49 protein-coding genes and 4 pseudogenes are annotated in these 43,486 nt (G+C 69.6%); 33 read left to right on the plus strand and 20 right to left on the minus strand.

What is annotated here, in order from left to right; translation table 11 throughout:
* Window positions 1-255 precede the first annotated feature (255 nt).
* Window positions 256-480: pseudogene (locus tag ACIPW5_RS37775) on the plus strand (transposase); the annotation flags it as partial.
* Window positions 481-884: 404 nt separating this feature from the next.
* Here ACIPW5_RS37775 and ACIPW5_RS37780 read toward each other — a convergent pair.
* The 5 genes and pseudogenes from ACIPW5_RS37780 to ACIPW5_RS37800 form a co-directional block, all read right to left on the minus strand.
* Window positions 885-1,136: pseudogene (locus ACIPW5_RS37780) on the minus strand (hypothetical protein); the annotation flags it as partial.
* 143 nt (window positions 1,137-1,279) lie between these two features.
* Entirely contained in the window at window positions 1,280-1,696 is a 417-nt protein-coding gene (locus tag ACIPW5_RS37785; protein WP_401255380.1) for a hypothetical protein, read from the minus strand.
* 26 nt (window positions 1,697-1,722) lie between these two features.
* Window positions 1,723-2,019 carry a hypothetical protein gene (locus ACIPW5_RS37790; protein ID WP_401255383.1) on the minus strand — a complete coding sequence of 99 codons (297 nt, stop codon included), beginning with the start codon at window positions 2,017-2,019 and terminating at the stop codon, window positions 1,723-1,725.
* Window positions 2,020-2,102: 83 nt separating this feature from the next.
* Complete coding sequence (locus tag ACIPW5_RS37795; protein ID WP_401255386.1) at window positions 2,103-3,641, minus strand: hypothetical protein; 1,539 nt, start codon at window positions 3,639-3,641, stop codon at window positions 2,103-2,105.
* Window positions 3,629-4,153, minus strand: coding sequence for a hypothetical protein (locus tag ACIPW5_RS37800; RefSeq protein WP_401255388.1), 525 nt, complete (start codon window positions 4,151-4,153; stop codon window positions 3,629-3,631). Before ACIPW5_RS37800 ends, ACIPW5_RS37795 begins: the two co-directional genes overlap by 13 nt.
* Window positions 4,154-4,571: 418 nt before the next feature.
* On the opposite strand from ACIPW5_RS37800, the gene ACIPW5_RS37805 reads away from it, so the two are divergent.
* The 4 genes from ACIPW5_RS37805 (at window position 4,572) to ACIPW5_RS37820 (ending at window position 8,446) form a co-directional block, all read left to right on the plus strand.
* Window positions 4,572-5,108 carry an NUDIX hydrolase gene (locus ACIPW5_RS37805; protein WP_401255391.1) on the plus strand — a complete coding sequence of 179 codons (537 nt, stop codon included), beginning with the start codon at window positions 4,572-4,574 and terminating at the stop codon, window positions 5,106-5,108.
* A 678-nt stretch (window positions 5,109-5,786) separates the two neighbouring features.
* Complete coding sequence (locus ACIPW5_RS37810) at window positions 5,787-6,989, plus strand: IS110 family transposase (RefSeq protein ID WP_401255394.1); 1,203 nt, start codon at window positions 5,787-5,789, stop codon at window positions 6,987-6,989.
* 129 nt (window positions 6,990-7,118) lie between these two features.
* Entirely contained in the window at window positions 7,119-7,658 is a 540-nt protein-coding gene (locus ACIPW5_RS37815) for a WD40 repeat domain-containing protein (protein ID WP_401255397.1), read from the plus strand.
* 2 nt (window positions 7,659-7,660) lie between these two features.
* Window positions 7,661-8,446 carry a hypothetical protein gene (locus ACIPW5_RS37820; RefSeq protein ID WP_401255508.1) on the plus strand — a complete coding sequence of 262 codons (786 nt, stop codon included), beginning with the start codon at window positions 7,661-7,663 and terminating at the stop codon, window positions 8,444-8,446.
* A gap of 364 nt (window positions 8,447-8,810) precedes the next feature.
* Here ACIPW5_RS37820 and ACIPW5_RS37825 read toward each other — a convergent pair whose 3' ends face one another.
* The 5 genes and pseudogenes from ACIPW5_RS37825 to ACIPW5_RS37845 all read right to left on the minus strand — a co-directional run.
* Window positions 8,811-9,305 (minus strand): SUKH-3 domain-containing protein, encoded by a 495-nt coding sequence (locus ACIPW5_RS37825; protein WP_401255510.1) that lies wholly within the window; start codon window positions 9,303-9,305, stop codon window positions 8,811-8,813.
* Between the two features lie 372 nt (window positions 9,306-9,677).
* Window positions 9,678-10,145, minus strand: coding sequence for a zeta toxin family protein (locus ACIPW5_RS37830; protein WP_401255400.1), 468 nt, complete (start codon window positions 10,143-10,145; stop codon window positions 9,678-9,680).
* Complete coding sequence (locus tag ACIPW5_RS37835; RefSeq protein WP_401255402.1) at window positions 10,130-10,384, minus strand: zeta toxin family protein; 255 nt, start codon at window positions 10,382-10,384, stop codon at window positions 10,130-10,132. Before ACIPW5_RS37835 ends, ACIPW5_RS37830 begins: the two co-directional genes overlap by 16 nt.
* Entirely contained in the window at window positions 10,381-10,674 is a 294-nt protein-coding gene (locus tag ACIPW5_RS37840; protein ID WP_401255405.1) for a hypothetical protein, read from the minus strand. The genes ACIPW5_RS37835 and ACIPW5_RS37840 overlap by 4 nt, the downstream gene beginning before the upstream one ends.
* Window positions 10,675-10,866: 192 nt before the next feature.
* Window positions 10,867-11,253, minus strand: a pseudogene (locus ACIPW5_RS37845) (hypothetical protein); the annotation flags it as partial.
* A 49-nt stretch (window positions 11,254-11,302) separates the two neighbouring features.
* Between ACIPW5_RS37845 and ACIPW5_RS37850 the strand changes: the two are divergent.
* The 4 genes from ACIPW5_RS37850 to ACIPW5_RS37865 all read left to right on the plus strand — a co-directional run bounded on the left by ACIPW5_RS37850 (window position 11,303) and on the right by ACIPW5_RS37865 (window position 13,993).
* Entirely contained in the window at window positions 11,303-12,193 is an 891-nt protein-coding gene (locus ACIPW5_RS37850) for a nucleotide sugar dehydrogenase (protein ID WP_401255408.1), read from the plus strand.
* The gene (locus ACIPW5_RS37855; protein WP_401255411.1) at window positions 12,142-12,732 is read left to right on the plus strand and encodes a GNAT family N-acetyltransferase; all 591 of its coding nucleotides are present in this window, start codon (window positions 12,142-12,144) and stop codon (window positions 12,730-12,732) included. Before ACIPW5_RS37850 ends, ACIPW5_RS37855 begins: the two co-directional genes overlap by 52 nt.
* Window positions 12,733-12,776: 44 nt before the next feature.
* Window positions 12,777-13,097 carry a hypothetical protein gene (locus ACIPW5_RS37860; RefSeq protein ID WP_401255414.1) on the plus strand — a complete coding sequence of 107 codons (321 nt, stop codon included), beginning with the start codon at window positions 12,777-12,779 and terminating at the stop codon, window positions 13,095-13,097.
* Window positions 13,098-13,621: 524 nt separating this feature from the next.
* Window positions 13,622-13,993, plus strand: coding sequence for a hypothetical protein (locus ACIPW5_RS37865; protein ID WP_401255417.1), 372 nt, complete (start codon window positions 13,622-13,624; stop codon window positions 13,991-13,993).
* A 45-nt stretch (window positions 13,994-14,038) separates the two neighbouring features.
* Here the strand turns inward: ACIPW5_RS37865 and ACIPW5_RS37870 are convergent, their stop codons facing one another.
* A complete protein-coding gene (locus tag ACIPW5_RS37870) occupies window positions 14,039-14,401 on the minus strand; it encodes a transposase (RefSeq protein WP_401255420.1) in 363 nt (120 codons plus the stop codon).
* Window positions 14,402-14,937: 536 nt separating this feature from the next.
* Between ACIPW5_RS37870 and ACIPW5_RS37875 the strand changes: the two genes are divergently transcribed.
* The 6 genes and pseudogenes from ACIPW5_RS37875 (at window position 14,938) to ACIPW5_RS37900 (ending at window position 20,318) form a co-directional block, all read left to right on the plus strand.
* Window positions 14,938-15,384, plus strand: coding sequence for a TraM recognition domain-containing protein (locus tag ACIPW5_RS37875; protein ID WP_401255423.1), 447 nt, complete (start codon window positions 14,938-14,940; stop codon window positions 15,382-15,384).
* A gap of 36 nt (window positions 15,385-15,420) precedes the next feature.
* Window positions 15,421-15,936: a hypothetical protein gene (locus ACIPW5_RS37880; RefSeq protein ID WP_401255426.1), complete on the plus strand. Its 516-nt coding sequence runs from the start codon at window positions 15,421-15,423 to the stop codon at window positions 15,934-15,936.
* A gap of 717 nt (window positions 15,937-16,653) precedes the next feature.
* Window positions 16,654-17,019, plus strand: a complete 366-nt coding sequence (locus ACIPW5_RS37885) for a hypothetical protein (protein WP_401255428.1) — start codon at window positions 16,654-16,656, stop codon at window positions 17,017-17,019.
* Between the two features lie 1,344 nt (window positions 17,020-18,363).
* Window positions 18,364-18,696, plus strand: a pseudogene (locus ACIPW5_RS37890) (nuclear transport factor 2 family protein); the annotation flags it as partial.
* Between the two features lie 324 nt (window positions 18,697-19,020).
* Window positions 19,021-19,554, plus strand: a complete 534-nt coding sequence (locus tag ACIPW5_RS37895) for a hypothetical protein (protein WP_401255431.1) — start codon at window positions 19,021-19,023, stop codon at window positions 19,552-19,554.
* Between the two features lie 308 nt (window positions 19,555-19,862).
* Window positions 19,863-20,318 (plus strand): hypothetical protein, encoded by a 456-nt coding sequence (locus ACIPW5_RS37900; protein ID WP_401255434.1) that lies wholly within the window; start codon window positions 19,863-19,865, stop codon window positions 20,316-20,318.
* 39 nt (window positions 20,319-20,357) lie between these two features.
* Here ACIPW5_RS37900 and ACIPW5_RS37905 read toward each other — a convergent pair whose 3' ends face one another.
* Window positions 20,358-21,092: an NADPH-dependent F420 reductase gene (locus ACIPW5_RS37905; RefSeq protein WP_401255436.1), complete on the minus strand. Its 735-nt coding sequence runs from the start codon at window positions 21,090-21,092 to the stop codon at window positions 20,358-20,360.
* A gap of 32 nt (window positions 21,093-21,124) precedes the next feature.
* Between ACIPW5_RS37905 and ACIPW5_RS37910 the strand changes: the two genes are divergently transcribed.
* On the plus strand, window positions 21,125-21,541 hold the full coding sequence (locus tag ACIPW5_RS37910) for a winged helix-turn-helix transcriptional regulator (protein ID WP_401255439.1): 417 nt from the start codon (window positions 21,125-21,127) through the stop codon (window positions 21,539-21,541).
* A 498-nt stretch (window positions 21,542-22,039) separates the two neighbouring features.
* Here ACIPW5_RS37910 and ACIPW5_RS37915 read toward each other — a convergent pair whose 3' ends face one another.
* From ACIPW5_RS37915 to ACIPW5_RS37925, 3 genes are all read right to left on the minus strand, one after another.
* Window positions 22,040-22,924, minus strand: a complete 885-nt coding sequence (locus tag ACIPW5_RS37915) for a hypothetical protein (protein ID WP_401255442.1) — start codon at window positions 22,922-22,924, stop codon at window positions 22,040-22,042.
* A 254-nt stretch (window positions 22,925-23,178) separates the two neighbouring features.
* Window positions 23,179-23,919, minus strand: coding sequence for an aquaporin (locus tag ACIPW5_RS37920; protein ID WP_401255445.1), 741 nt, complete (start codon window positions 23,917-23,919; stop codon window positions 23,179-23,181).
* A gap of 112 nt (window positions 23,920-24,031) precedes the next feature.
* The gene (locus tag ACIPW5_RS37925) at window positions 24,032-24,850 is read right to left on the minus strand and encodes a nitrilase-related carbon-nitrogen hydrolase (RefSeq protein ID WP_401255446.1); all 819 of its coding nucleotides are present in this window, start codon (window positions 24,848-24,850) and stop codon (window positions 24,032-24,034) included.
* 236 nt (window positions 24,851-25,086) lie between these two features.
* On the opposite strand from ACIPW5_RS37925, the gene ACIPW5_RS37930 reads away from it, so the two are divergent.
* From ACIPW5_RS37930 to ACIPW5_RS37955, 6 genes are all read left to right on the plus strand, one after another.
* Window positions 25,087-26,478 carry a sensor histidine kinase gene (locus ACIPW5_RS37930; RefSeq protein ID WP_401255449.1) on the plus strand — a complete coding sequence of 464 codons (1,392 nt, stop codon included), beginning with the start codon at window positions 25,087-25,089 and terminating at the stop codon, window positions 26,476-26,478.
* Window positions 26,475-27,125: a response regulator gene (locus tag ACIPW5_RS37935; protein ID WP_401255452.1), complete on the plus strand. Its 651-nt coding sequence runs from the start codon at window positions 26,475-26,477 to the stop codon at window positions 27,123-27,125. Before ACIPW5_RS37930 ends, ACIPW5_RS37935 begins: the two co-directional genes overlap by 4 nt.
* Window positions 27,126-27,241: 116 nt before the next feature.
* Window positions 27,242-29,413, plus strand: coding sequence for an FUSC family protein (locus tag ACIPW5_RS37940; protein ID WP_401255455.1), 2,172 nt, complete (start codon window positions 27,242-27,244; stop codon window positions 29,411-29,413).
* Window positions 29,410-29,673, plus strand: a complete 264-nt coding sequence (locus ACIPW5_RS37945) for a hypothetical protein (protein WP_401255458.1) — start codon at window positions 29,410-29,412, stop codon at window positions 29,671-29,673. The genes ACIPW5_RS37940 and ACIPW5_RS37945 overlap by 4 nt, the downstream gene beginning before the upstream one ends.
* Window positions 29,674-29,990: 317 nt before the next feature.
* Entirely contained in the window at window positions 29,991-31,466 is a 1,476-nt protein-coding gene (locus ACIPW5_RS37950) for a multicopper oxidase family protein (RefSeq protein ID WP_401255461.1), read from the plus strand.
* A 138-nt stretch (window positions 31,467-31,604) separates the two neighbouring features.
* Window positions 31,605-31,949 carry a transposase gene (locus tag ACIPW5_RS37955; protein WP_401255464.1) on the plus strand — a complete coding sequence of 115 codons (345 nt, stop codon included), beginning with the start codon at window positions 31,605-31,607 and terminating at the stop codon, window positions 31,947-31,949.
* 56 nt (window positions 31,950-32,005) lie between these two features.
* On the opposite strand, the gene ACIPW5_RS37960 is transcribed toward ACIPW5_RS37955, so the two are convergent.
* The gene (locus tag ACIPW5_RS37960; protein ID WP_401255467.1) at window positions 32,006-32,143 is read right to left on the minus strand and encodes a hypothetical protein; all 138 of its coding nucleotides are present in this window, start codon (window positions 32,141-32,143) and stop codon (window positions 32,006-32,008) included.
* A gap of 173 nt (window positions 32,144-32,316) precedes the next feature.
* Between ACIPW5_RS37960 and ACIPW5_RS37965 the strand changes: the two genes are divergently transcribed.
* Window positions 32,317-32,976 carry a DUF4232 domain-containing protein gene (locus ACIPW5_RS37965; protein WP_401255469.1) on the plus strand — a complete coding sequence of 220 codons (660 nt, stop codon included), beginning with the start codon at window positions 32,317-32,319 and terminating at the stop codon, window positions 32,974-32,976.
* 139 nt (window positions 32,977-33,115) lie between these two features.
* Here ACIPW5_RS37965 and ACIPW5_RS37970 read toward each other — a convergent pair whose 3' ends face one another.
* The gene (locus ACIPW5_RS37970; protein WP_401255471.1) at window positions 33,116-33,442 is read right to left on the minus strand and encodes a hypothetical protein; all 327 of its coding nucleotides are present in this window, start codon (window positions 33,440-33,442) and stop codon (window positions 33,116-33,118) included.
* A 175-nt stretch (window positions 33,443-33,617) separates the two neighbouring features.
* On the opposite strand from ACIPW5_RS37970, the gene ACIPW5_RS37975 reads away from it, so the two are divergent.
* The 6 genes from ACIPW5_RS37975 to ACIPW5_RS38000 all read left to right on the plus strand — a co-directional run bounded on the left by ACIPW5_RS37975 (window position 33,618) and on the right by ACIPW5_RS38000 (window position 37,217).
* On the plus strand, window positions 33,618-33,779 hold the full coding sequence (locus tag ACIPW5_RS37975) for a DUF5670 family protein (protein ID WP_401255474.1): 162 nt from the start codon (window positions 33,618-33,620) through the stop codon (window positions 33,777-33,779).
* Window positions 33,780-33,833: 54 nt separating this feature from the next.
* Window positions 33,834-34,202 carry a PRC-barrel domain containing protein gene (locus tag ACIPW5_RS37980; protein WP_401255477.1) on the plus strand — a complete coding sequence of 123 codons (369 nt, stop codon included), beginning with the start codon at window positions 33,834-33,836 and terminating at the stop codon, window positions 34,200-34,202.
* A 572-nt stretch (window positions 34,203-34,774) separates the two neighbouring features.
* Window positions 34,775-35,173: a hypothetical protein gene (locus ACIPW5_RS37985; RefSeq protein WP_401255480.1), complete on the plus strand. Its 399-nt coding sequence runs from the start codon at window positions 34,775-34,777 to the stop codon at window positions 35,171-35,173.
* 221 nt (window positions 35,174-35,394) lie between these two features.
* Entirely contained in the window at window positions 35,395-36,123 is a 729-nt protein-coding gene (locus ACIPW5_RS37990; RefSeq protein WP_401255482.1) for a hypothetical protein, read from the plus strand.
* Window positions 36,120-36,662, plus strand: coding sequence for a hypothetical protein (locus tag ACIPW5_RS37995; RefSeq protein ID WP_401255485.1), 543 nt, complete (start codon window positions 36,120-36,122; stop codon window positions 36,660-36,662). The genes ACIPW5_RS37990 and ACIPW5_RS37995 overlap by 4 nt, the downstream gene beginning before the upstream one ends.
* Window positions 36,663-36,884: 222 nt before the next feature.
* Window positions 36,885-37,217, plus strand: coding sequence for a hypothetical protein (locus ACIPW5_RS38000; protein ID WP_401255488.1), 333 nt, complete (start codon window positions 36,885-36,887; stop codon window positions 37,215-37,217).
* A gap of 12 nt (window positions 37,218-37,229) precedes the next feature.
* Here ACIPW5_RS38000 and ACIPW5_RS38005 read toward each other — a convergent pair whose 3' ends face one another.
* Window positions 37,230-38,444 (minus strand): IS110 family transposase, encoded by a 1,215-nt coding sequence (locus ACIPW5_RS38005; RefSeq protein ID WP_401255491.1) that lies wholly within the window; start codon window positions 38,442-38,444, stop codon window positions 37,230-37,232.
* 277 nt (window positions 38,445-38,721) lie between these two features.
* Between ACIPW5_RS38005 and ACIPW5_RS38010 the strand changes: the two genes are divergently transcribed.
* Window positions 38,722-39,063: a DUF5713 family protein gene (locus ACIPW5_RS38010; protein ID WP_401255493.1), complete on the plus strand. Its 342-nt coding sequence runs from the start codon at window positions 38,722-38,724 to the stop codon at window positions 39,061-39,063.
* Window positions 39,064-39,164: 101 nt separating this feature from the next.
* The gene (locus tag ACIPW5_RS38015; RefSeq protein ID WP_401255496.1) at window positions 39,165-39,572 is read left to right on the plus strand and encodes a hypothetical protein; all 408 of its coding nucleotides are present in this window, start codon (window positions 39,165-39,167) and stop codon (window positions 39,570-39,572) included.
* A 184-nt stretch (window positions 39,573-39,756) separates the two neighbouring features.
* Here the strand turns inward: ACIPW5_RS38015 and ACIPW5_RS38020 are convergent, their stop codons facing one another.
* Window positions 39,757-40,314 carry a hypothetical protein gene (locus ACIPW5_RS38020; protein ID WP_401255499.1) on the minus strand — a complete coding sequence of 186 codons (558 nt, stop codon included), beginning with the start codon at window positions 40,312-40,314 and terminating at the stop codon, window positions 39,757-39,759.
* A gap of 747 nt (window positions 40,315-41,061) precedes the next feature.
* Between ACIPW5_RS38020 and ACIPW5_RS38025 the strand changes: the two genes are divergently transcribed.
* Both ACIPW5_RS38025 and ACIPW5_RS38030 read left to right on the plus strand, forming a co-directional pair.
* Window positions 41,062-41,526, plus strand: a complete 465-nt coding sequence (locus tag ACIPW5_RS38025) for a DUF2199 domain-containing protein (protein ID WP_401255513.1) — start codon at window positions 41,062-41,064, stop codon at window positions 41,524-41,526.
* Window positions 41,526-42,188, plus strand: a complete 663-nt coding sequence (locus ACIPW5_RS38030; protein ID WP_401255502.1) for a hypothetical protein — start codon at window positions 41,526-41,528, stop codon at window positions 42,186-42,188. The genes ACIPW5_RS38025 and ACIPW5_RS38030 overlap by 1 nt, the downstream gene beginning before the upstream one ends.
* A 513-nt stretch (window positions 42,189-42,701) precedes the next feature.
* On the opposite strand, the gene ACIPW5_RS38035 is transcribed toward ACIPW5_RS38030, so the two are convergent.
* Window positions 42,702-43,070 (minus strand): transposase, encoded by a 369-nt coding sequence (locus tag ACIPW5_RS38035; RefSeq protein ID WP_401255505.1) that lies wholly within the window; start codon window positions 43,068-43,070, stop codon window positions 42,702-42,704.
* Between the last annotated feature and the right edge of the window lie 416 nt (window positions 43,071-43,486).

The raw sequence follows: 43,486 nt of genomic DNA on the forward strand, positions 1-43,486 counted from the left end.
CGATTCAGAGTGAGGACAGCCGAAGCGTCAATCGGGGATCGGGTCAGACCCTCGAGCGGTGCCGCCCCATCCTCACAGTCGGGGATCTTGGAGTTCTTCAGTGCGGGAGCATGATCAACGGCCGTGCTCGGGCTGTTCCAGTGGCCCATGCGGTCGTCGAGGTGCTCGTTGTCCCTCCGCCCCCGTTTCGGTGAGCAAGCCCCTTCTCTGACGGCGCAGATCGCGCGGGCGAGCAACCCGGCCGGCATCACGGGGATGTGGGTGAGAGACCGGCTGAAGCGTCCGCGGCGCGACGAGGACTTTGCCGACTGCTACCCGCACGACGGGCGCCCGGGTCTCTCACCCGCTCAGCTGGCCACCGTCTGTGTGCTGCAGTTCCTGCTCGGCCTGTCGGACCGGCAGGCCGCCGAGGCCGTCCGCTGCCGCATCGACTTCGAATACGCGATGGCCATGGAGCGGGACGCCCCCGGGTTCCACCACAGCGTGCCGGCCGACTTCCGAGCTCGTCCCGCCGAAGGGGACCGTGCCGACCGCCTCCTCGACCTCGCGCTCGCCCGCCTCAAGGAGGCCGACCTGGTGCAAGAGCGCACCACCCGGCGCACCGACTCCACCCACGTCATGACCGCGGTCCGCGACCTGACCCGCCTGGAGCTGATCACCGAGGCGGTCCGATCCGCACTCGAGGAGATCGCCGGCATCTCCCCTCACCTGCTGGACGGGCTGGTCGATGAGGACGGGGGGCGCCGCTACGCTCGGCCGGTCCGCCCGGGCAAGAACCCCACCAGGCCCGAGACCCGGATCCTCGCCACCGGCAACGACGCCCTGCGGCTCCTGGAACACCTCTACCGGCACGGAACAGACCGCACGTCCGGCCCGTGCATCCAGGCCATGTCCGGCGTCGTCCACGACGCGAGCTGGGCGACGACCCGTACGTCCGAGTCGGCAGCGAGCGTCTCCACCACATCAGGCGGAAGTCCGGGGCAGGCGGCCAGATTCTCCCGGCGCTCGACATCCGGATGCGCCGCGAAGAGCCGCGCCCACTCCAGGTATCCGGAACGCTCGTCGAGCAAGGCGAGCGCGGCCTGCGGTTGCTCCACGGGATCGACGTCAGCGGCGGTCAGCAGCCCCTTGTGCGCCTGCCCGGACCGTGCTCGAACGCGCGGCGTATTTCGACATCGACGAGTTCCCGGCGGCCGCCGCCACGTCCTGAGCGCTTCACTTGGCGAGACCCGCCAAGTGAAGCGCTCAGTCACAGGGCCGCGTCTGCCGATGCCTTGGTTCAGGGGCGGAATCGTGCCTCGTGCCCCGACACGTAGATCATGAACGGCGTGATCACCGCACCGCTGTCTTCATCCAGCGGGTGGAGTTCCACTCCGCGCTGACGGATTTCCTTGGTCGCCCAGCCCTTGTCCTCTGGAAATCCCTCCTGGATGGCTTGGTTCTGGACTTCGAAGAGATCACGGACTGTTGCCCAGTCTTCGAGGGGTTCGAAGCTGCATGTGCTCGAGGTCTGGTCGACGATGGACAAGCGCAGGATACCGACCGGCTCTCCGCCCACGTACATCTTCCAGCGGGCAGGCTTGGTCTCGGCGGCCTGTGTCTGAATCAATTCCCCCCAAGTCTCGCAGTGTCTCTTCTTTGCTCGTTCCGGCTGGCCAGCACTTGATGACTGCTCGGCAGGAAGGTTCGATTTCACGAGTGCCTATTCTTCGCGCAAAGATTCTAGTACCTGAAGCTCGCTTTCCCGTCGCGGATCTGAATTATCACCGGGCTGATCAGATCTCCCTCGCCGATCGGGGCTAGTTGGAGGTCAAGGCTCCTCACGGCTGAAATCGTCTTCATCATCATTCGGTCATCACTTGCGTCGACGGCAGAAGCCTGGCTTTCGAATAGAGATTCCAGTCCATTCCACTCCGGGCCTGGCCTGAACGCGCATCGAAACCAAGGCTGATCAATCTCGATAAGCTCAAGAATGCCAATTTCCTTAGCCTCTGTCATCAAACGCCACTGCTGACTCACCAGGGACAACCTCCACTGGAGCGTACGAACTGGATGCCAGCGGGCTGGGCTCAAGGACTTGCATGAGCCCAGCCCACCCCGACCTACAGTGAGGAGAAGTTGGATATGTCCTCCAGAACCTGCTCGAATGCTGTATCAGCCGGGCAGTGCTTCACCGCAGTCTCAGCGCCCACCTTAAATTTGACCAGGATCTCCCTGTCGCGGAAGGATGCATCCTTTGCGAAATCGTAGTACCCGTGTGAGTGAGTCGGGAGGTGGGCGGCTGCATCGAGCATCTCTGAATCCACGCGACTGAGGTCGATAGCGACCGTTCCGTTGACGTCACCCCCGTACTTGGAGTAGGAGATATCCGGATCCCTTGTTAGGGAGATCCACGGCGAGTCGTTATCTTGTACTACGCGTTGCCACGCCTGGACTTCGTGGTTGATGCCCGGTGTGACGAGGCCATTTGACGGAACCTCACCAGGCCTCAGTCTGCGGATCACATACCCTCGCAGTGGTGCATATGCGTGCACTACTGTGCGTGGTGCCCACATACCGCGAAGCCACTGGAATGCGGGGCCGATGAAGCTGCTGTTGCCTCCCCCGGCCGCGCCGAGAAGGAGATCACAAGGGTCGGTCGGGCGGCAGTTGACTCCGTTGACTGCATATGAGGGGCCCGCGCCCACCGTAGCGTTTACAGCTGTGGATGTCGCGAGTGCCCGTCCACCGGTCAGGCCGAGTGATCGGGCTGCGAGGCTGCCTGTGCCGGGCATAAGGAGGCCGGCGAGGCCCCCGACCAGGGCGCCCTTCCCCACTGCCTTGCCGAATCCTCCGGCGGTGAAGCCGCCGTTGCGGTGTTGCCAGCTGTAGACGCCGCCTTCGACCACCGCTCCGAACGCTGCGCCGATGCCGGCGCTCACGCAGAGGGGGCATGCTCCGCCTGGGGCCGACTGGTTGACGGGGTCATTGATCGTGTCGTTGTAGCCGAAGGAGCTGCGCTGCTGGGTTCCACCGCCGGCGGTGCCTATGACGTTGCCCCAGGTGCCCTGGCTGTACGTGTAGGTGTCGACGTTGTTGAGGTCACGGACTGCCGTGATGGAGTTCTGGCGGTCGTGGAGGTAGTAGAAGCTCGAGGTGCTCGCGTCGAGGGACTGGGGCTCGCCGAGAGGGCCGTAGTGGTAGCTGCTGAGCAGGGCGTCAGTGGCGCTCAGGTCGGTGGCGGCCCGGGAGATGCTGGCGTTCACATCCCACTGGGTGGAGCGTTGGAGGGTGCCGTTCTTCTTGGCGGCGGTGCGGTTGCCGTCGGCGTCGTAGGTGAAGTCGATGCTCGCGCCACCAGTGGTGGAGCGAACCATCTGGTCCGCGGCGTCGTAGGTACCGGTTGTGGTCGTGGAACCCGACGTGGCTGTCGGGCGGTTGCCGGCCTTGTCGTAGGTTTCCCGTTCGCCGGTTGTGCCTGGCAGGCAGGAGACGTTGACGGTGCTGTCGCTGCAGACGCGGGCAACCCGGCCGGCGTCGTCGTACTCATAGCGCTTGGGATAGCCGGTGGTCGTTGTGTCCTTGTAGGTCTCGGTGGTGACGCGTCCGGATGCGTCGCGGGCGAGCTGGCGGGCCCCGGGGCCTTCGCTCATGGAGGCCATGCGGCCGGCCTGGTCGTACGTCCGGGTTTCTGTGGTGGCCGGGGTGGTGGGCGCGGCCGTGGTGAGGAGGTTGCCCGCTTGGTCCCAGCCGTAGGTCGTTGTTCGCCCATTCTGCGTCTGGCCTGCCATGCGGCCGGGTCGTCTCCGATGAAGAAGATCTTGCGGTCCGGATCTGTGGCGCGCAGCACCTCGATGGACTGCTTGAGGATCTCCGGCTTCGTGTCCATGAAGGCGGCCTTGTCGCGGTTGTCGCGCACCCACAGCAGTGTGTACTTCAACGCCGGCGCGTCTGCGTCGTCCGACCTGCTGGCTTGCATGACCCGCTCGACCGCGGCCCGCGCCCGAGTTTCGCGGTTCTCGCCGAACTCTCCCCGCTGCCACTCGTACATTCGGAGGTTCTTGCGGTCCAGTTCTCCGCCGACGTAGGAGGGCTCATACGCAGGGTCGCGTAACGTCCGGTCCTTGACCTGCTGGAAAAATTCTGGGCCAGCAGAGGCCACCTGTTCCTTCACGCGGCGGGATGGTCCATCGAAAACCTCCTCAAGAGCGGACCACGGCCATTTTCTCCCGACCTGCGAAGTCTTCCGATGGGATTCCCTGGCCGGTGGCGGAGATTTCGGAGACCCGCAGGTCCTCATAATGGACCTCGGCGGCGCGGAATATATCTGGGGGCGGAGAATTCGCGGGTTCGTTGGTGTCCGACGTGTCACACTCCTTGCTCACGAGGGGGCTTGCGTAATGGGTGGGCCTCTCTCGGGGGCGAGGGCCACCCTGATTCGCTTCGGTTTGTGTCAACTGTCGCTTTGTGAAGTTACGGTCGTCCAACCCTGTTACCCTCAAAGCGAGTTGGCATATCGCACACCGTGCCGAAGTGCCATTCCTGTAGGCTGAAAGAAGGGAGGTTCGGTGTCAAAACCGTCAAAAACCATAGTGTCGGCCATAGTCGAGCAGAACGGCTGCCTGCTGATGGTGCGCGAGCGTCTGGCCGGAGAGAGCGAACAGTGGGTTTTCCCCGGCGGCGTGGCCGAGGTGGGGGAGCTGGCGCATGATGCCGTCGCCCGGGAGGTCTACGAGGAAACCGGCCTCACGCTGACAGGGCCGACGAGCCTGGTCTGCGTCTCGCAGCACGTGGTCACCGGCGATCCGGCCTGGGATGGCACGTGGAGCGTTTTCACCTTCCTTGCGGGAAGTGTGCAGGGGACGCTGGGCCCCCGGGATCCTGATGAACTGGTCCGAGAGGCCGCATGGGTCCCCTTCGGCGAGGCTGTAGCCCGAGTGGCCGCGCACCCCTCCCGCCGGCGCGCCGAGCCGCTCCTCGCCTACCTGCACGGCACAGCGCCCCCTGGCGCGCTTTGGCTGTGGTCCGGCGGGCCACAGGACCCACCGGTCGTCATTCCTGCTGCGGCTTCTGCCGCCAGGCCTGCGCCCCGGCAGCAGAAGCCGAGCGTTCATGCATCCCCCCGCTGACGAAAGGAGACCGAAACCATGTCATCCTTCCCGACCGTCCCCTCTCAGCCCGCCACCTCCCGACTTCAGTGCGAGGTCGTTGGGGCGTAGCTGCGAGAGGGTTCTCCGTAACGTTTCACGCGCGACCTGTCCGATGACGGGTACGCGCACCTCGCCTACGAACATGGAGCGACCCGGCGTTCTCGGACCGCGCGCCGAAGACGTTGTGTGGAGCCGCTTGTGGAAGGCGGCGGAACACTTGCCCTCCGAGGCGGCCCCGACCACCCGGCCCGCTCAGGAATCGAGCTACCGCCGCCTTGAGGTGCACGGTGGCGCCCCGTTACAGCGAACGGTGCTTTGGGGACAAGCAGCCGCTGCCGGCGTCGGTGAGCTCCTGGACTCGCTGATCGCCCAGATCAGCGGCATCCCCTCGACGGCAGTCACCAACAGTCTTCCCCCCCCGTTACCGTCTTCGTGGCTCCGCAATGGGGCTACCGGCCTTCGGGTCCGGCATGACTTCCCCCCCCTTGTTGTTCATGATCCGGGGGGTGGTGTCACCGGGCCCGGAGGCATCGACGGACCGCTGATGAGGGGCTTGAGCACCGGCTTCACCCGAGCCGGAAGAGCTCTCCGTAACGTGGATGTGGCAGCTCGGTGCCGAGGCAAGGCCGGACGAAAGCGTGATGGAGGGGCCTGCACGTGATCGACACCGGCGATATCGACGTCTTCCTCGGCCTGGACGTCGGCAAGGGCGAACACCACGCCACCGCCGTCACACCGACCGGGAAGAAGGCATTCGACAAGCGCCTGCCCAACACCGAACCCAAGCTCCGCGAGCTGTTCGCGAAACTCCAGGCCAAGCACGGAATGGTGCTGGTCGTGGTCGACCAGCCGGCCTCGATCGGCGCCCTGCCGCTGGCGGTCGCCCGGGGCATGGGTTGCCCGGTCGCCTACCTGCCGGGCCTGACGATGCGGCGGATCGCCGACCTCTACCCCGGCGAGGCCAAAACGGATGCGAGGGACGCCTTCATCATCGCCGACGCCGCCCGCGCGATGCCGCACACGCTGCGGGCGATCGACGGCGAGGACGAGACGATCGCCGAGCTGGAGATGATCGTCGGGTTCGACGACGACCTGGCCGGCGAAGCCACCAGGGCCGCGAACCGGCTCCATGGCCTGCTGACGCAGATCCATCCGTCGCTGGAGCGGGTGCTGGGGCCGCGATTGCAGCACCCGGCCGTCCTGGCCCTGCTGGAACGGTTCGGCTCCCCGGCCCAGATACGCAAGGCAGGCCGTCGACGGCTGGTCACCCTGCTACGGCCCAAGGCGCCGAGGATGGCTGAGCGGCTCGTGGAGGAGATCTTCGCCGCGCTGGACGAACAGACCGTCACCGTCCCGGGCACCGAGGCGGCCGCGCTGATCGTCCCAAGCCTGGCCGCCTCGCTGACGGCCGTGCTCGATCAGCGGAAGCTGCTGGCCGGACGGATCGAGGAACTCCTGGACGCCCACCCTCTTTCGAAGGTCCTGACCTCGATGCCTGGAGTCGGAGTCAGGACCGGAGCCCGCATCCTGATCGAGGTCGGCGACGGCAGCACCTTCCCGACCGCCTGCCACCTCGCCGCCTACGCCGGACTCGCCCCCGCGACCCGGAGTTCGGGCTCATCGATCCGCGGCGAACAGCCCTCCCGAAGGGGCAACAAGCAGCTCAAACGGGCCTTCTTCCTCTCCGCGTTCGCCGCCCTGGGCGACCCGGCCTCCCGGGCCTACTACGACAAGAAGGTCAGCCAGGGCAAACACCACACGCAGGCACTGCTCTGCCTCGCCAGACGCCGGGCCGACGTCCTCTTCGCCATGCTCCGCGACGGAACCTTCTACGAACCCCGGCCAGCCTCAGCCGGCTGATCTTCAGCGGCCTCGCCGCACACAGGGCAGTCCCGCTCGTCGACCGAGTCCATCACGACCGGATGACCGCAGAAGTCGCACGGCCGCATGCTCTCGCCTGCCGACTCTCGAACAGGCACGTCATCACTCATGACAGCCACACTGCCACCCGATCACCTTGACCAAAGACTTAGGGGCACCCCCCCGCTGACACACCGGCGCCAGGCCACGGCGGAGGACGGTCTGCCGGGGCAGGAGGCCGCCGCTGCCTTCGGGACGGTCGGCGGGCAGCCGGCGTTCGCGCCGGCCCGCAGCGGCGGCGGATTCGGCGTCTTCTCGGTCGACCCCCTAAAACTGCTGGGAGAGACCGCCGAAGCGGGACAGCCCATCCGAGCCCTGGCACTGCGAGCGGATGGCGAGCGCGACCTCCTGCTGACGGGCGGCGACGACAACACCCTGTGGGCCTGGGACTTGACGGGCGACGAGGGGCTGCCGCACGCGCGAGGAGGCCACGGCGCTGTCCGTGCGGTCGCGACAAGCAGCGTCCTGAACGACGACGAATTGCTTTACTCGGGCGGCGACGACGGCAACGTCTGCGGCTGGGGTGGCCGGGATGGAGCCGAACTTGGCGCCCTGACCGGGCACGACCAAGCGGTCAATGCGCTGGCACCGTCCGCGTCAGCGGCCTGAACCTGCTCGTCTCCGGCGGAGATGACGGGACGGTGCGGATCTGGAACACCGATACGGGTAAGAGGCTGCGCACCTTCGCTCCGAAGCTGAAGTGGGTCAACACCGGGGCTATCACCGACGCCCACGGCCGGGGGCTGGTGGCCGCAGCAGGCTCCGACCACATGGTCAGGGTATGGGACATCACCACCGGCGCCCCGACTCAGGCCCTGTCTGGCCACAGCGCGGCCGTGACCGGACTGGCCTTCCTTCACCTGGAGGACCGAGCTGTCCTGGCCTCATGCTCCTACGACGGCACGATCAAGACCTGGGACGTCGAGGCCGGGCGCGTCCTGCACTCATGGCCTGCCCAGGACGACTGGCCGACGGCCCTGGCAGCAGCCTCTGCGGCAGAGGGAACCGTCCTTGTCTCCGAGGGCGCGACCGGTGCAGTACGCGTATGGGACTCGCACGGCACACCACGACAGGTGCTGGCGGCGTATCGCGGACGGGTCCATGCGCTCGCGCTGACCACGTCCAGGGACACGACGACGGCAGCCGTGGGAGGCCTTGATGGCTCCCTCACGCTCTGGGATGTCGAGAGTCCTACCTCGACCAGCGATGGCAAGAGGGCTGCACCAACGCCTGGAAACCATGGGAGGAGTTCAAGGAGCAGGGCTACCCGGACGGCTATGGCAACGTTCGCGCCTACGTCAGCCGGAATCTACGCGGCAAACCCCAGCCAGTCGGCCCCCGGCCGCCATCCGCCCGCACCGTCACCCGCTGGACCCTCACCCGTCCCGAAGCGTTGACCGAGAGCGACAGGATCCAGCTCAAGGACGTACTGGCGAACTGCCCCGAACTGGACGCACTCGCCGGACACGTCCGCTCCTTCGCCCACATGCTCACCCAGTTACAGGGACACCAGCTGCCTGCGTGGATCGAAGCCGCGACCACCTCCGAACTGCCCAGCCTCCAGTGATTCGCCCGGCACCTGGAGCGCGACCTGGACGCCGTCACCGCCGGACTCTCGCAGCAGTGGAACTCCGGAGTCGTCGAGGGCCACGTCAACCGGATCACGAGGCTGAAGCGCCAGATGTTCGGCCGCGCAGGCTTCGAACTCCTCCGTACACGCGTCCTGCTCGCCAGGTGACCTTGCTTTCACGCCCGATCCGGCTACTGGTGTCCCTGGTCGATCCTGCGGGGCATCACGCCGAGGATCAGATTCTCAAGGGCGTGCGGCATTGACCCGAAGCTGGCTACCCACGTCTCGACAAGGTAGATCTCACTGCGTTCGTCGATACCGAGAAAGAATCGGCCGTGATCGAGCTCACCGAGCGGAAAGAGCTCTCTCCCCAACTCGTCGCTCCACTCAGAGAACCGGTCCTCCTCTCCCCACGCCAGCTCTGGGTCCAGTTCGAACGGTTCGCGAGCACGGCTGATTCCCGGGCCGCCGATGCTCACCGTTAGCCCTCCGAACTCCCGCAGGAACGTCTCCGCAGCGTCGTGCATGACGATGCCGGCTCCTTCGAACATGGACCGCCAGCCAGTCGTGTCCACCCGCCTGCCAGCCGTCCATCCCGAAGCCCCGAGGACCTCAAGCACCTCCGGCGACCATTCGCCCACGACAAACCCTCCGTAGTTGCCGGACTGCCATGAAAGATCATCCATGTTCACGGCTGGAAGCGTAGGGAGAGCCACTGACAGTCCGCAGGTCGCTTGAACTGGCTACGTAGGTTGCTTCTCTCCTGCCTGGTAGCTGCCAGAGCTCCAGAGGCAAGCGGGCTACCGAGCGCGGCATCGCGGCCGACCCTCGTGCCGCGGAGGCGGTCCGCGACCGCGTCAGCGCTCACGAGAGCGACCGCCGCCACGTCCTCGTACAGCTCCACACCGCCTACGGCCTGAGTCTCTGAGCCGCTGATCCCTCGGCACGGCCCGCCGCCTGAGGGGGCTTGGCCATGACGACTTCCGGGGGAGTCATTCGTCGAGAAGTTTGGGAGGCGTGTGGAGCGGGCCGGTTGATCAACATCGATGAGTCCTCACTCATCGACATAGCCAGGGGCTGGGGGCTCGGGCAGATGTCTTCGATGGCGATTTCACCAGGCCGGGCCGGTGGCCTGGAGACGTGTCGGCGGTGCGCCGTGCGCAACGCTTGGGACAGGCTGGCCCCGGCAGCCGGCCACGAGCAGCGCTCCGGCGCACCTGGCCGGCGGGGTCGATCTTCCGGCCCTGGCCGAAGGCGTCGACCTGCTGGAGATCGCGGTCCAGGGCGCCCAAGGAGCTCTCCGAGTCGTGGACGGCGACCACGGGGACCTCGATCCAGTAGTTCGCCGCCCACAGCCTGGCGGCGGGCTCCTCGAAGTCGCGAGGGTCGCGCATCGCCGACTCCATGATGATGTCGAAGCGTTGCTCGATGGCGTATGCCTCGGACTTCTCCATCCACTTGTTGCCGTCGATGCTCGTGTAGGCGCCGGCGGTGGCGTCGTCCGCCGCCATCAGCTCGTCGAACATCGGGTGGTGCGGCTTGCAGGGTCCAGGTTGATGTTGACGGCTTCCCCCCGGGCCGCCAGCGCCCTGGTCACTGCGGAGGTGATCGCGGTCTTGCCTGCCCCGGTCTGCCCCGACACGATGACGGCGATGGGCCGCTGCTGCGGCGTACCGACCAGCTGCTGTGGGATGACCCGCTCGCGGAAGATCCGCTCGTTCTCGGCCTCGGACAGGACGTAGCGGGTGCGGTCGACCTCCGTCACCGGGCGTTCCGCAGCTGCGCCAGCTTCTGTGCCGCCTCGGTGGTGACCGCGTCCACCGCTGCCCTGTCATTCGGGGTGAGGGTCTTCCGCCGGGCGGCCCATTCGCCCTGCTCGGCTGCCAGCTCACCGGCGCGCGCGGCATCGCCCGCCTTCTCGGCCCGGCCGATCAGTCCGGAGTAGGCACCCACCACGTGGTTGATCCCTTCCAGGGCAACCTCGTACGCCGTGCCGTCCTCAGCTGACCATGAGGCCTGCTCCACACCGGCAAGTACCGCGTTCTGATCCTTCATCATGCTCTCCTGTCCCATCGGTCGTACGGGCCGCAGTCATCAACCACCGGGGGCGAACAGCCAGCCCCACTCTGCCAGAGTCCGCCCGCTGTCTGGTCAGTCCGGCGGCACCGGCTCCACGGCCGGCACGGTGATGGTGGCGGTGGTGTCGAGGAAGCGGAGCGCGTGGGTCACGACCGGCAGCTCAAGCTCCTGGTCGGGGTCCACGGCGGGGTGGGTGAAGCGCACCGGCTTGCCCAGGGCCCGCGCGTAGCGGATCTCGGAGGTCGTGGACTCACCGACGTAGTCGCCGACGACGAGGACCTCGTCGGCGAGCCGGATCTTGGCCTGGTGCAGGTCGTCGAGGTCGTGCTTGAGCTCCTCGGCCTGGGCCGGGTCGGCCCACAACAGGTGCGGCCCCTTCAAGTCACAGCCCGGCTTGACCACGATCCGGCCGGCGACGGTCTCCCGAACGTCGGCCTCCACCATCTCGGCCATGAACCGGGTGGAGCCGCAGATCGCGACGATGACCGGCAGGCCGAGGTCGCGCTTGGCGGACGCGAGGCGCTGCTCGGGGGTGAGTAATGGGGTGTACGGCATGGGTTCTTCTCCTTGAGGCTGGGGTCAGTCGAGGGGCTCGGCGGCGTACGTGCCGTCGCCGAGTCCCGCCGGTACGCCCTACCCGAGCCACGCCGTGGGGGACACCCTGTGCCCGGACCGCATCATCGCCGGCCTGACCACCGCCGAGGCCGAGAAAGCGATCCGCGCCGTCTACGCCCCCATCCTCGACGCCGGCGTCCCGATCTTCGTCACCGACCCCGCGACCGCCGAACTCGCCAAGGGCGCGGCGAACACCTTCCTCGGCCTGAAGATCAGCTACATCAACGCCGTCGCCGACATGTGCCAGGCCGCCGGCGGCGACGTCTCCCAGATCGTCGACATCCTCGGCATCGACCCGCGCATCGGAAGTGGCGGCATGCGCCCCGGCATCGGCTACGGCGGCGGCTGCCTCCCCAAGGACGTCCGCGCCTTCACCGCCTCCGCCCGCCAGCTCGGCGCCGACAAAGCCGCCACCCTCCTGCGCGCCGCCGAAGAGATCAACGAGTCCCGCACCGACACCGCCATGGACCTCATCACCGGCGCCCTGGCGGGCCGGCCCCTCACGGGCGCCCGCGTCACGGTGTGGGGAGCGGCGTTCAAGCCCGGCACCAACGACGTCCGCGAATCCCCCGCCCTCGCCCTGGCCCACACCCTCCAGCAGGCCGGCGCCACCGTCACCGTCCACGACCCCCAGGCCGTGACCACCGCCATGACCCGCAACCCCGAACTCGACTACACCGACAGCCTCATGCTGTCCCTCGACGGAGCCGACCTCGTCGTCCTCGTCACCGAGTGGCCCGAATACCAGCAGGCCGACCCCGGGGCCCTCGCCTACCTCCCCACCGAGCCCCTCATCGTCGACTGCCGCACCACCCTCGACCCCGAACCGTGGCGCACGGCCGGCTGGACCATCCACCAGCTCGGACGCCCCGGAAAGTAGACGAACCCTCGACGGCAGAAGCCCGCCGCCCGAGCTCATTCGCCCTGGAAGACAGGAGACCACCCGCTGCGGACCATAGCGATGTACTGCTTCGCCGGGCCGTCGACACCGACGCGCACGCCGCGGCCGAGGTCTGGCTGCGCTCCTTTGCCCAGGCGCTGCCGACCGTACGCTGCGCCCACAGCGACCACGAGATCCGCGACTGGTTCGCCAAGGTGCTCGTGCCCCAGCAGGAGACCTGGGTGGCGGTCGCCGAGAACACCGTGGTCGGTGTGATGGTCCTCAAGGGCGAGGAACTGAAGCAGCTCTACCTCGACCCTGCCTGGCGCGGGCAAGGTCTCGGCGACCGGTTCACGGCGCTGGCCAAGCGGCAGCAGCCGGACGGGCTGACGCTGTGGACGTTCCAGGCCAATACCTCGGCGCAGGGGTTCTACGAACGGCACGGCTTCACCGCGGTCGAACAGACCGACGGCCAGCGTAACGACGAACACGAACCCGACACCCGCTACACCTGGCAACCCACCGGCCACCCGTCGTAGAGAAAACCCCAGCTAGGACAGTCATTGTCCATCCCCAGGTCCCCGTGCCCGATACCGCCGTCTCCGATGCCGAGGTCGAGGCTGCCGTCCGGCTCGCCGAGACCCTCGCCAGCAGCGACCTGTCCCAGATGCATGACGAGTACCGGGACGCGCTGGAGCAGGTCATCGCCGCGAAGAGCGGCACCGGCACCCTGCCCGCGACCGCCGAGAAGGCACCGGCCTCTGCGGAGGTCGTCGACCTCATGGCGATGCTGGAGAAGTCGGTCCAGGACGCGAAGTCCACCTGCGGCGAGCCCGCGTACCCGGCCCCGACGTTTGACGCTTGGAGCTGGGTATGCGGCGTCGGTCAGCTGGCGGTCTGGTAGGCCGTCACGTCATCGCCGGACTTGGAGATCGCGATGCCGGTGAAGGCATTGGCTAGGACGTCCAGCGGCCGTCGCGGCGGCATTCGTAACGCCACACCGCGTCGAGGTAGCCCTCCTCTTCCAGGGAACCGCGCTGTGCCTGTCAGCGGCTCCGTGGCCAGGAGTACCGCACGGTTCAAATGACGCTCCCCGCCAGCTGGTGCCCATTCCGGGCAACTTACCGGCGTGCGGGTGACCGCGCAGCTCCTGGCGGAGTCCGAGTACCAGCTGGGGTAGTCCCGGAGGAACCCGTCGAGGAGTGGGAGACCGTCACCGTCGACATCACGGACGCGCACGGCGAGCAGACGTATGCACAGCTGCGACGAGATCAGCTCTGACACACGAGGTGTCGGCAACCACCGACATTTCGGGGCTCTGGCACAGATCTTGTGGCGGTTAACCGTGTGTGTGCCTCAGCCATGATGTCTGTCACGAGAACACAGCCGGCACTTCGTGGTTGAGCTTCACCAAGCGAAGATCGCTCCATGGACCACGTCATAGACCTCGACCAAGCTGCCGCCATGATCACCGCACGCATTCCCGCCTGGACTGCGTCCGGACTCATCCCAAGACCGATCACGTGGCGGGACGAAGCCTCGCCTTGGCCTCCGCGACTGGAGACCGATCGGGCCCTCGTCGCCGACCCGGATTCGATCGGCGTACGCGTCCTGGGCGCCGATGGTTGGACCGAGCTGCACCTTGTCCTGTTCCGAGGCGGCTGGGCAGACCTCGATGCACTGACCGACGACGAGGTCACCACCGAATGCCCGCAGATCGCCACCCCGGAGGAGTTCAGCAGCCTCCTCGACTCCTCCGTCACGCGATTCCTGGGCACCTTGGGGAGTCCGGCGTCCTGACACGAGATCGTGTGAGGCACGGATGGCCTCGTGACGGCCCACAGATCAAAGGGCGTGGAGAACCCGGATGCGCAGGAGGTCAAAGTTTGCTCGGCCGAGCATCTGCCGCTTCAGCATCTTGATCTTGTTGACGGTGCCCTCCACTGCGCCGGAGCTGTGGGGCAACGTGAGCCCGGCGGAGACTGCTGCGTGGTCGTGTCGCAGGCCGCGGGCGAAGGAACAGAGGTCGGGCAGCTGGTCTGCCGTGGCTGCGGCGATCCAGTCGTCGAGTCGGTGTCCTTCCGGGTTGGTCATCATCTGGGCGAAGTCCCGGACGTGCCCGACGAGGGCGCGGAGCTCGGGGCATTCCTCAAGAGCTGCCTTGAGGCGGACAGGGTCGTCTGGGGCCACGCTGTCAGGGTGGGACATGATCCAGGTGGTCAGATGGCAGGGCTTCGGTGGCGGGGCCGGGGCCGGCTCGGCGGCAGCGTGCCCGCGGAAGGCCCTCAGGTATCGCTGGACCGTGCGCGGCGCCGTTCCACCCGTCGGCCTGGATCTCTTCGTGAAGCCGGGCACCGTCGCGGCACCCCTCGTTCCATCGGCCGGTCAGGTAGGGCTTGTATTCGTCCAGCTTGCTGGGGCGGCGGACAGCTCCGGCCAGGAGTTCGTCAGCGGTCTGCGAGCGAGAGAACCGGCGGACACTACGAAAGACCAGGCCGAGACGACGGGAGATGGCGTTAAGCGACTCGCTCTCGGCCAGAAGCCCGTGGGACCGCCGCGTGGCGCTCAATGGTTCGCGCAATGAGACGTCGCTCCCGGCCGTTGACGTCGTGGAATCCGGGCTGGGGAGCCGGTGTCGGAGAGTTCACCTGTTTATCTTTGTGATCGGCTGCCGGGGCTGCACGCAGGCAGTGCAGGTGGGCGCGGATCGTCTTGTCGACTACCTAGGCGAGGTTGTGCCACAGGTGGAACCGGTCCGTGACCTCCTCACCACCGGGCGGGGCATGGACATCACCCTGCTGACCGTCTGGCACGACCTGTCTAAGCTCCGCGAATCCCTCGGAACGCAGAAGGCCAACACCGTCCTGTCCGCCAGCGGCCTGCGCATGCTGCTGCCCGGCTGCGGCGACCTGGAGACCCTTCGGTACTTCTCCGGCCTGTACGGGCGCACCGAGGTCATGAAGACCTTCCACGGCCGCTCCCGAGGCGAGCACTCCACCAACACCTTCGCCACCGAGACCGACCTCGCCCCAGTCCACTCCCTCCGGCAGCTCCCCGACTTCACGGCGATCGCGCAGTACACAAGCCTGCCGCCGGTCAAGGTGAAGATGCGGCTCACGTTCCGCGACAAGGACCTCAAGAGGCTTCTCGCGCAGCCAGCGGAGCCTGCGGCCGACCTTGCCAAGAAGTAGCCCCACCCATCTGACCGAAGGTGCATATGACCGGACATGGCGGATATGCTCAACCCCGCCGACCTGTGGCCGGCCCCGCCCGGAGGACACCCCAAGCCCGAGCCGCAGCGCTGGGTCTGGGCAGCCATGGACCCACCGGAACGCCGGCTGCGCATGCGCGAGCTCGCCGTATGGGTCGACTGGATGCGGACCACCTTCGAACTCCACAACAAGATCACGTACTGCTGGTACCGCCACTCGGCGGTCGTCGAACACCTCACCACCCTCTGCACGGGCTGGACCCGCATCTACGCCGGAGAAGACGCCCCCGGCCGCGAGCTCTCCGAGGCGGACTGGATCAACACCCTCCACGCCTTCCTCCCCCGCATCCAGCTCGCCGCCTGCGCAACCGGCACCCACCAGGAACCGCCGCTGATCCTGCCCCCGCCAGCAGGCAGCGAGCAGGATTTCGAGACGTGGCTGGCCCTTTCCGACGCGGCCACTGTCCCGGCCATTCACCCGGCGGCTGCGGATCTTGACCGCCGCACAGCCGAACTGAACGCTCCGTTGTAGTGCTCCGGAGCGCAGGCTGACGCGCGATCGGCTGCCACCCGAGCACACCACGCAGCCGGATCGCTGCCCCGGGCGGAGGCCTCAAGGAGTCCCTTCAGGCCAACGCGTGATGGCCGCGCCCTCAACTTCGCCCGCCGCCGAGGCAATCACCCCACGTGTCGACATACTGGAATACAAGATCGTTAGAAGGGGGAGGATGCTGATGTCTGCTTCAACATCACCGGAAGAACCGGTGATTGCCTCGATCGGCGGTTTCGAGTGGTCGAGTGAGGAGTCCGTGGCCTACGAGGCCGCGATCGAGGCGATCAACGGCGCAGTTGGTGCGTATACCGCGCGCATCCACGCCGAGAGAAGCAAGCCGTCTGCGGACGAAGAGCTGATCGAGCAGTGGCGTGACCGGCGTGCGGAGCTGGCCCGGGTGCGGCAGCAGCTCAACCCCTCCGACCACGAGCAGATCGCCGAGGACCCGTCGGTACTACGCCGCCCTGGCACGCCAGCTGATGGAGGCCGTGTGACCGACCCTGAGGGAAACCGGTACCTCCTGCCGGAGGCGCAGAACAGGGAGATCTGTCGTCGATCGTCCAGGAGCTCTCCGGCCACCGCGATCTCGGCGGGCTGCGCAGGGTGGTGGAGTGCCCGGCCCAGGCGACCGTGCTCCGGGAAGGCCCGGCCCAGGACTACGGACCGGGCGCGGTCTGGCTCACTTACCTGTGCCCCGTGCACACCGTGGGCCTCGACGGTTGGCCCGACGCCGCAGACCAACCGGACCCCGGCGCGATGTCGTGCGGAACCGTGCTCGACTACCGCTCCGCCGAGCAGCGGCTCCAGTCACACGCGGACCTGTGGCTCACGTCCCTGACCGGGGTGGACCCGGCGGCACACGACGGGTGGGCCGCCGTTTTGGACGAGGTCGACCGCGTCATGCTCGCCGGGGTCGGCGAGGCCGCGGCCGCCGGCGAGGACAGCGCGCTGCAGAACATGCTGGTGTTTATGGACGTGGGCCGGCGGGCGGCCGCCCGGGGCGACCTCCGCGTGGCAGCGACTTCCCTCGCGTACTGCGAGACCTTCGCCCAGGGGCTGTGACCTCGGCTTCACAGTCTCGCCCAGGAAGCCTGCAACAGCCGGGATGTAGCAGCGTCCGCGTTGCAGGCCCCGCCCGCGCGCACCGGGTTTCGCGGCCGCGGTGACCACCGCCGCACGTCCACATGATCCTTCCCAGTCCTGTGCGCCTGTCTCTGCGGCCTGCGCCTGGCACCCCAGCCGATCGAGCCCACAGGCGCTCACAGAGGCATACAGCCTCGAACGCACTTCTGCTGCTCGTGCTGCTGCCTGGTCGGGGGCTGCGCAGCTGCCTGCCTGGCGCAGCATTCGCACGGGTCTCCCGTCCGGAAAGCGATCATGCTCGGTGGTGGCCCTGCACCCCGCAGCGACTATGACGGAGCACGGGCTGGTCGGCAGCCTCCCCGGTTTCCACCGGAATGGGCATCCTGCGGCCCTGCGCAGAGCGACTCAGGCGGAGTTTGGTCGCTGTGTCTGAGCCGCTGTTAAAATCGCAGGTCAGAGGCGGTCCGGTCTGTTAAACAGGGACTGAAGCGACTCAACTTCAGGTATATGAGGACATTCCTGTGTGCGGGTGTGCGTCATACATAGGCGACTTCAGTCGCTGCTGGCCGCTGGCCAGCGCGTTGACCTGCTGTTCTTCTGGCGTCCCTGCTCAGCGGCCAAAGGGCTTCGGTCGCTGAGAGAGCCTTCACCGGGGGCACGTCGACACGCCGAAGGCTGGGTGTTCGACACGCTGGCCCAGGCAGCCGTTAGCTTTCCCGAGCGGTCCGAACGCCCGGTGCCCGCCTCCCAGACCTGATGGACATCATCCGCCACGATGGCCGGATGATGCCGAAACTTGAGTCGCTTCGGTCGCTGCCAGGCCATCGATAGGCCTCTGACCTTGGACTTTCGTAGCGACCCAACGTCCTAGTGGCCAGTTCGGATCAGGCACTGGCCCGAGTGGGCGAAAGCGCGGCGAGCTTGGCACGAGGAGCGGTGATGACGAACCACCAGGCCCAAGTCTTCATCAACGAAGGTACCTTCGGGATCTTCGACAACGGCGAAGTACCCATCGAAAGCGCGGACTGGTCGGGCGACTTGATCGCTCCGATGTCCGCGGGAGCCATGGTGAGGACCGGCATCAACACCGGCAACGTACAGGTGGAGGTCCGCGCGGAGGCCTCGCCGGGGGAGTGGGAGGACGAGGCGAGCGCCCTGGTCTGGTCGCCCACGGGCAGCCTGAGGATCGAGTCCGTCGTCAACGGGCCGCGGTTAGACCTGCCCGTCCTGTCGACTTCCGGCCCGGGCTGGTACGAGCTCGAGGTCAAGGCCAGAGGCCGCCGGCAGGCCCCGGACGCTTCGGTACTCGAATCCGCCGCCGACCGTGCCGCTCTCGGCGACTACTTCGGCGGCCGGCCCGCCGACAGGCTGTCGCGGCACGTCTGCACGAACGTCCTCGTCACGGTGACCTCGCCCGAGACCGCCACCGCCACCACCTACTTCACCACGTACAGGGTGGACGGATACTCCGGTGGCCTGGTCCCGCCGCGGCCTCCGCCCCAGGTCGGGCGCTACGAGGACACCTTCCAGAAGGTGAACGGCGGGTGGCTGCTGTCGCGGCGGAACCTGTTCCTGTCCTTCGCCGGCGCCACGGAACGCCTCGGGAGCGACGACGGCTCCCGGCCCGGCGGTCGTGAGCCTTCCGGCGGTGCCTGACGGCCCGCGGGCCGGGCCCGCCGAGGACGCCGGTCGCGTACGTCCTCACCGTGCCTCGTTCGCAACGGCCCGGACCTGGCCGAACCCAGCTCCAGGGCGGCGGCGGCCTGATGGCGGGTCATGCCGTGGGCCTCGCGCCGGACGTGGTCCCGGGCCTCGACCTCGCCCGGCGACCGCGAACCGCAGCCCGTCGAGCTCCGCGTACGCGACCTCGGGCAGCCGGGTCGTGCGGACCCACCGGCCCACGGGACCGAAAGCAGCGACGACGCGGGCACCACCGCGACGGCATCGGCGTTGTCGGTCCCCGGTGTTAGCGTCGCCACCATGGCAAACCGTTCATACCTCTACTCTGCGGACTCGATGCCCGACGAGGCAGGGATCCCCCAGCGGATCCGGTGCATATCCGAGCACAAACGGGACGTCCCGCTCGCCCACCAGCTCCTGGTCGGCCGCGGCACGGCGATCGTCCCGTCCATGATCTGGAACCCTCCGATCGGCATCGCCGGGGACTACGCGGACGGGGCGTCCCTGCTCCTCGAACTCCTCCGTGAGGTGGGCAAGGGCCTCGAAGACGACGCCGAGTTCGCCGCATGCGTCGCCCGGACCACGGCCCATCTGGAGAAGCAGCGGGCGCAGTACTTCGTCCTGGAGACCGGGGAGATCGTTTCGATGTGGAGCGGGGAGCCGGCGGAGAGCGTGCGACGTCTGGCGACCGAGGACGTCCCCGCCGCCGTAGCCCGGGCCGAGGCGGCGATCGCGGGCCGGAACGAAGACTGGCTGGCCTCCGTCCGAGCCGACTGGCAGAAGCACTTCGCGTCCTTCTACAGCGACGCGCTCTACTTCTCCTTCCCCGCCTGACGGCCAACGGCCGCCTCGCCCGTCCGGACATCGGACCTGCCGCCCCTGCGGGGAGGGCCACGCGGCTGGGCCCCTGGGCGGCTCGTCCGCGGCGTTCGGCGGGCGGCGTTGGCGAAGGCGTAGCGGAACTGTTCCGGACTCAACGAGACGGGCCCGTACCTGTGGTTCCTCGGGGATTGTGAGGCTCCAGGCCGGCTCAGCCCCGGGGCCATGACCGGACAGCGGCGGTGGTGACGGTCCGTGGGGACCCCCAGCGGCCACGTCGCCACCGCCGAGGACCACCATGTCCTCTGCGCACACGCCACACCGTGACCACGCTCGTAGCCCTCGGACTGCTCGCCCTCGCCGGGTGCAGCAGCGGCACCAGGCCCAGTTCCAGTCCCTCTCCCTCCTGGGTCCGCGGCCCAGACCCCGCCCAGGCGGCACTCTCCGCCGCCCCCGGAGGCTCGGACGCCGCCGCCCGCGCGGACCTCGAGCGCGTCGTCCGCGCCTACTCGGGGCTCTACTTCGCAGGGGACGGCGGGGCCGCCCACAGCTTCCGTTCGAAGCGGTGCCAGGACAAGGCGGGAGACGAGGCCGCCTTCACCGCGGTCGTCAGCGGCGCCGCCAAGGACCACGGGCCCCAGGAGATCGAGACGCTGGACATCGACCAACTGGCGGGCGGCACGGCCCGCGTTTCCCACACCTATGCCGTGCCCGGACTCGACCAGGTCCGGCAGCCGTGGACGCGTGAGGCCGGCGCCTGGAAGTACGACGGCTGCTGACACGACTGACCCCCGATGGATCGGCCCGACCGGTCCTGGCTAGTCGTCAACGGCGCCCGGGGCCAGGGCCGGGGCCGGGAACACGAAGCGGGCCTCGGCGCCGGTCCACCAGACGCCGACGGCGAAGACGGCAGTGGCCTCCAGCAGGGCAGCGCGGTCGAGCCCGCCGCAGGGCAGGGGCGTGCAGTCCATGGAGGTGATGATCTCCGCCACCCGCGTGGCGGCGCCCGGCTGGTCGGTGCAGAACGGGACGGTCAGTGGGGCCCCTTCGAAGGCCGGCGGGTCCAGGGTCCAGATGCTCTCGTGGCACACCCCGAACGCCTTCACCACATGGGCGCCGGGGGCGGCCTCCGCGATGAGCCGGGCGACGGAGGTGTCGCCGACCGTGGTCAGGGCCGGGCCGTCCTCGCCCGGCGCCATGGGAACGGTGCAGTCGATCACCGTCCGCCCGGCGAGCAGGGTGGCCAGTTCCCTGGCCAACTGCGGCGCGGCGCCCGCCGGCACGGCGATGAGTACCACGTCCCCGTGGGCCGCGGCCTCGGCGAGGCTGCCGTGCCCGGAAGCTCCGGTGAGCAGGGCGGTGCGGGAGGCCGCGTGGGTGTCCCGACCACCCACCCGAACGTCATGGCCGGCGCGTACCCAGGCCGCGCCGAGGGACGTGGCCATCGCCCCTGTACCAAGAATGCCGATGCGCATGTGCTTGCTCCTGTCGTCCGTGTCGCGAGGTGTGCGAGGTGTGACGGAAAGGACGCTAGGCGCGCCGATGCACACCACATGGTGTGCATCGGGCCGGGCAGGATGACCGCATGAGCGACGTGGCGGCAGAGGCGGACGGACAAGGCCTGGGCGAGGACCTGGGCGGCGGCGAGTACGCCGCGGACTGCCAGGCGAGGGTGGCCTTCGAAGTCCTGTCGAACCGCTGGGACAGCGTGATCGTCTACATCCTCGGCGAGAGCGGACCCATGAGGCCCCGCGCGCTGATCACCCGCATCGGCGGGATCAGCCCCAAGGTCCTGAACGAAGCCCTGCGCCGCCTCGAGTGCAACGGCCTGGTCGCACGCCGGGCGTACGCCGAGGCCCCACCACGCGTCGACTATTCCCTCACCGAGGCGGGCCACGCACTGCTGGGCCCGATCCGTGCAATGGGCGCGTGGGCCGGACGCTACACCGAAGCCGTCCTGGCAGCCCAGGCCCGCTCCGCGGGACGTCCTGCGCGAGCGTGAGCTCAAGTCGCCCGTGGGCAAGCACGTCACACCTGCCTGACGACCCGGCTCGACACCGGCATCGCCGCAACTCGCTGTGAGCTTGCTCGTGAGCGTCCTCCATCAGCGGAGACCCCGGCCCGAACGGGCGACGTCGGGCGTTCCCTCGTGCGGCAGCTGCCGGAGTGGGCGTGTGCTCATGCGCCGTACCGGTGTGGTGGCCTTCCCGGCGGCCGTTGTGTTCGCCTCAGCCGCTTGGCCGGATGCGTTCCGATCACTCTGACCCATGGGTCCGCCCCCGGCCGGGCGGTCGTCCGCGTCGATCAGGCAGGCTACGCCGCCGGTGGTCCAAGTCCGCCGTGGTGATGGGGCCCGGCGAGACGCTCTCCGACGCCGGCTTCGAGGCGCTTGTCACCGGGGGTCATGCACGACTGGTTGACGACTCTGAACGAGCTGCGTGAGCGGCTCGGACGGGTCCGTCCGGTCTTGGAGCCCCTTCAATGTGTGGATGTGTGGAGATCATTTCGTTGGGAGTTCTTCGTTGTGGCGTTGGAGGACGGAGAGGCTCCAGTGGTCGGGGTCGCCGGTATAGACGAACAGTTTTGGTTGCTCGGGGGTTCCGAACACATTCCAGGTGCGAATGGAGCAGTCGTCGACGGACATATCCACCGCCTGTGACCATGGTCCGGCACCCGGGTCGTACTCCCAGGTCCCGGTGCCGGTGCACTGGTGCGCCATGGGTTCGAGGGCGGCGTCGAGGGCGAACGTCTCGACTCGGGTCGCCGTGGCCTTGCCGTCTGCCGTGAGGACGAGCGTGCCGCCCTTTCCGTCGGACCACGTTCCGGCGACCCGTTCCGTGCTGAGCCGCGGAGGCTCGTATCCGATCCCGGCGTACAGCCCGATGCCGGCGAGCGTCCCGTACAACGCCACCCGTCCGAACAGCGCGCGGCCGGAGAGCGGTGGACGGTCCGCCAGCAGCAGCCTGCGGGCGACCAACGCTGCGACGGCGGGGGCGGCCGAAACCGTGAGCCACCCGCCGAGGCCCGCCAGGAGACCGGCCTCCACGAGCACCGCCGTGGCCAGGGCCGGCAGGGCAGTGCCGCCGGCCGCGAGCGCGGGAACCCACCACCACCTCTCGTGCCCCGAAGGCCTGCGGCCGAGCCATCCGGCCACGGCCAGGAGCGGCATCACCACGCCGACCGACAGCGGGGCGCCGAGGAAGGCTCCGGCCGCCGCCACGAACGGCACGGCCGCGATCAGGAAGACGACCCCCATGCTGGAGTAGGGAGGGTCCGGGCTCTCCTGGGTCTGCCCCCGTACGAAGAGCGCGATCGTCCCGATCACGGCCTCGACGAGAAGCACCGCCACCGAAGCCGTCAGCACCGCGCCGAACCTGTCCTTCACGCGCGCCTGCACCTGCCTCGGCTCCGGTACTTCTGGACGTGCGCGGGCCCGGACCTGGTCTCCAGGTGACGCCGGGCCGTGCTCGGACCCGGACGGCTCGTGCCCGACCGACGACGACGAATCCCCGGCTCCGGCCACGAGGCCCGAGCGCCTGGAGGTGGGCCACGGCGAAGCCGTCGGGCGGGGGTCCCGGGAAGGGACCGCCGCCCGACGGCCGGTGGGTGCGCGGCCCGCGGTTGTGTGCGGGCCGCGTTTCACAGGCTGCCCACGGCCACGGTGTCGCGCCCGGCCACCGCGGCGGCGCGCGGCACGGGGTGCAGCAGCCGGTCCACGCCGGCCGCCAGCGCACCGCCCGCGAGCGGGGCCGCGAGGAACAGCCACAGCTGGGACAGGGCCGGGCCGCCGGCGAACAGCGCCGGTCCCATGCTGCGGGCGGGGTTGATCCCGCAGCCCGTCAGCGGCAGTCCGACCAGCACCAGCGCCGAGAGGGTCAGGCCGATCGCGGCGCCGGCCACGCCCGGAGCGGCGTTCCGTCGGGTGACACCCAGCACCACCAGCACCAGGAGCATGGTCAGTACGGCCTCCGCGAGGAAGGCGCCGACCCCGTCGATACCGACCGCGGAACGGGTCCCCCAGCCGTTGGAGCCGAAGGCGCCGTGCACGGTGAAACCGGGGATCGCACGCACCAGCACGTAGAGCACGCCCGCGCCGGCCACACCGCCCGCGCACTGTGCGACGGCGTACCGGACGGCGGTCCGCAGCCCGATCCGCCCGGCGAGCAGCAGCCCGAAGGTCACCGCGGGGTTGAGGTGCGCCCCGGAGACCGGACCCAGCGTGTAGGCGAGGGCCAGCAGGACCAGGCCGAAGACGAGGGCGATCCCGACGGGCCCGATCAGCGGGCCGGCGACGGCGGCGGCCGCCACACCGAAGAAGACGAGCAGGGCGGTGCCGGCGAATTCGGCGGCGACGGCACGGTCGTTCACGCGGATGTTCATGATGACGGACTCCTGGAAGGTCGTGGAGCGGGTGGGGTGGTCCCCTCCGACTCTGCGGCAGCGGCCCCCACGGCCGCGTCGTCCGGTCGGTCGGCCCGGGGAGCGGACCGCGTCATCCGCCCGGTCGTCCGAACGCACGACGAACCGGGACGGGGATGCCCAGGACCCGGTCGCGCAGCACGGGGAGCTCGGCCCGGACGCGGTCCACCTCGGACGGGTCGACATCGGCGGTGAGGACCTCCTCGCCCTCGCCCGCCTCGGCGAGGACCTCGCCCCACGGACCGACCACCATGCTGTGCCCGGCCTGCCGGACCCCGCCGTGCTCACCGGCGGCCACGCAGGCCAGGACGAAGCACTGCTCCTCGACGGCCCGCGTACGGACGAACAGCCTCAAGTGCTCCAGCCGCCCGGCGGGCCACGCCGCCGGGACCAGCAGGAACCGGGCCCCGGCGTCCAGCAGCGCCCGGAAGAGCTCCGGGAATCGCAGGTCGTAGCAGGTGGCCAGGCCCACCGTGCCGAACGGGGCAGGCACGGTCACGATCCGCTCGCCGGCCCCCATCAGGGCGGCCTCCCCGGTGTCGAAGCCGTAGCGGTGGATCTTGCGGTAGTGGCCTCGGCGCACCCCGTCCGGGCCGAACAGCAGGGCGGTGTTGTAGAGGGTGCCGTCCGGGGCGCGCTCGACGATGGTCCCGGCGTGCAGCCACACGGAGGCGGCCCGCGCCGCCCCCGACATGGCCCGGGCCGTCGGACCGTCCAGCGGCTCCGCGTCCCGGGCCCAGGTGGCGTGGTTCCACGCCCCGGCCGCCCACCCCTCGGGCAGCACGACCAGATCGTCCCCGGCCCGAGCCCGCACGAGGTCCGCCGCCCTGCGGCGGCGGGCCCGCGCGTCCTCGGAGTCGTCGACACGGAGCTGGAGCAGTGTGGCGCGCATGGCGTCCTCCTCTCGGGACCGCGTTCTCGCGGCCGCGCCAGCGTAGGAAGCCGGGACGGCCCGGCGGATCACCCGGCCGGGCCGCCCGCGGACCACGCCGGATCCTCCGCCCCGTACTCCGTTCGGACGACGCACGCCCGGACCCCCGCGCCCGGACCCCCGCGCCCGGACCCCTGCGCCCGGAGGCGTCCCGGCTCGTACGGCGCCTCCCGTACACCCCGCCCTAGACTGGGACGGTGCACCAGGACGGCAGCTCGGCGGCCGTACGACGCGTGGCCGGGGACCGGCCTCCGGTGGGGGCCGCCGGCGGTGACGCGGTCGCCGCCATCCACCTCGACTTCGACGAGCAGGCGCAGCGCCTGCGCAGCATCCTGCGGCTCGGCCTGGTGGCTGTCATGGCCCTGGTGGTGTGGGCGGGCAGCCCGCCGGCCCAGTGGCCGGCGCAGTTCGCCCTGGTCGGCGCGTACGGAGTGCTGTCCCTGGGGACCTGGTGGATGTGGCGGCACCGGCCCGCCCGGGCCCGGCGCATACGCGAGACGACCCCGATGGCCATCGTGGACGTCGCCGCCGTCTGCGCCCTGCAGTTCCTGTCCGTCGGCAGCTACCTCTCACTCGGCCTGCTGGCCTTCCTGCCGTTCTTCACCGCCACCCACCCCGGCCGCAAGGCGCTCCTGCTGTCACTGGCCGCCATCGCGGGCGGCGGCTCGGTGCTCGCGGACCCCGCCTTCCGCGCGCAGCTGGGCACGGGCGAGGGCCTGGCCATCCTCGCCATGCTGGTCCTGCTGTGCGTCGTCGCCATCGCGGTGTCACGCGTCCAGGAACGCCGACTCGCGAGCGTGGCGGCCCTGACGGTCAGCCGCTCCGTCCTGCTCCGGGACGTCATGTCGGCCGAGAGCCGGGAACGCCGTGCCGTCGCCGAGTCCGTGCACGACGGACCGCTCCAGACGGTCCTGGCCGCCCGCCAGGACCTCGGCCAGGCCCGCAAGGCCCTCGACGGCGGGCCCGCCTTCGTCGACCGGGCCTACACGCTGCTCGCCGACGTCGAACGTGAACTGCGCCAGGTCAGCGTCACCCTGCACCCCTCCGTCCTGGAGCAGGCGGGCCTGGCCGCCGCCGTGCGCACCCTGGCGGACACGGCCGCGGCGCGGGGCGGCATCACGGTCGACTGCGCCCTGGACCGCACCCGCCCCACCGCGGCCGACCCCATGCTCTTCGGGGCGGCCCGCGAACTGCTGGCCAACGTCCTGCAGCACGCCCGGGCCACGCGGGTGCGCGTGGGGCTGCGGGACACCGGGACCGCGTTGATCCTGGAAGTGCAGGACGACGGCGTCGGCGTCGCCCCGGGCCTGCTCGCCGACCGGCTGGCCGAGGGCCACATCGGAATGGCTTCGCAGCGCGCCCGGATCGAGGCCCTGGGAGGACGCATGGACCTGCTCCCCGTGGAACGGGGCACCTCGGTACGGGTCACCGTCCCCCTGGACCTTGACCTTGACCTGGACCGGGACCTTGACCTGGACCGGGACCGGGACCTTGACCTGGACCTGGACGGGGACCGCGGTCGGGAACACGACCCGGATCCGGACCGCGCCCCCACCGCGCCGGGCGACCCCGGCGGGGAGGCGACATGACGTACGGACCGGCGGAACGGGTGCGCGTGGTGGTCGGCGACGACCATCCCGTCTACCGCGAGGGCATCGTCTCCGCACTGACCGGCAGCGGTCGCATCGAGGTCGTGGCGGCCGTCGGCGACGGCCGGACCGCACTGGAGGCGATCCGCGAGCACACGCCCGCGGTGGCCCTGCTCGACTACCGGATGCCGGAACTCGACGGCGTGGAGGTGGCGCACGCGGTCGCCCGGGACGAACTGCGGACCCGTGTGCTGCTGCTGTCCGCCACGACCGAGAGCGACGTCGTCTACCGGGCCGTGCAGGAGGGCGCCGCCGGATACCTCTCCAAGGGCGCCGACCGGGACGACATCGTCGCCGCGGTCATGGCCTGCGCCAAGGGGGAGAGCGTGCTGCCGCCCGAGCTGGTCACCGGTCTCGCCGCCGAGGTGCGCTCGCGCGCCCGGTCGGAGGAACCGCTGCTCAGCGCCCGCGAACGACAGGTCCTCCAGATGATCGCGCAAGGCCTGTCGGTCCCCGAGATGGCCAAGGAGCTCTACCTCGCACCCACCACCGTCAAGACGCACCTGCGCCGGCTCTACGAGAAGCTCGGTGTCTCCGACCGGGGCGCGGCCGTCGCGAAGGCGATGCGGACGCACCTGCTCGAATGAAGGCGGCCGGCCCGCGACGCGCCCCCTCCCGGGCACCGCCCGCATGCAGGACGGGGCCCGCGGGTCCCGGCGCCGCTTCCCGCGCCCCGCCTCCGCGGACCGGGTTCACTGGTGACGTGGACGCCGTCAGGAACGGAACAGGCCCGGTGCGCGGGGAGCCGCGCGCCCTCCGGGACGCGCTCCACGCCACCGACCCGGGGCTGGTCCGGCTGATCGGGGCCGTCCACACCGTCGGCGCCATCTGTCTGACCCTCGCGGTGCTGTGGGCCCTCGGTTTCGGCACGCCGTTCCTGATCGCGGCCGGCTCCTCGGCGCTGGTGTGGTCCATGGTGCTGACCGGGCCGCGGGAGGGGGAGCAGGCCGTCACCCACGCGCTCGGCCTGCCCGCCGCGCTCCTGTCGGCCACCGCGGCCGTACTCCTCGCGCCGTACCCCGTGGTGTCGGGGGCGTTCTTCGTGGTCCTGCTGTTCGTGACCGTGTACGTCCGCCGCTACGGACCCCGCGGGACGGCCCTCGGCATGAACGCCTTCCAGATGTACTTCGTGATGCAGTTCGTGCCGCTGGCCGCCGGGCAGCTGCCCCGGCTGTGGGCCGCCCTTGTGGTGGCGTTCGGCTGCGGCGCCGTCGTGCGGTTCGTCCTGCTCCGGACCTCACCGGCCCGGTCCTTCGTGAGGCTGCGGAGGTCCGCGCTGGCCTGCCTGGACGGCGTGGCCTCGGCACTGGCGGTCCTGGCTGCCGGCGACGGAGACGACGGAGCGCGGATCAGGATGGTGCGGCGTCGGCTGCGGAGGCTGCACACGTGCGCGCTGATGCTCCAAGACGGCGTCGAGGCGTGCGCCGCCCCGGCGGTCGCCGCGCAGGTGCGGGCCCGGATGGCCGAGACCGACGTACGGGCCGAACGGCTCGCCGTGATGCTGCTGCGTGCCGCGCAGGACGGCACCGCCCCGCCCACCCAGGACTTCGCCCACCGCCTCCACCTCACCGTTCCCCACCCCGGCGACACCCTGAAGGCCCGCCCGCGAGCCCGCCCGGACCTCCTGCCCCGACCTCCCCGACCCCCGTCCCCGGGCCCCGCCGGGCCCGCGCCGGCCGGCCCCGCAGCCGACGCGCGGCAGGCCCTGACGGACTTCGAGCAGGCCGCGGCCGCGTTGCGTGAGGCGTTCCGGTGGTCCCCCGGGTCGGGGCACGGCCCGGAAGGGCCCCCGGCCGCCCCGTCGCCGGAGCCGGAGCCCGAGCCCGAGACCGAGCCGGTCGGCCTGCACCGGCCGACCACCCGGGCAGCCGTCCAGGTGGCCTGCGGCGCGACCCTCGCGACCGCCGGCGGGCAGCTGATCTCGGCCGACCACTGGTACTGGGCGGTCCTCGCCTGCTGGATGGTCTTCTTCAACACCTCCTCCACCGGCGAGATCGCCCTCAAGGGGTCCCGAAGGGTGGCCGGGACCCTGGCCGGGGCGCTCGTCGGGCTCTTCGTCGCCTCCGCCCTCACCGGATACCCCTGGCCCGCCTTCGCCCTCACCCTCGTCTGCGTCTTCGGCATGGCCTGGACGGCGGCGCTGTCCTACACGGCGGCCACCTTCTTCATCACGCTGATGATCGCCCTGCTCTCGGACCTGACGGGCACCTACACGGACGGCCTGCTGCTGGTCCGGATCGCCGAGACGGCGTTCGGCGTGCTCTGCGGGGTCGTGGCCGCCGTCGCCGTCGTGCCCCGCGCGACGGACACCCGCACCGACGCGCTGCTCGCCGACGCCCTGCGGGCACTCGCCGACGCGGTCACCGCGACCGCCGGCCGGCTGACCTCGCGGGCAGCGGACCCGGCCCCGGACGTCCTGGTCCGCGCCGCGCACGAAGCCGACCGCCGCGTGGAGGAACTGGCACGCTCCCTCACCCCGCTGGTGCACCCCGTCGCACCCCACCGGGCCCGCCGCACGGCCTCCCTGTACGTGCTGGGGCTGCTGGAGACCTGCGCCTACCACGTACGGGTCCTGGCGGTGGAGGCCGGGCACCGCCCCCCGGGGAGCTGGTCGTGCTCGCCGGCCCGGCCGCTGCTCGAGGAGCGGGCGCGGACCCTGGTGGCCCGGCTGGAGGCACTGGCCGCACGGCGCCCGGACGGGCCAGAGCCGCCCCCGCACGCCGGGGCACCCGGCCCGGAGCCGGACGAGGCCCGTGTCCTGATGCACTTCCGCCGGATGGACGACGACGTACGGGCCATCGCCGGGGCCCTGCCAGGGCCCGGTCGGCCGGTCCCGCCCGCCACCGCGGGCGGACGCGCAAGGGAGCCGGGGTGAACGGGTACGCGGCGGTCTTCGAGGTCGTGGCGCAGCCGCCGCACCGCCCGGCCGGACCGGCTCCCGGGGACCGCATGGGCACGGTCCACGCGGCGGAGACGGACGACAGCGGGCTCCACGCCGGCCCCGTCACCCTGTGCGGGCGCAGCACCGTCGGGATGCCCGCCGCCCCCGGCGACCGGCCCGGCGCGGCCGGCGACGCCTGGTGGCCACCGCTCAGCGGCGTCCGGATCTGCGCGGCCTGCGACCGCGAGACCTGACGCCCGCGCCGGGCCCGGCGCGTCCCGGCCTCACACGGGCCGGCCCGTACCCGCGGCCGGCCACGGAAGCCCGTGACCCCGACGCCGGCCGGGCCGGACCCGTCGTCCGTCCGGACACCAGGGAGCGGAATTCCCTCCGGGCGCCGGAACGAATGTCGTATCACCGCCGCGTTCGGACGGATTCCCGGGACCGCCGTTTCCCGCAAGTCTTTGCGCCGCGCGGGTCATTGAAAGCCTCGCCCGGCGGCGCGCGGCATGATGGCGCACAAACCGGCCCAGCCGGCCGCTTCGTTTCCCATTTCCTTCGGAGAGACCGGATGATCAGACACCCCTTCGGCAGGTGGACCGCTGCCGGGTCCCTCCTCGCGGTCCTGGCGTTCGCCTCCGGGTGCGGCACCGCCCAGGTGGACCGAGGCCAGGCAGCCCCCTCCGCCACGATGTCGGCCGCGGTCAGCCCGTCGCCCGCGCTCACCGCCGCGGCCACCGAGGACCTGCGGGACCCGGCCGAGGTGGTCAGCGAGGACGGCCTGCTCAAGACCCGGATCGTGGTCGAACGCAAGAAGGTCCGCCTGGCGGGCAAGGACCTCTGGGCCCTGACCTACAACGGTCTCTACATGCCGCCCACGCTGCGCCTGCAGCCCGGTGACCGCATGGAGATCGCCTTCGAGAACAGGCTTCCGGACCAGGTCACCAATTTCACGAATCTCCACGTCCACGGCATGCACGTGTCGCCGGTCGGGAATTCCGACAACATCTTCCTCAGCATCGACCCGGGGAAGACCTTTGAATTCAAGTACCAGTTCCTCGAATCGCTGGAGCCGGGCACCTACTGGTACCACCCGCATCCGCACACCCGGTCCGCCGCGCAGACGGCAGGAGGAATGGCGGGCCTCATCGTCGTCGAGGGCCTCGACCGGTACATGCCGCAGCAGCTGCGCGGGATCACCGAGCACTCCATCGCGCTGAAGGACTTCCAGATCGTCGGCGACCAGATCAAGACCGCCGACCTGAAGATGGGAGCCCCGACCACCCGCACCGTCAACGGGCAGCTGAACCCACGGATCCGGATCAAGCCGGGCGAGACCCAGCTGTGGCGGATCGCCAACATCGGCGCCAACATCTTCTACAAGGTCGCGCTGCCCGGCACGACCTTCCACGTGGTGGCCCAGGACGGCTACCCGGTGAACAAGGTCTATCCGGCCGACTCGATCGTCATCCCGGCCGGCGCCCGCTACGACGTGCTCGTCCAGGGCGGACAGGCAGGCACCAGGGAACTCGTCACCCAGCCCTACAACTCGGGCAAGGCCGGCAACCAGTTCCCGCAGGCGACCCTCGCGACCGTGGAGACCGCGGGCACCCCGGTGGAGCAGGCCGCCCTTCCCTCGACCTTCGCCCCCGCGGACGACCTGGCCAAGGAGCCGATCGCGGGACGCAAGACGATCGTGTTCACGGAGAACAAGGCCGGCACGCAGTTCTACATCAACGGCAAGCAGTTCGACCACAACCGGATCGACTTCAGGGTCAAGCTGAACACGACCGAGGAATGGACGATCCGCAACGACAGCGACGAGGTGCACTCGTACCACGTGCACACCAACGACTTCCAGGTCATGAGCATCAACGGCGAGCCGCAGGTGAACTACGGCCTGCAGGACACCGTGGACGTCCCCGCGCGCGGCAACATCGTGATCCGGTCCCGCTTCGTCGACTTCCCGGGCAAGACCGTGCTGCACTGCCACATCCTCAACCACGAGGACGCGGGCATGATGGCGGCCTTCCAGATCGACAGGTGACGCCCGTGCGGTGACCTCCGCGCAGCATCCCCCGGGGCCGCCGCGGTCCGCCTCCCGCAGGCGCACCCGGCGGCCCCGTCCCGCCCTCGCACGGCGAGCGGCCGGCGTTCGAGGGGGCCGAAGAACTCGATCTCCGCGATGGCGAGCTGCGTCCCGGCGGATGCCGCGTGCGAGGAGCCGACGGGGAATCGGACCCTGCGGCGCGACCTCGCCCACGAGTTCAGCGCCATCGCCCGAGAACGCCGCGGTCAGGACCTCGCCGACTGGACGACCCGCGCTCCCGGCCACAGACCACAGCCGGTCCCGGGCTTCGCCGCCTTCCTCCAGAACGACTGGGACTCCGTCGTCAACGGCCTCACCCCGCCATGGAGCTCCGGCGCCGTCGAAGGCCAGGTCACCCGGATCAACCTCATCAAACGCCGGTCCTACGGACGAGCGTCCTCCGGCCTCCTGCGCACCTTCGTCCTCGCTCAACCGCCATGACCAAGCATGGACGGTGGCTGTCGGAACTCCTCGCGAGCCCCGCCCGGCCGTCCGGTTCAGCTCCCCGTTCCGGTCAGGGCGTCCGTGAGGTGGTCGGCGAGGCGGGGCAGCCACTCAGCCTCCCCGTCCACGGCCGGCGGTGGCGCCGTGATGCAAGGGGCCAGGTCGGTGTGGGACGTCTGCACGGTCTCCACGGGATACATGGAGACCGGCCCGTTCCGAGGTTCGTGTAACCGGTCTGCGACAGAGGTGTACTGGAACGAAGACGTCGGGAGCCCTTCGCCGCACGTTGCTCTCATAGTGATCGAACGACCGCCGAGGATCCAGACCACCTCGGCCCGACCACTGACGACCAAGGGGCTCTTCCATGTCCGGCAACCGCCGCAAGGCCATTCTCGTCTCCGCAGCCCTCATCGGCGGCACCATGCTGATGACCGCGTGCCAGGACTCTGACGCGGCTTCGGACACCGGCGCCGCGCAGGGCTCCACCCCCTCCGCCCCGTCCATGCCCTCGGCGGGTCCGTCCGGTAAGCCGGGCACCCCGTCCGGCTCGCCCGCGGCGGGCGGCGCCCAGGGCAACGGCAAGGGGTCGGGCGCCGGCGACGGCAGCGGCGGGCGGAAGCCGGTCGGACAGACCTGCGGCGCCAACGACATCGCCTGGAGCACCAAGTCCGAGAGCCAGGCCGGCGGATACATCCTGATCACCGCCAAGGCGAAGCCCGGGATCACCTGCTACCTGCCCGCCACCCTGCCGACGGTGGCGTTCGGATCCGACGGCACCGAGGCGGGCCCCGCCGAGCAGTCCCCCGGCCGGCAGATCGAGCTGACCGGCGCCGCGGCCGCCTACGCCGGGGTCAACCCGAAGACCACCAAGGAGAACGGTGGCAAGGAGCTGGACAGCATCATCGTCGCCGTCGGCAACGACGACCCCGACCCGGTCTCCCTGAAGGTCGGCACGATCACCGTCGACCGCCCCGTCGTCACCAACTGGCACACCTCGCCGAAGGACGCCGTCCCCGTGAAGTGAACGGCCCGTTGGCGGCTCCGGACGACGTGGGCCGGTCAGAAGTGCGGGTCGAGCAGCGAGCCGAACAGTGATTCCGGTGCCGTCGGCGCCGCTGACCGTGGTCGGTGCAGGGCGCCGCGCGGTCGGGGCCGAGCCGGAGTCAGGACGAGCCCTCCAGGCGCGTGAGGGTGAAGACCAGGGATTCGATGTGTTCCGGGGAGCCCGCGTTCCCGTCCGGGAACTCCTCGAACTCCAGGACCACGGCGTCCTTGTCCCTGCGGGCCTTCACCTTGTGGCCGAGGCTCGACGACCAGCCTCCGCTCATCGAGCACTCCCGCGCGAGGGCGTCTTCGGCGGGCTCGGGAACCGACGGGATGAGGCACGGGGTCTTGACCGCCTTCTCGCTGTCGACGCCGTCCATGATGATCGTGAGACGGGAGGGGTCGTACTCCCACCGGCCCGAGAGGCCCAGCCGGTCTCCGACCACCTCCCGTCGCCGGTGATGGTCAGCACCCCGTCGAACGACACCGGCGCGGCAACAGTGCGCCACCCCGCCACCGGCACAAGGGACCCGACGCACCGGCCGGCAGGGCCGGCCCGAACGCGCGCCGTCGTTTGAAGCCGGAAGACAGGGGCACCCGGGGCTTCGGAGGTTGATGCACATGGTTCCCCTGCTTCTCGTTCTCCTGCTGGCACTGCTCCTCTTCGGCGCGGGGTTCGCGCTGAAGATCCTGTGGTGGGTCGCAGTGGTCGTGCTGGTGTTGTGGCTGGTCGGCTTCGTCGCCCGGCCGAGGGGCGGCAGTGCCCGCTGGTACCGCTGGTAGCGCCGCAGGCCGCCGCCCTCCCACCCGATCCCGATACCCAAGGAGTCGAATCGAATGACCGAGCACATCTGGCACTACAGGTCGACCTCGGGCCACCTGACCGGGACCGACCTCACCGGATACAAGGTGGAGGCCACCGACGGCCGTATCGGCAGGGTGGACGAGCACTCCGACGAGGTCGGTGACGCCTATCTGGTGGTCGACACAGGGGTGTGGATCCTGGGGAAGGAAGTGCTGCTTCCCGCGAGCACCGTCGTGAGCATCGACCCGGAGGCGCGGAAGATCCACGTCGACCGCACCAGGGGCCAGATCAAGGGCGCTCCCGAGTTCGACCGGACGCAGCACCTCGGCGACACCCGTTACCGTGAACAACTGGGCGTCTACTACGGCCCCGGTACCCCCTTCGGCGGTCCGCCGGTGTGACCCCCCGGGCTGCCGCGTGGCCGGCGAGCCCGCACGACGACGGACCCCGCCGCGCTGTCCCGCGCATGACTGGTCGTCACGAACGCCCGTCGGGTCTCCGATGAGTGAACGTCCTGCTCGGCAGCGGAATGTGGGGAAGAGCCCTCGACCGCCCTCGGCTCGCGGGCGACACTCTTCCCATGACAGTCGGCATGTCAGCACGTCCGTGCGGAGGCTGCGGGCACACGCGTGGGGTCCACGCAGTCTCCCTGCGCCGCTGCCTCGGACCCCCCGGAGGGGGGCCCACCTGCGGCTGCACCCGGTTCTGGCGCGAGGACGAGCCGGTCGACGACCGCCCCGGCCCGCAGCCCTGCGACGAGTGCGGGGCATCCCGTACCGGACTGTGCCGGTGCGACAGCGGGAGGTCGCCCTGGGAAACCGGCGAGTGGCTGGTGTGAGGGAGACGGGGGCGGCGAGGTGAAGGCCGACTGCCCGACGGCGTCCTCGGCCCGGAACCGGAACCGGGCGAGTGGCGGACAGGAGCTCTGGCCAGGAGTAGGGTCGCCCAGGGGCCACGCGTACGGGGGGTAGGCATGAGCACAGAAGCGGACTTACTCGACACCTACCTCCGCGACGCTCTGGACCGTCTGGGCCCGGCCGCGTTCGAAACGGTCATCCGCGCCGTCGACGCCACCTGCGCCCTGCTGGCCGACGGACACCCGACGATCCTGACCGGCCCCGACAGCGAGCCGTTCACCCCGGTCCTGCACCGCGAGTACCTGAGCCTGCTGACCGTGCTGATCACCGGCCGCACCGACCACCACATGGTCGCGCTGCCCAACGGCGACGGAACACCGGGCTGGGCTGCCGTCGAACCCCACCTCACCCACCACCCGGAAGCCCTGGAAGACCTCTGCGCCCAGATCATCACCCGCGCCCAGGAGGGAGCCAGGGCGAGTGAGGTGCTGGAACGGGCGTGGAGGGCGGGCTGACCTCCACGCCCTGAGCACGACTCCGGCTGGGGCGGCGAAGCTGCTGGCGGTGACGATCCGGGTCCCGGCGCCGGGTCCCCCAGGACAGCGGCCGCGCCGGTGGCGGGAGAGCGTGGCGTGCGTACGCGCCCCGACGGCCCCGGCAACATGGTGTTCACCGGCGCAGGCACTCGGGGTAACAACCACTTCCTAGCGTGACCGGCGCTTCGGATCCGGTAGCCGTGTCAGGCCCCCTCGCCCCGCAGCAGCGCACGGCCGCCGATCGGGCCCGGAGCGCGGTGCCGTGTGAGCGTCAGAACCGGACCTCCGGCGACTCGGCGGCGGCCGAGGCAGCCAGCACCCGGCCGGATGCGGGGTCAGCGACGACGAGGGCCAGCGGCACGTCCGCGTTCCGGCACCTGCCCCGCGTCTTCGAGAAGCGCACGCGTCAGGCCGTCGACCGCCTGGTCACCCTCCAGTTCGACCGACACGGCGGCCGGCTGTGGGACGAGGCCAAAGCCCTCCCGGACCACGAGCACACCCGGATGCGGATCGGGCAGGTCGCCGTACCGTTCGGGATCTGTGCGGAGCCCAGCAACGTCAAAGCCGGCGGACACGCCTGCCCGTTCCGGTTCCGGTGCCTGGGCTGTGATCACTTCGGCACTGATCCCTCCTACCTTCCGGACCTGCGGGCCTACCTGGACACCCTGCTGCGGGACCGGGAACGGCTGGCCGCGGCCGACGAGCTCGACGCTTGGGCTCGGGCGGAAGCAACACCGTCCGAGGAGGAGATCAGTCGCCTGCGGCGCTTGATCCGCAGGGTCGAGAGCGACCTCGACACCCTCACCGACGAAGAACGGGAGGAGATCCGCCAGGCCACCTCGGCCCTGCGCCGGTCCTGCGCCGTGCGGCTAGGCATGCCCACCCTCCGGCCAGCCGCCAGTGGCCTTCGACTCGGACGGGAAGCATGAATTCGACCTCACCGGCCGACCGGCTCTCCCAGGCCCGCACCGACGACTCCACTCGCCGCCGTAGGCGCGTGCCGGCCGCGCTCGACGACCTGACCCGCGACGGCCAGCCGAGCAACGTCTCCGCCGTCGCCCGCCTCGCTGGCGTCCACCGCAGCCTGATCTACCGCCACAGCGACCTCCACGCAGCCGTGGCAGCCAAGGCCGCCCAACCACCCGACAACGCCACCGGACCGCAGGTCAGCCGGAACTCCCTGCTGAGCGATCTGGCCAACCTCACCGAACGCAACACCCGCCTTGCGGGACACGTGGCCCGCCTCGAACAAAGCCTGTCCGAAGCCTTCGGCCAGGACGCCTGGCGCGCCACTGGCCTCGGTGCTCCCACCGACACCGACACCGACACCCTCCAGCGGAAGATCGACCACCTTGAACAACAGGTCGCCGAGCTCCGCGACCGACTCTCCGAACGCGAAGAAGACCTCCAGGCATCCCGAGCCACCAACCGAGAGTTGATGACCCAACTCGACAGCACCCCACGCTGACCGCACTACGGCCGGTTCTGAAAGTGCTGGTCACGAGCGATCTCGGCATACATCCGCGGCGTAGCTGATGCTCCTATTGATCGTCAAGCCCTGTCGGCGGGATGAGCGCCGTATGGTGGCCGGGTGCGGTATTTGGCGGAGTCGTTCGTTCTCGGGGCCTTGCGGCGGGGCTGTGCGGTCGAGCAGTTCCTTGGGCCGTGCGGCTCGCCAGCACGCCCGGGGGTGCGCTATGTCGAGGTTCGTGCGACGAAGACGTCCTACGAGGTTTTCCTCCACACGGTCGAGGACGTCGGCAGTGAGAGCTTCTTCGATCTGAGCGAGTTCCCGCCGTTCGATCCCGATGACGAGGCCAGTGAGTTCGGCCAGCTCCTGGGCATGGCTGAGGACCCGCTGGCTGCGCTGGCGGTTGCCGAGCAACGCACTGGAGCCAAGCGGGGCCGGTGGGTCAACGAGGGCGTCGTCCAGGATGAGTACGGCGACTTTGTGCGCGCTGGCCGGCCGTCCGATGCCTCCCCCGACGGCCGGTCGTGGCCTGACGTGCCGGACGTCGTATGACCTCGCGCGTGATCAAGCGGTGGTGAGCCAGTCCCGGTAGGCGTGGGCGAGGTCGTCGTCGCGGCGGATGCCGCGTTCGAGGGTGGAGATGGTGGCGGGCCAGACCCCGAAGTATCGGGCTGCGGCGGTGAGGGTGAGGTTCTTGGACTGCCGCAGTGGTCGCAGGTCGGCGATGGCGGGGACTGTGACCGCGGTGGTCAGGCAGCGGAACATTTCCCGGGCGATGGCCCGTTTCAGGAGCCGGATGATCTCCTTCTTCGTCCGGCCGGCGGCGGTGTGCCGTGCGACGTATTCGCGGGTGCGGGAGTCGCTGGACATGCGGACCAGGGCGATGCCGTAAAGGGCGGCGTTGGCTGCCCGGTCCCCGCCTCGTGAGAGACGGTGCCGGTTGGTTTTGCCGCTGGAGGCAGGGACCGGTGCGGCTCCGCAGAGGGCGGCGAACGAAGCCTCGGTCCGCATGCGCTCGGGGTTGCCTCCGGCGGTGATCAGCAGCTGGGCGGCGGTGTCGGGGCCCACTCCATGGGCGGCCCGCAGGCCGGGGTTGTGGACGGTGGCCTCGCCGTCGAGTGCTTTGGTCAGGGCCGTGTGTTCGGCGGTCAGGTCTTTGATGCGCCGGGCGAGGCTTTTGAGGGCGGTGAGGACCGCGACGTGGACTGCGTCACCGGCCGGCCGCAGCCGGGTCAGTGCGTCGGTGCGGTCCGTTCCTTTGAGCTGTCCGTACTTGGCGCGGATGCTCTCGGGCGCGGTGAACAGGATGTGGGTGATCTGGTTCAGGGCGGCGGTGCGTGCCTTGACGGCGGAGCGGGCGGCGTTGTGCAGGGCACGTATGCCGGCGACGGTGTCGTCCTTGGGTGCGCTGGAGGCCCGTCCAGACAGGGCCGCGCGGGCGGCCGCGTAGTCGTCAATGGGGTCGGACTTGCCGATGCGGCGGCGTTCGGCCCGGTCGGGCCGGTTCACCTCGACGACCCGGTGCCCGCGCGAGCGGGCGGCACGGGTGAATCCGGCGCCGTAGGAGGCGGTGCCTTCCACGCCGATCGCGATCACGTGGCCGTGGGCGGTCAAGAACGCCAAGGCTGCGGCGTATCCGGCGGCGGTGGTGGCGAACTCGGCGTCTGCGAGGTGGCCGCCGTTGTCGCCGATGACCGCGACGTGGATGGTGTCGGCGTGGGAGTCGACCCCGCCGAACACGTCCTGGTCCGCGGTTTGCTCTGCGGCCTCTGATGTCATGCTGATGACGCCTTCCCAACCGGAGGTGGGCGCCGGCCGGGTGGCGCAGACAGGACATTGAGGGGGCTTCTGACCAAGCTCCTATCAGGTCATGTTCCGCCCGGCCGGAGCCATGAGAGCAGGTTCCGGCGGCCGGACAGAACAGCCGGAGGACAGCCCAGCAGGGCGTCAGTCAGTGGCTGGGTCACGACCAGCGGAACCTGAGTATCAGCATCAATGTCAGTGGTGTCGTGCACGATCGGCGCGTCAGTTCTTCTGCCGAAGACGGGAAGGCGCCATGCCGATCACAAACCAGCAGGTAGCAGGGCACGCGTTTCTGCGGCCCATGTACGAGGACTCGTACTTCCCCGATCACGTCGTCGACCAAGGCAGGGCGATCCTGCTGCGGCTGTGCGAGCGGATTGAGGCTGAGCAGCCGCCGAATCTGCAGGCCCTATACGCGCTCACCCAGACCGCGACGGAGGAGTTCAACCTTCTGCAAGCGGAGTTCGAGGCAGCCGGAAGTGAGATCGAGACAGTTGCGCGTGAGTGGATCGCTGAGGAGTTCTGGCTTGTCGCGTCGGCATACGGGTTTACAGACGCGGATACAGAGGAGCTGATCGCCGGCAGAGACTGGTGAGCGAAGGGCAGGACTGATGCCCGCCGGCCACCTGCCTCATGGCGCTGTCAGTGCGGGGCCCTATCCTCCAGGGACTTATCAGACAGCACAGGAGTCGCACGATGCAGATCGCAGGTATCGGCCTGTACGTGAATCACCCAGTGATGGCCATCGGGTCGACCGAGTGGATTCCAACGACACTGGCTCTCAACAATGAGCCCGCTGCTGCCTGCGACACTCACCTCATCGTCCGCGTGCAGGCCCAGACCGTGCTGGTCAAGGTACGGATCTTCCAAGATCACGATGACTCGGAGGGCCAGGGACGGGATCTGGAAGGTCTGACCACGGTGTTCGACGGACATCTTCTGCTAAGCGATGGCCGGCTCGTCGTCGGGGATGTCGTCGGCGAGAGCCGGTTCACCACTTCCCTTCTCGGCATGCCGGGCCGGCGGCGGGTCCGGGTGTCGGTCGATGACGCGCAGGGATGGGCTCGCGCCGTTGACATCCTCATCAGCGCCCAGACGGCGTGACGGAGCCGTTACCCTTCGCTGGGCGTCGCCTCAGCACGCCTCGCGCGTTCAATCATCTACGGGTCGACTGCTCTCGAACAGCCAAGACCGCCCGAGCCCGACGCGACCGGGGCACCCGAGCATTGTCCCCACGGACCGCATGCAGGAGCGCAGGGAGCCTGACGACAGCGGCCCCCATCGTTGCTCAGGGCTGCCAGCGCGGGGCCTCATCATCGGGTGTGTCCGGGCTGGCGAAGTGGAACGGAACAGAGAGGTGCTCAGCAAGGGCACGACCAGCGCGCTCGGCAACTACCGCTACGGGGTGGTGCGGGTCGCAATCCTCGTCCTCGCCGAGGTACCGCTTGGCCGTTGACCAGTAGACGGTGGCCATTTGAGTCTCTCCCGCCGGGTCGGCGGTGATGGCCAGCAGCCGTACGAACCAGTCGTGGACGGTGTCACCATCCCAGATCGCCTCGATCGCCACGATGCGGCCTCCGCACCCGGCCGCCCGATAGGCCAGCGACTGCAGATCGAGGGGGCTCTCCGGCTCGCGGGCAATCCGGTCCCCGTAGTGGAGATAGCGGTCATTGGCGATCAGCTGAGCGGTACCGACCCCTATGCCGTGGGGAACAAGGCCGATGGCAACGATGACACGCACCGCCCCGAGAAGGGAGTCCTGAAGGATGTATCCGTCGATCTCATCGCGGATCCCGGCCGGCAGGCTCTCCCACCACTCGGTCCTGGCCGCCTTGGTCATACCCATCAAGAGCCCCCGTCCCCTTGGAGGCCCCGACAGCCGAGCCTCGCGCCACTCCACGTCGTCGTCCAGCACCGTCTACGACTGCTGTCGCGCAGCGATCCGTCCGGTCGCAGCGGTTCTGATCAGGGACGATACTTGCTGACCGACAACTCGATCCGCAACCAACCAGACAGAAGCGACGGGGTGCAGGCACGCCGAACGGCCGGCGGCCGTGCCGTGGGTGGTCTTCTGCCCGGTGACCGGATCCTTGAAGGTGACCGGGTGCTCGTCGGAGGCACCCTTCACCCGGGCGCAGAAGTCGTTCTGGATCCAGAAGTCGCCGATGGCGCTACCGCGCGGGTCAGTCCGAACAGGGCGGCGAAGACGGCGGGACGGTGAGCCTGCCTGAGTGGTCCTCTCGGTTCAGGCGGCCAGCAGGTGTGGGGGCCGGGGAAGCGGTGTAGGAGGCGGGGTCGGCGGGCGTGCCGTCGTAGCACTCCAGGCGCGAGCCCAGGGTTTTCAGGGAGTGTTGGCGGAGTGCACTTGTTCCGTAGCTGCGGTATTCCAGTGCCAAGGCACCACGCAAGCCGCTTGCCATTGCCTGTCCTCGGGGTAGCCAGCTGTGACTGAGCGGGGTAGTTGGCCGCGCGGAGTTGTGCCGGGCAAGCCCCCTTCGGGTACGGCTGGAGTCCGTCGCTAGGCTCCGGGCCCATGACCAGTGATTCTGGGTTCACCTGCACGTGCTGCGGGGCCCACCACCCTGAGCTGCCGATGAACTACACGGCCGAGGCCCCCGCCGTGTGGGATCCGGCCTTCGCCGACGCCGACGACTGCTTGCTCTCCGCGGACCAGTGCGTGGTCCGCGCTCAGCACTACTTCGTCAAAGGCCTGATCGAGATACCGGTCATCGGCAGCGACGAGGCGTTCTCCTGGGGCGTCTGGGTCTCGCTCAGCCGAGAAAGCTTCTCCCGGGTCTCAGACCTGTGGGACAGACCCGGCCGCGAAACGGAGAAGCCCTACTTCGGCTGGCTCACCACCGATCTTCCGGTGTACCCGGCGACGACGCTCAATCTGAAAACGCGCGTCCATACCCGCCCGGTCGGCGAGCGCCCCTTCGTCGAGCTGGAGCCCACCGACCACCCCCTCGCCGTCGAGCAGCGCACAGGGATCAGCCTGGAGCGCGTGCGGGAGATCGCGTCGGCCGTGCTCCACGCCGGTGAGGGCGAGCAGCGGTAATGGCCGACCAGCCCGTATCGCCCGTCCCGGTCGCGCCTGCCGGCCTGAGCCGCAGGGCCCAGCGGTTCATCGAGACGGAGGGCATCCGCGTTCGCCAACAGGACATCCGGCAACACCACGACGCGTGGATCGAGTACGGGATCCCCGCGGCAGAGATCGAACGGGCCACTGCTTTCCAGGACCGATGGGGCGGCCTCGCCCTGCCGCCAGCCCCTTCCTACGAGGGTGGTCCGCGCATCCTGGACGCTGACTGCCCCGAAGAGACGCCCGCAGAAGGCTGGTCATTCCCGGCAGGGGACTGCCGGGTGTCCATGGCCTACAGCTTCATGATCGGCCCCGACGGTGCGTTCGGCATCGGCGCCTACCGCTGGACGCCCCTGCATGCCAGCACTGACGGATGGGTGGAATCCCTGGCGCTGGCCGCTCATGCCCGCCGCTGGGCCACGACTGTCACAAGGGTCACGCGCAATGCCGTCGACGCACTGGATCTCGGCGAATTCGAGCCGGTCCCCGAAGTACAGGGTGTGACGGGCTCTTGGTGGCGGGGCAAGGACTCCCTCATCGCCGTGTACCGGGGTGAGGCCGTGGGCCTTGGCGCCCCGCAATGCCTCGAAGCACACATCTACGGGGGTCTTGACGAGTGGGGCCTCCATGGCGGCTGACCCGCTGATGAGGATCTGTGAAATCGGCTCTGGCCGGAGTTCCGTGAAGTTCGGCAGGGCGGTCCAGTCACTCCGGGGGCGCGGCCACCTGATAGACACCGCGAGTGACGTACTACGCGGACTTGACGCCATACACGTACGACAGGGACAACTGGGCAAGAGGCGCGACGGGTCTTTGGCAGGGTGTCCCCTTGGTCAACGTGGGCTGGCTCGGACGCGGCCGGCCATACGCGCAGGGCGATCCTCCCTCCGCGCTGGCTGCGGTGCTGAGCCGCATGAGCAGCACGCACCGAGCTCAGCAGACTCGCGGCTTCCACTCCTGCCCGTTCTGCGCTTCGCGGATACTCGGCAGTCGCGTCAGTCACCCGCGGGGAAGCGCCGAGATATGGGTGATGGGCGGAGACGTCGCCTACGCCGCCCCTGAACTGATCGCTCACTACGTCGAGGCACACAACTACGTGCCGCCAGCTGCCTTCATTCAGGCGGTTCTCGCCACAGCGTGAATGGGACTGTTTACGGCTGGGTGAGGATCCGGGTCCGCAGAAGCGTGAACGATGCCCGACCGTACATGGCTCGCTGGAGTGTTCTCACGCGGTTGACGTGGCCTGCGACGATGCCTGAGCTCCAGTGCAGGGTGAGGCCGGCAGTGACGGCGGCAAGGTCCTGCCGGAGGAAGCCGGCAAAGCCGCTCACCGGCTTCGGGGCGTCCAGCTCGGCTTGGCGGATCCACTCGGCCAGCAGAATCCGCGTCGCTGTCGGAGGAGCTCGGCGAAGGCACGGGCGAGGTCCGGGCAGGCGATCCGAACGTTGCGGAGGCGGCGTTCGAGTTCGGGCGGAAGGCTGTCTTGAGGTCGCACGGTGCGCGCCCAGCACGCAGGACATCGACGATTCCAGCTATGACGGGCCGTGGCCGGACAACTGGAAGATCACGGTGAAGACGTGTGCGGCCCGCTCCGGCGGCACCGTCCACGTCTACGCCGAGGTGAAGTGGGACGGGACCAGGTTCTGTGGGGTCGACGACCCGACGGTCTTCGACGGGGCCAATACTCATGCGGGCCGTGCCGCCCGCCTGGGCGGCGGCCCGCGCTGCTCAGGTTCCTGTGGTGTCCGGGCTCCACACGGCCGCGCCACTCGACGAGGTCGATGCCGTCGGGGTCCAGTCCGGCTTAGCGCAGGAACTCCAGAAGACCGTGCAGGCGCGGCCTAGGCCGTTTCCTTCAGATCATCGGATCGTTGGTTGATGTGTGTCGTTGACTGATGCCCAGTGGGCCCGCATCGAGCCGTTGTTGCCGGACCGG

Source organism: Streptomyces sp. NPDC090077, assembly GCF_044747545.1.
Classification (GTDB): Bacteria; Actinomycetota; Actinomycetes; order Streptomycetales; family Streptomycetaceae; genus Streptomyces.

Bases quoted from the DNA above. Each gene is read 5' to 3' on its own strand.
- ACIPW5_RS37795 (WP_401255386.1), bottom strand. From the start codon at position 3,641: ATGGCCTCCATGAGCGAAGGCCCCGGGGCCCGCCAGCTCGCCCGCGAC.
- ACIPW5_RS37815 (WP_401255397.1), top strand. From the start codon at position 7,119: ATGACAGCCACACTGCCACCCGATCACCTTGACCAAAGACTTAGGGGC.
- ACIPW5_RS37825 (WP_401255510.1), bottom strand. From the start codon at position 9,305: ATGGATGATCTTTCATGGCAGTCCGGCAACTACGGAGGGTTTGTCGTG.
- ACIPW5_RS37830 (WP_401255400.1), bottom strand. From the start codon at position 10,145: ATGTTCGACGAGCTGATGGCGGCGGACGACGCCACCGCCGGCGCCTAC.
- ACIPW5_RS37840 (WP_401255405.1), bottom strand. From the start codon at position 10,674: ATGAAGGATCAGAACGCGGTACTTGCCGGTGTGGAGCAGGCCTCATGG.
- ACIPW5_RS37865 (WP_401255417.1), top strand. From the start codon at position 13,622: ATGGACCACGTCATAGACCTCGACCAAGCTGCCGCCATGATCACCGCA.
- ACIPW5_RS37870 (WP_401255420.1), bottom strand. From the start codon at position 14,401: ATGTCCCACCCTGACAGCGTGGCCCCAGACGACCCTGTCCGCCTCAAG.
- ACIPW5_RS37880 (WP_401255426.1), top strand. From the start codon at position 15,421: ATGGCGGATATGCTCAACCCCGCCGACCTGTGGCCGGCCCCGCCCGGA.
- ACIPW5_RS37895 (WP_401255431.1), top strand. From the start codon at position 19,021: ATGGCAAACCGTTCATACCTCTACTCTGCGGACTCGATGCCCGACGAG.
- ACIPW5_RS37910 (WP_401255439.1), top strand. From the start codon at position 21,125: ATGAGCGACGTGGCGGCAGAGGCGGACGGACAAGGCCTGGGCGAGGAC.
- ACIPW5_RS37920 (WP_401255445.1), bottom strand. From the start codon at position 23,919: ATGAACATCCGCGTGAACGACCGTGCCGTCGCCGCCGAATTCGCCGGC.
- ACIPW5_RS37925 (WP_401255446.1), bottom strand. From the start codon at position 24,850: ATGCGCGCCACACTGCTCCAGCTCCGTGTCGACGACTCCGAGGACGCG.
- ACIPW5_RS37935 (WP_401255452.1), top strand. From the start codon at position 26,475: ATGACGTACGGACCGGCGGAACGGGTGCGCGTGGTGGTCGGCGACGAC.
- ACIPW5_RS37950 (WP_401255461.1), top strand. From the start codon at position 29,991: ATGATCAGACACCCCTTCGGCAGGTGGACCGCTGCCGGGTCCCTCCTC.
- ACIPW5_RS37955 (WP_401255464.1), top strand. From the start codon at position 31,605: ATGGCGAGCTGCGTCCCGGCGGATGCCGCGTGCGAGGAGCCGACGGGG.
- ACIPW5_RS37965 (WP_401255469.1), top strand. From the start codon at position 32,317: ATGTCCGGCAACCGCCGCAAGGCCATTCTCGTCTCCGCAGCCCTCATC.
- ACIPW5_RS37975 (WP_401255474.1), top strand. From the start codon at position 33,618: ATGGTTCCCCTGCTTCTCGTTCTCCTGCTGGCACTGCTCCTCTTCGGC.
- ACIPW5_RS37980 (WP_401255477.1), top strand. From the start codon at position 33,834: ATGACCGAGCACATCTGGCACTACAGGTCGACCTCGGGCCACCTGACC.
- ACIPW5_RS37985 (WP_401255480.1), top strand. From the start codon at position 34,775: ATGAGCACAGAAGCGGACTTACTCGACACCTACCTCCGCGACGCTCTG.
- ACIPW5_RS37995 (WP_401255485.1), top strand. From the start codon at position 36,120: ATGAATTCGACCTCACCGGCCGACCGGCTCTCCCAGGCCCGCACCGAC.
- ACIPW5_RS38005 (WP_401255491.1), bottom strand. From the start codon at position 38,444: ATGACATCAGAGGCCGCAGAGCAAACCGCGGACCAGGACGTGTTCGGC.
- ACIPW5_RS38010 (WP_401255493.1), top strand. From the start codon at position 38,722: ATGCCGATCACAAACCAGCAGGTAGCAGGGCACGCGTTTCTGCGGCCC.
- ACIPW5_RS38015 (WP_401255496.1), top strand. From the start codon at position 39,165: ATGCAGATCGCAGGTATCGGCCTGTACGTGAATCACCCAGTGATGGCC.
- ACIPW5_RS38020 (WP_401255499.1), bottom strand. From the start codon at position 40,314: ATGGGTATGACCAAGGCGGCCAGGACCGAGTGGTGGGAGAGCCTGCCG.
- ACIPW5_RS38025 (WP_401255513.1), top strand. From the start codon at position 41,062: ATGAACTACACGGCCGAGGCCCCCGCCGTGTGGGATCCGGCCTTCGCC.
- ACIPW5_RS38030 (WP_401255502.1), top strand. From the start codon at position 41,526: ATGGCCGACCAGCCCGTATCGCCCGTCCCGGTCGCGCCTGCCGGCCTG.
- ACIPW5_RS38035 (WP_401255505.1), bottom strand. From the start codon at position 43,070: ATGTCCTGCGTGCTGGGCGCGCACCGTGCGACCTCAAGACAGCCTTCC.